Source organism: Sulfitobacter sp. G21635-S1 (assembly GCF_027213915.1).
Lineage (GTDB): Bacteria > Pseudomonadota > Alphaproteobacteria > Rhodobacterales > Rhodobacteraceae > Sulfitobacter.
On sequence record NZ_JAPWGV010000029.1, the window covers coordinates 1 to 57267 of the forward strand.

Genomic DNA, 57267 nt, shown 5'->3' on the forward strand with positions numbered 1-57267 from the left:
GCAATGGCCACCGGGCGGACCCGCTGCTTGGCCAGACTGACAATTTCAGCATAGCGAGAGTTCATTCCTGATCCTCCACGTTGAAGTGCGGGCAGCGGCGGCAGGCGCGATACATCTGCACCCGGAACGTGTTGTGCCCTTGCAGCCTGGTCGCCCTCTTGCGCCAGGTCTGGCATTGATCCGTCGGAAGCTCGCCCAGGACAGGGCAGGCGATCACGGTTTCCATGAACACGCCGCGCACCAACTCCTCGATCGCGGCCATGTTGCCTGGATACTTCCGGCGCAGGACATTGCTGACGAGGGACGCGGAGCGCCCGATATCCTCGGCAACCTTGTTCTGACTGCGCTGCGCGCAGGCATGGGCAAGGGCCAGCACCCAATCGGGCGCATCCGTTCCCCAGGTCGCATGAACGATATCGACAGGACCGCTCATGTCTTGCTCTCGACCGGATAGGCTTGCTTCGTGTTCGGATCGAAGACCTGCTTGGTCCGCTGGATCATCGGCGGGTTCGGGCCGGAGTTCCGGATCAAACGATATACGGCCTGCTTCTTTGGTGGGCTGGCTTTGCTGACAACCTTCAGATAGCCGACCCGCAGCAAAGTGCTGCAGTAGGACTTTGCCGTCGTCTCGGTGACGTTGACGATATCGGTGGTCGCATGCGCCGCAAGATCGCGGGGCGAGAACTGGGTCAACATCCGCATCGTGCGCCACATGTTTTCGACACCGCTGCCTTGCGTGACCGGTTCCCCGTTCCGGTTCAGCCGCGGCGCATGATGCGGAACAGGATCGACGATGATCTTGAACTTGATCGCTGCTTCTTCGCGAACGGCATCAGCGTCCGGTTCTATCCGCTCGACGTACTTGGCCAGCACCAATGATTTCAGATAGCTGCGGATGGTATGACGGCTGACGTGGGTCTGATCGTAGATATCCGTAATCGTAAACGGCTCCCCGTCGAATTTGACCATCTCTTCCCAAAGCGGCTGACGACCCTGCGGCTCACGTGATGCAGCGGCGGCGGTGGCGGAGATCCGGCTCATTTCGGGGTCCTCCGAGGTGTTGGCGCCTCACCGGTAAAGAACGGGCGGTTGCCCCAGTCGGCGCGGCTGACCGTGTTCAGATTGCGCGTTTGCGCGAATTCCTTGACCCGCTCGAGGTTGATCGAGATGCGCCGGATAGAGCGATGGCTGTCTTCCAGAACCTGCGCCTTCAATGCGTCGTCCAGCGTCACTCCGGGGCAATAGATCGCCGCCAGGTAGCCCACATCGTCAATCTGGCCCTCTTCCGCTGCCACCCAATCGAGAATGCGGCCGTGGACGCGCTCCCAGGCCATCAGCTTGCGCGGCAGTTTTTCCTCGCCGATCAGGATGATGGTCGCCCCGGAGCTTTCGTGGATGTCGCGCACGATTTCGATCATGTTACGGTCAACCAGATGGTCGATTTCGTCGATCAACAACGGCCGGTCATTGCGCGCCAGTTCCTGAGCGATCTGATCCACCATGTCGGAAATCGTCTTGGCGGGCAGAACGCCCATGTCGCGCAGGATCTCCGTGCAGAGTTTCTTCTTGGTCCAGACCGATTTCACCTCGACCTGATAGGCCCGGAACTTATTGGCGGCGTAGACCGCCGCCGTTGTCTTGCCATAGCCCGACCAGCCGTAGAAAACGCCCAATCCGGGCAGCCCCGGACCGCGCTGGTTGACCCGCTCGATCAGTTCCACCAAAGCCACGACATTGCGCAGCGGTGCAACAGAGTTGTTTTGCCTGAATTCTTCTGTCATCATTCCCTCACCTTCACTATCGTCGCCGGTCGGCCCGCAATGCCGCCGGTGACACCTAAATCAGCCGAACATCGCCCAGCTGAAATCCTCGAATATCTTCATGTGCCCGATGTACTCAGGCTGCCTCTGATAGGCCTGCAGCGCCTGACGCTCCTCCGGCAGAACCGGCTCTCCGGCCTTGATCCGCTGCTCAAGTACGAGGAACCGGCGGAACCGCTCCTTCGGCGTCTCGGGCTTCATCACAACCTCGGCCGTTACCGCATGCTCGGCCCGCAGTGCGGAAAGCGCGTCGTCGGACACCCGGCTTTTCGCGTCTGCAGGGCGCGAAGGCGCAGCGGCATCTTGAGCAGCTTCAAGCGCAGGCGTCGTGTAGACCTCGCGGGCCTTGGGAAATGCCACCATGACACCCGCCTTCTCGGCGGCGTCCCGCCGCATGGCATCGGCCACATCGCGCTTGCCGATCTTGCGGCTGGCGCGGCGAATATCCGTGAGTTTCTCGTCCTCGAAGGCTCGCTGCATGGCCTTGGCCTTGGCAATGACCTCCACCGGGTTCAAACCGGCAAGATCGGCATTCAGCGCTTCGCCCATGTAGCTTTCCGTCTCCGGGTGGAACAGCATGACCCGCCCCATGTCGGCAGGGTCCATGCGTACCAGCACATCGTCACCGGGGAGCGCGGCCATTGGCAGGTACATGGCTCCATCCACCCGCACCCCCTGCTTGGTCACGCGGCGCAGACCGCCATTCGACGCGATCGGGGCCAGCAGCACGTCCAATGCGGCTTCGTGCTCGATCTTGCGCACCGGGCCTGCGTAACCGGCAGCAACCTCGAATGGGGTACGCTTGCCCAATCCGGCGTGCGCGTCCCGACCGTACATGTCAGCCGCCCAGACATCGCTCCAGTCCTGGAACTCGGTAAAGTCCATATCGACATCGTAGAGCGTCTCGTCTGTCGCCCCGAGCCGCTTGTCAAAGGCCTTGCGGTTCTCGATCACCTTCCGGTCCGCGACCGAATGACCGATGAAACCGGGGCAAACCGCGATGTCACGCTGATAGGTGCCGATGGTCCGCTCTACGATGCCCTTGTCGGTCGGCTCGTATGCATCGCTGAGTTCGACCTCGATCTGCAACGCGGCAAACAGCCGCTTGGTCTGACGCGCCACGAAATCCGATCCGTTGTCGGTATGGATTTTCTCGGGCACACCCCACAACTTGATGCACTTGCGGATCAACAGCCCGACAGCGGATGCGCGCGGCGTCTTGCTGACCAGAACGATGGCCCGGCGTGAATAGACATCCACCGCCATGTAGATCGAATGCCGCCCGCCTTTCAGCATCACATCGGCCGGCGAGGCGTCGATCTGCCAGATCTCGTTCAACCGGTCCGCACGCTGACTGCCCGTTGCCGAGAACCGCACGGTGGACCGATATCCATCCGGGTTCGTCAGGCGCAGCAATTCGTTGCGATACTCGTCTTTCCAGCGCGAGATCACACCCTGAAAGGCCCTGATGCTGGGCAGCGCAACCACTTTCGGATCACCCGTCCGGGCACAGACCGTCTCCAGCGTTTTGCCGAACTTGTCCTTCACCAGAATGCGCAGATGTTTGGCCGAGAGGAACGGCTGTTTGGCGATGGCGGCAAGGATCAAGGCCCGAACCTGCCCATCATGCGCCACATCCAGAATGCCGGACCCTTTCGGACGCCCCCGACCGCAGGGCGCTGCACCCGACGTTGCGGCCTTGCGCCACCGGGCCAGAGACCGGGCCGAAACGCTGGGCACAGCCACCGTGATCCAGCCTGGAAGGTCGATTGAACCGCTTGTGAACAGCTCTGCAAACATCGCATCGGCAGCCGTCTGCGGCAGCGCATTCTCGAACTGGAACTTCTGCGCAAGGCTCAGAATGACGGTCCGGGCATCTTCGCCATCATTGATCGTGGTTTCATGCACGACCGGGCGGGTGTCCCGCTCCGTCAATGTCAGATGGCTAGCCAGCCATGCCGCCCGGGCCGGGGCGGGCAGCACGTCGATGTGATACTCCAGCCCGCCGCCGCCCTCGCGGCCCTCGCGCACCCGTGCAAGCCCTGCGTCGGCCCAACCTTCGCGCACGGCCAGGGCATTCACCCGCCGCTTGGTTGTCGGCAGGCCGGGCATCAGCCCTGCCGATGCCGCATCCGCGATCTGTTGTGCCGACACCCAGAGCATCAGATGGTCCAGCCCTGCTTGCGGGCATGCGCGATGATTTCGCGTTTGTGCTCGTCGATGAATGCGCGCTTGCTCTTGGTGGACAGGCGCGACCAGGTCGCGGTCACCCGATGATAGTGCTTGTCGTCGTTCTTGGGCAGCGCGCGGCCCTGTGCCAGAAGCAGCGCATCGGCCATCGTGCTGGCCTCGGGCGGGTCGGACAAGAGGATGTCGCAAGCCCGCTCCTGCTGGTCTGGCTCAGCTTTGGCCAAAGCCTGCAATCCGGCCTGATGATCGGCAATCCACGTCTCGCGGATGCGGTCCTTGATGGCGGGAGGGAGGCCTTTGGCAATCTCGATCGCATTGAAGAATGACCGGCGGGAAAGCCCAACTTCCTCAGCAACTTGGTTCGAAAGTGCAAGAATTGCACTCTTGTTCTGATCCTCGGCCATTTGATCCTTAACTGCACGCACTCGCGCGCTGCGACGGTCGCCGCCGTGCTGTGCGGTTGGGTTCAGTTCTTGCCAAACATCACGTAGTTCAGAAAGATATTCCGCCCGTTCCAGCTTGGTCAGCTCCTCGCGGTTCACATTCGCCATGATCTGCGCGTATCGGCGCAGCCCCGACCCATAGGAAGCGGGCAAAACAACCGCTTCGACAAACGCCGCCTTGATCGCGATCAGTGCCGCCAGACGTTGACCACCATCGACCAATTGATACTTACCCGCCGTCTCCGCTTCACAGACCAGGATCGGCTGCAGCTGCCCCTGTACCTGCATGTCGGCAGCCATCACCTCAACTCGGTGCGGCTTGGCCTTGCGCAGGCGCTCCCCGACTTCGATCTGACCGGGGGCCAGCGCGACGCTCCGAAGCGGTTGATTTGAATTTTGTTCAGGGGTGTCAGTCATGCGTCATCCGTAAAGTTGAGGGTTTCGTCGGCTTCCGGCGCTTCATCAGGCGGCGTCAGCATCGTGTAGAAGAAGATGAACCTGCCGTTGATCTTCTGGCGTTCGCAGACGATGTCCGCCCCCAGCTGCCGCAGCTCTGCGACACAGCTGTTGATGGCGCAGACATGCGCCCGGCGCATGATTTCGCGGGTGGAATGCGGCTTGCGATCAGACAGCAGCTTCTTCACCCGCTGCAGACGATCCGAGGACATGGTGGCGGCATGCATCAGTCGGGTGCCCCGCCATAGGTCACATTCAACAGCCCCTTGATGTCGCGCAGCGCGTCCTGCTGATTGATCAACTCACCCCATGCCGCCATGGCGCGGTCCGCCTGGGCATCCCGAAGCGTGATCAGGTTGTTGTCGGCATCTTCTTTCTCGGACTGCATCTGATGGTGGAGGGCGACCATTTCGGTCAATGCGGCGGAAAGGTCGGCAAATGCTGCTTGCGGTGACCGGCTCATGACAGCCCCCAAAGCACAAACATGCCGCCGAAGGTGAGGACAACAAGGGCAAGCCCACCGATCGCATCACCAACTGAAATCCTCACGCCCTCATCACGGTCTTTTCCGTCCATGACGTTGACCTGAATGGCCAACAGGGCCACCCGTGCCTCAAGCTCGGCGATACGGTCCAGCAAGCTGGGCGGGCGCGAAAATTCGTCCACTTCGATTGTCGGGTCTATCGGCATTTGCTGATCTCCTGAGTGATGTGGTCCTGCCGAGTGATCTGTTCTGCAGTCACACGGGCGAGAGTTTCGATGCGGGCAAGCTGGAGGCACGATGCAGGCGACACGGCCCCGTTGATGACCTCCATCACCAGGGCAAGACGCTGCGTCTCTGACAGTAAATTTATCGCGCAGCGCGCTGCATCGGTGTCGAGCGGGATATCGGGATGATCGCGCATCAGGCGGCATCCTTCTTTTTGGGAGGACGCGGAATATCCCGAGGCCATTGAAGGTCGTCAGGCCAATTCTCATCAAACCAGATCAGCGCGCTGGAGAAAGTTGATACGTTGCAGCCCTTGCCGGAACGCAGGCGAGAAAACAGCCGCGCATTCGTTGTGACTTTGTTCGAAATTGTCGCCTCACTACCACCGGCATGCGCGATGTAAGTGGTGACTAAAGTTATGAGGTCATTCGTATCCATACCGCCATTAGTGCCTAAAGACACTTATCTGTCAATGCCTTTAGGCACTATTTTGGAAACATCATGTTTCCTTGTGCAAAAGCGGGTTTGGTGTATTTTGGCACTATGATCGCCACGGCAGAGATTTTTGACCTCATAGAGGAACACAGAAAGCGGCTAGGGCTATCACAGGCCGAGGTCGCCTTGCGGGCTTTTGGACAGAACAGTACCGCTGCGATTCAAGGCCTTCGGCGCGGAAAATCGCCGGGTATTGAGCGGCTTAGCTCAATGTGCGAGGTGTTAGGGATTGAGCTCTATATCGGTCCTAAGAGGACGCCTGACAGTAATCAGAAACGAAGCAACCATGAAGCGATGGCCATTCTAAACGATTTTGCCTTTGTGGATAGGTTCGATGTTGCTCTTTCAGCAGGTCCCGGAGCAGCTGGAGATAACGCTCGTCATCTGGCACCGGTTGCTTTCCGAAACGATTGGCTTATCCAACAGGGCCTGCGCGCGGACCGCTGCGTGGTCTGCAATGTCAGGGGAAACAGCATGGAACCGATACTCTTCGATGGTGATCTCGTTCTATTGAATAAGAACCGGTCGGAGATGCAGGACGGGCAAATATTTGGCGTTGTCGATATCGAGGGGGATGTTCGTATCAAACGCCTTGAACAGGTCAAGGATGGCATTCTTCTGAGATCGGACAACCCCGAAAGCCCGACCGAGCTTCGCTTGGGCGAAGACGCCAACCGCGTTCGCATCATCGGCGCGCTGGCGTGGTCTAGTCACACGCATACCGCCGCCCTCCCGCGCGTCGAACGCTAAGCAAAAGGATATAGAAGGTGGCAAAATGCAAGAGCTGTGGAAAGGTGCTTACCGCATACAGTAGGCGAGGAACGGACACTTGCCGCGAATGTGGTCCAACTCCCGAAGATAACCAAGTAGCTCTAAAGCAGCGCGAAGCCGAGATCGAAGCCATCATCGTCACCACAGAGACGCACACCGACATGGACATCAGGGAGCGTTTGGGGATCGTCACGGCCGAGTGCGCCTATGGCATGAATGCCTTCAAGGATTTGTTCGCCGGCGTGCGGAACGTCTTTGGCGGCCGCTCGAAGGCTGTTCAAGACACGATGCGCGATGCGCGTGAGACGGTGCTCTACGAACTGAAGCAGGAAGCCGCGCGCCTGGGCGCTGACGCCGTGATCGCCGTCGATCTAGACTACGTTCAGATCGGTGATGGTGGCTGGAGCATGGTGATGCTGGTTGCGTCGGGGACGGCTGTGAAGGTCGAGAACTGACAGATCGTCCGTCTTCATTTAATGACTGCCGGAGAGCAAATATGTACCTTGATCACACCCTCATTCTCCAAAGCGGGCCTCTGACCGATTTGGAGCTTAACTTTGAAACCGATGAAGCGGGGAACCCCAAACCTGTCATATTAGTCGGGAAAAACGGTTCGGGAAAGTCTAGCTTTCTCTCTTATGTCACTGACGCACTTATTGAATTGGCCGCACAGCACTACGACAATGCCGGACCTCCCAACGATCATGGCACAGGTCACCAGTGGCATCGCATTATCGGCGGCGCAACGATGAGAACCGGCAGCAAATTTGAATTAGCATTGATGAAGTTCTCAGACCCGAAAGGTGTCTACAGCTACGTTAGCAAAGGCGGTTCATTGAACAGAAGAGACGTGCAGGATCGGGTTATTGCTTACCCTGGAGTAGAGTGGCCAGCTGAAGGTCCACACAAAGGTGTTTATGCAGACAAGAGTAGTATCGCAAATATTTTCGGCGGTGGCTGCTATGTAAGCTTCCCAGCCAATCGTTCAGAGGAGGCGCATTGGACTGGCAGGTCTAAAGGGGAAGACACACCAACCTTTCGGGCAAAATACCAACAGGAATTGAAAAACAAGATCTCAGTAATTTCAACTATTGATGAGTTTAGATCTTGGACTGCTGAAGTGATATTGGATAGCTTGATAGACGCAGGTCTGGTGGCAACTATCTTAGACGAACCGGAAGGTCGCGTTGAGCGAATGCGCAATACGCTAGCGGCCGCCTTGACGCAAGCAACAAACTTGCACAACATTAACACAATTCTTCGGATTGTACTGAAAGAACCGAGTGCTTCCGTGATCCGAATGAACCGAACTTTCGGTAAAAGAAAACTACAAATCAGAAACAATGAAGGGCTGTTAATGCCTGGCTTCGATGCATTTTCATCGGGGCAGGCGATGTTGGTAAGCATCTTTGGTACAATTTTGCGATACGCCGACACTGGCGTTGGACTTCAAAAAATGCACGATATGACTGGCATCGTACTGGTCGATGAAGTCGACGCCCACCTGCACGCCGACTTACAGCATGACGTACTGCCACGATTGATCTCGCTGTTTCCTAAGGTGCAGTTCATTTTCACTGCACATTCCCCGCTGTTCCCCTTGGGAATGGAGAAAACTTTCGGTCCTGAAGGCTTCACATTGATCGAGTTTCCTGACGGGGCGGAGATCAATGCAGAGCGTTTCAGTGAGTTCATTGCATCGTTCGACTATCTCCAGGCAACAAAAGCATTCGACGATCAAGTCATGCACCGTGTCGGCGCCGTCTCTCGGCCGCTGGTTCTTTGCGAAGGCCAAACGGATCAGAAATATCTCGAGACGGCGGCCGAGCTACTCGGATTTGAGGACCTAGTGAACGATGTGGACTTTGACTGGATAGGTGTGTTCGCTAAGGGCCAAGTGAAGGATGGAGGGGCACGGCCTCTATCGCAGGCCAAAAAAACGCTGCAAAATAACCCCAAACTGTTAAGGTTTCATACACTCCTGCTCTTCGATTGCGAGCAGAAGGAACAAGAGATTGACGAGGGCCATCTTCACGTCAGGGTTCTGAAGGAGAACGTGCACGATGCCAAAACGGATCGCGGCATTGAGAATCTTCTTCCAAGCTCCGTCTTTCAATCGCGATTTTTCACTAGTGAAATTGTCCTGAAAGGCTTGGATTCACATACGCTTAAGACCTTCCAAAAGGTGAAGTTGTGCGACTACCTGTGTAACGAGAAACGTGACGCAGCTGACTTCGAGCTCTTTCGTCCTGAGTTGGAGAGGATCAGAGCGTGTCTGTTCCCTGACCGGCAATCTTAAACACGCCAACGCTCGACTTGGGCGGTTCGAAGTTCGAACGTTCAGCAGCGTAGAGGCCGATGAAACGTCCCACCTTGTAGGTGCGTGCAATTTTTGCGGGGAGCGTTTTGCCTATATTTCTCAACGATTTTCGCGAGGTGGGACGCTTCTGGCGCGATTGAAGTTCTGCGTCCCACCTTATTTTTGCGAAGCCCTTGTTTTTATAGACCATCGGCTCCGCCCTCGCTGCCCGCCGTAGCAAGGTGCGAAGTTTAATTGGCAGTGCCGATCTGCAACACCAGTCGCACCAGCTTTCAAGATCGCCATATTTTGTTGGGCTTTTGTCCGTCCGGGTACTTCCGGCCTCAGTCTGGCTCTTCCGGATTAAAACACCCGTTTATGCCAACATTTCCTTCGCATTACACGAGGTGCGTTAATCTGCCAACATTTGTTGCGCGCTACAGCTGCGCAGCGGGCGATACAGACTTTCAGGAAAAGTGGCTGGGATGGTAGGATTCGAACCTACGGTACACTGTACCAAAAACAGTTGCCTTACCACTTGGCTACATCCCAACGTGAGCCGCTAATTAAGGGCCTTGGGCGGTCAACGCAAGACCCGTTTTGGCAAAAATCCTATTCCTCTGTTGCGTTCACATTCAACAGATCGCGCCGCGACAGTTCGGCGCGTTCCTGATCCACGATCTTTTCCAGTTCTTTTTCTGCGGTTGCCTCTACGTCCTGTACCGGGGCAGGGGCGGCTGTATCCTGCCGCTGGGTGCCAGGCCCGGGTTCTTGCGCGGGGGTGGGGGCGCCCGGCAGATTCTCGATCCGGTAGCTGGGCAGGGGGGCGGCGATTCCCGCCGCGTCAAACGCGGCTTGGGTCAGGCGGATGGCCTCCGACCGGGCTAGCACGATGGAGGTGTCATTCTGGTTGATCCAGGCGGCCATGTTCAGGGTGACCCAGAAGTCATCGACCGATTCTATCCAGACCGAAACCTCGGGGCTGTCCAGCACGAAGGGCAGGGCGTTCAACGTGTCTTCGGCCATGTGGCGCGCCTGGTCCAGGTCCGCATCCGAGGCCACGGAGAGGGCAAAGGTGAACCGCCGCTCGGCATTGCGCGAGAAGTTGACGATCCGGCTCTTGAAGACCGTGGCATTGGGGATGCGGATGTGGTTGCCGTCAAAGCTCAGCAGGATGGTGGCGCGGCTGGTCAGGCGGATGACCTTGCCGGTGTCGCCCTCGATCTCCACGGTGTCATTGGGACGGAACGGCTGGCGGATCGACAGCATGATCGAGGCGATGAAGTTTTCCACCGTGTCCCGCACGGCGAAACCGATGGCCAGGCCAACGATCCCCGCAGCGCCCAGAATGCCCGACAGCAGCGCCGTTGCGCCCACGATGTCCAATGCGATGACAAGCCCGGCCACGATGAAGAACAACCGCACGATCTGGCGGTAGATGTCGGCAATGAAGGCATTGGGCGACATCCGGTCCCAGGGCTGCTTGCGCCGCGCAATGAAAAAGCCGAACAGAACGACGGCAAAGAACACCGCAAGTGCGATCATCGCCAGCGGCAGGAAGGCGACAAACTGATAGCCGCGTGACTTGAACCGCTCCACAGCGGGGTTGAGCCGCCGTGCCACATCCGTGGTCTCGAAAACCTCGTTCTCGATGGCCACCACCCCCTCGACCCGGCCCACCAGTTCCGTCAGCCGCGCGGCAGAGGCCATGTCCAGCGTTGTGCCGCGCAGGGTCACGATCCCGGAGGAGACGGTCACCGAAATATCCTCATAGCCTTCCAGCTCGCGCAGGATGTCGCGGATGCGGTTGGCGATGGCCGCGTCCGATGCGGCATCATCCTGGATCGCGATGGTTCCGGTCGGCTGATCGCTGGTCTGGGCGAGGGTGGCAAATGGCAGGAAAAGGCAGAGCAGAAGGGGAATGAAACGCATGATCTGAAAATCCGTGGTGGTGCAATTGCACTACCCTAGGCCGGTGCCGCTGCCCTGGCAATCATGCGCAAAGGGGGCAGGAGCGCCGGAGCCTGCCGGAAACCGCGTCGCTATCTCGGGAAATTGCCCGTCGCTCAGCCCTGGCAGTCGATCAGGATGGCGCCATTGCGCCGGCCCTTCTCGACGGCTTCATGGGCGGCGGCTGTCTCGGCCAGCGGGTAAATCCGCTCGGTCGGGCAGGTCAGCGCACCATCGTCCAGGGCGTGATGCAACCGGCTGATTGCGGCGTCACGTTCGGCTGCGGGCAAGAGGTAGATCAGGATGATGTCGATGGTCACCGCCTTGAACAGCAGCGGGCCGAAGGACAGCGCGGGTTCCATCTCCTTGGCGGAGCCATAGGGGGCAATGCGCCCGTTGGGTGCGATCAGCGCCGCATCGGTCCCGATGTTCAGGCCGAATTCGACCTCCACGATCGTTTCCACCTGTTTGCCGTCGTTGGCCGCCAGCACCTGCGCGGCAAGATCCCCGGCGCGATAGTTCAGCACAACATCAGCACCGGCAGCAGCGACGACATCACGGTCAGCGTCGCTGCAGGTGGCAATCACCCTTGCCCCGCCCCATTTGGCCAGCTGCACCGCCAGCAGGCCGACCGTTCCCGCGCCGCCCTGCACCAGTACGGTTTCACCGGCCACGCCACCGCCGCCGAATACCGCATGGCAGGCGGTCAGGCCGGGAATGCCGAGGTTGGCGCCCACCTCAAAGCCGACACCTTTCGGCAGCGGGACCGCCTGATGGGCGGGCAGGGTGATGTGGCTGGCCGCCGTGCCGTGGCTGCGCTGCCATTGACCGTTCCAGATCCAGACAGGCTGGCCGATGCGGGCCCTGTCCACGCCGGGACCTACGGCCTCAATCTCTCCGGCACCGTCACTGTGCGGCACGATCAGGGGATAATCGGGTTTGGTGACGCCGGGCCGCAGGCCCGCGCGCGCCTTCACATCCGAGGGGTTCACACCGGAAAGCGCCAGTTTCACCCGGACCTCGCCGGGGCCGGGGGGCGGGCTTTCGATGTCCTGCAGGCGCAGCACATCCCGTGCCGCGCCGAATCTGTCATAGGTGATGGCCTGCATCTGTGATCCTCATGGCGGGTAGAGGCAGTGTGACGCAAAACCGGATCACGGGCAATCAGCGGGGGGCAGGTACCCGGGCCGGTTGCAATCAGTCGTGGACTTCGCTGGCTGATACGCCCCAGATCCGGGCCTTGGGGGCCCAGCCCGAAAACCCGCCCGTGCGCAATTCGCACCATTCGGGAATGCATTCGCCCAGCTTGGCCACCACACCCAGTTCAAGCGCGGCAGAGACCGGTGCATTCGGGTCCGGACGCACGTGCAGCGCCAGCATGTCCTGTTCAACCAGAACCGTGCGGGTGCCGGACAACAGCGAATAATGCACCCAGCCACCCATGCCGTCGCGGTCCTCCACCCGGCGCCAATGGCCGTGCTCCGCCGTGATCCTGAGCGGCATGTCGCGCCGTTTGAACACCCAGTCGATGCGATGCGACAGCGAGGGGCCGCGGCGCACGTTGCCTTCGGAGGCCTTCATGGACACGAATCTGGGCAGGGGAAGGTTGGTGACGGGCCCGACCCCGTCGGCAAGGGCCGGGGGGGTGAGCACGGGCGCCGTCAGAATCGTCAGTACTGCAAACGCCTTTGCGGCGTTTTTGAATAGAAGGATCATTGGTGCTGCCTGCACTGTCTTCTGTTTGGTTTTGTTTGCTCTTTTCCACCGCGAGGTTCTTGTGCCTCGTCGCTGCTTGGGACACCATGCGCGGGAATACGAAGGTCGCCAAGTCTGGGGAGGACGAAATGTCAAAGAAACGGTTGAGTGTTGTAGTCACGCGACGGTTGCCCGATGCGGTGGAGACGAGGCTGTCCGAATTGTTTGACGTGACGCTGCGCACGGATGATGCGCCGATGACCCGGGCCGAGCTGGCCGAAGCGGTCAAAAGCGCAGATGTTCTGGTGCCGACAATCACCGATACCGTGGATGCGGCGCTGATCGGCCAGGCGGGCGAGCAGCTCAAGCTGATCGCGAACTATGGGGCGGGGGTCGACAATATCGATGTGGCGACAGCCCGGCAGCGCGGCATTCTGGTGTCCAACACGCCCGGCGCGCTGACCGAGGATACCGCCGACATGACCATGGCGCTGATTCTCGCGGTGACACGCCGGATGCCGGAAGGCATGTCCCTGATGCAAAAGGGCGACTGGACCGGCTGGGCCCCCACGGCGCTGCTGGGCGGGCGGATCAGCGGGCGGCGGCTGGGCATTCTCGGCATGGGGCGCATCGGGCAGGCCGTGGCCACGCGGGCCCGCGCCTTCGGGATGCAGATCCACTATCACAACAGGCGCAGGCTGCACGCCGAGACCGAGCGCAGTTTCGACGCGACCTATTGGGAAAGCCTCGATCAGATGGTGGCACGGATGGACGTGATTTCGATCAACTGCCCGCATACGCCCTCGACCTTCCACCTGATGAACGCGCGGCGGCTGAAGCTGATGAAGCCCGATGCGGTGATCGTGAACACCTCGCGGGGTGAGGTGATCGACGAGAATGCGCTGACGCGGATGTTGCGCGCGGGCGAGATCAAGGGCGCGGGGCTGGATGTTTATGAGCGTGGCACCGACATCAACCCGCGCCTGCGCGAGCTGGATAACGTTGTGTTGCTGCCGCACATGGGATCGGCCACGCTGGAGGGGCGGATCGAGATGGGCGAGAAGGTCATCATCAACATCAAGACCTTTGACGACGGCCATCGTCCGCCCGATCAGGTGGTGCCGTCGATGTTGTGATCCGTTGCGGGCGTGATCCGCAGGCGCGGCTGTGCCGCACGCGATCTATTTGGGGATGAGGGACGCTGTCCCTCAAACTCCCTGGGATATTTGAGCCCAAAAAGAGAGAGGTGTTGCGCGATGTGGAAAGTGGTTTCAGTTCTGACAGTCCTGTTTGCGGGGGCGGTGTCGGCCCAGCAGGTTGCGGATGCGGTGGCACCGGAAGCGGCGGGGGCGGGCGTGTTCGAGGATATGGGCCCCGAATATGCCGGCGCCATGGCGGCAAAGGTGCAGGGCAAGCCGGTCAAGGCGCAAAACTGGATGGTCGCAGCGGCGAACCCCCATGCGGTCAAGGCCGGGGCCGATGCGCTGGCCGCGGGTGGCACGGCGGCGGATGCGCTGGTGGCGGTGCAGGTGATGCTGGGGCTGGTCGAGCCGCAAAGTTCCGGTCTGGGCGGCGGGGCCTTTCTGGTCTGGTATGATGCCGCGACGGGTGAGGTGACGACACTGGACGGGCGCGAGACAGCACCGCTGGCCGCGACACCGCGCCGGTTCCAGGATGCGGATGGCGCGCCACTGAAATTCTTTGACGCGGTGGTGGGCGGGCGCTCTGTCGGGGTGCCGGGCACGCCTGCGCTGATGGAGGCGGTGCATGAACGCTGGGGCAAACTGCCTTTCTCCGATCTGACGGCCCCGGCGATTGCCCTGGCCGAAGAAGGATTTTCGGTTTCGCCCCGGCTGGCCGGGCTGATCCAGGGCGATCAGGAACGGCTGGGCCGTTTTGCCGATACAGCGGCATATTTCATGCCGGGGGGCGCACCCCTGGCGGCGGGTGACCTGCTGAAGAACCCGGCCTATGCGGAAACGCTGCGGATGCTGAACGGCGGTGCGGCGTCCTTCTATACGGGGACCAATGCGCAGGCCATCGTCGATGCGGTCAACGGCGCAATGGAAGGGGCGGGCATGCTCTCGCCCGTGGATCTGAGCATCTATCAGGTCAAGGAGCGCGCGGCGGTCTGTGCGCCTTATCGGGGTCATGAGGTCTGCGGGATGGGGCCGCCCTCTTCCGGGGCGGTGGCCGTGGGGCAGATCCTGGGCCTGCTCGAAGGATACGACCTGAGCGCGGGACCGCAGGACGCGCAGGTGCGCCGCCTGATGGGGGATGCCGCGCGGCTGGCCTTTGCCGATCGCGGGCGCTATCTGGCGGACAGCGATTTTGTGCCGATGCCGGTGAAAGGGTTGCTGGATGAAGCCTATCTGGCGCAGCGCGCGACCCTGCTGTCAGGCGATGCGGCGCTGGCCGAGGTGGCACCGGGCGCACCTGAATTCGACCATGCGCTGCTTTGGGCCGATGATATCTCGCTCGAACTGCCCTCGACCTCGCATATCTCCATCGTCGATGCGGCGGGCAATGTTGCCAGCATGACCACCACCATCGAAAACGGCTTTGGCAGCCGGATCATGGTGAACGGCTATCTGCTGAACAATGAGCTGACGGATTTCTCCTTCAGCTCCCACAGCGAAGGCGTGCCGATCGCCAACCGGGTCGAGCCGGGCAAGCGGCCGCGCTCTTCCATGGCGCCCACAATCGTGCTGAAGGACGGCAAGCCGGTGCTGGCGGTTGGCAGCCCCGGCGGCAGCCGGATCATCGGATATGTGGCCGAAGCGATCATCGGCGTGATCGACTGGGGGCTGGATGTGCAGCAGGCTGCAGGCATCCCCCATGCCGTCAACCGGTTCGGGGCCTATGATCTTGAAGAGGGGACTGCGGCGGTCGAACTGACAGATGCGCTGGGCGCGATGGGGTTCGAAGTGGGCAGCCGGGAGCTGACCTCGGGTCTGCATCTGATCGCCATCGGCGATGACCTGCAGGGTGGCGCGGATCCGCGCCGCGAGGGCATCGCATATGGACAATAAGGGACCGCGCTTGGCGGAAAAGGGAACGATATGGCAAAAATAACCACATTGGCGCGCAACGAAGACGGGATCGGATCGGTTCTGGGCGTGCTCAAACAGCGCTTCGGCGAGCGGTTCCAGACCGGCCAGTCGATCCGCGAACAGCACGGCCATACCACCACCTGGATCGAGAACCAGATGCCCGATGGTGTGGTCTTTGCCCAATCGACGCAGGAAGTCTCCGAGATCGTGAAGGTCTGTGCGGAACATAAGGTGCCGGTCATCCCCTATGGCACCGGCACCTCGCTGGAGGGGCATGTCAACGCGCCCGCCGGGGGCATCTCGGTCGATCTCAGCCAGATGGACAAGGTGCTTGAGGTCAATGCAGGCGATCTGGATTGCCGGGTGCAGCCTGGTGTGACGCGGGAGGCGCTGAACACCCACCTGCGTGACCAGGGGCTGTTTTTTCCGATTGATCCCGGTGCCAATGCTTCGCTTGGCGGGATGACGGCGACGCGGGCCTCGGGCACCAATGCGGTGCGCTATGGCACCATGAAGGATAATGTGCTCAGCCTGGAGGTGGTGCTGGCGGACGGGCGGATCATGCGCACCGCCAGCCGGGCGCGGAAATCCTCTGCCGGCTATGACCTGACCCGGCTGATGGTGGGGTCCGAGGGGACGCTGGGGCTGATTACGGAGATCACCCTGAAATTGCAGGGCATTCCCGAGACGATTTCCGCCGCGCGCTGTTCCTTTCCAACGCTGGAAGCGGCCTCGCGCGCGGTGATGGCAACGATTCAATACGGGGTGCCGGTGGCGCGGATCGAGCTGCTGGATGCCATGGTGGTCAAGGCGGTGAACGCCTATTCCAAGCTGGACCTGCCGGAAACGCCGCTGTTGCTGCTGGAATTCCACGGCTCCGAAGCGGGTGTTGCCGAACAGGCGGAGACTTTTGGCATGCTGGCGGAGGAAGAAGGCGGCACCGGCTATCGGGCAACGGCATCCCTGGAAGAGCGCAACAAGCTGTGGCAGGCCCGGCATGACGCCTATTGGGCCGTGATGGCGCTGCGGCCCGGCTGCAAGGCGGTCGCCACGGATGTCTGCGTGCCGATCTCGCGCCTGGCCGAGGCGGTTGCGGCCAGCGACGCCAAGGCGCGCGAGCTGGGGCTGATCGCGCCGGTGGTGGGCCACGCGGGCGACGGGAATTTCCACGCCTCGCTGTTGCTGGACATGGAGGACGCCGACGAGGTCGCCCGTGCGGAAAGTTTCATCAGCTGGCTGAACGAGATGGCGATTGCCATGGATGGCACCTGCACCGGGGAACATGGTGTGGGGCAGGGCAAGCGGCCCTACCTGATCAAGGAACTGGGGCCGGAGGCGCTCAGCGTCATGGGGGCGATCAAGGTGGCGCTGGACCCGGACAACATCATGAACCCCGGCAAGATCCTGCCCGCGTGATCCAAAGGCGCGGCTGCGCCGCATGACATTCCCGGCGTCCGTGGCGGGCTGAGCCCTTCCCTCGGGGCTTTGCGCCGGTGGCACGGGGGAATGTGTATTTGAAGAACAATGAAGGGAAGGGCGTGATTCCGCGCCTCTGTCCGGTGGATTCGCCGCTTTGGGTCGGTGGTGGAAAGCGCGGTTGAAAATTCGCATGGCGCAGGTCGGTTTTGCGCTGTCTTGCGTCGGCGCGGAATGGTGGAATTCCAGTGTCCTGACTAAAAGGGGGGCAGATCCAGCAGGGGAGCCCCGGACATGAAAACAAACGTCAAAGCACTGGTTGTCGGCGGCGGTGCCGTGGGAACATCCATCGCCTATCACCTTGCGCGCGCGGGCTGGGAAGATGTGATGCTGCTGGAGCGCGACGAGCTGACATCAGGCTCCACCTGGCATGCGGCGGGACTTTTGCCCTATTTCAACATGTCTTTCGCGACCACGCATATCCATGATTATTCGATCAAGTTTTACAAGACGCTGGAAGAAGAGACCGGGCTGAACGCCGGTTTCGCCGTGGTGGGCAACCTGCGGATGGCGCAGACCGACGCACGCATGGACGAATACATGCTCTATGCCTCGACCGCCGAGACCTGCGGCGTGCCCTATGAGTGGCTGACGCCGGATCAGATCAAGGCGAAATGGCCGCTGATCCGCACCGAGGACCTGAAGGGCGCGATTTATCACCAGACCGATGGCTATATTAACCCGGCCGATGTCACCATGGCGATGGCCAAGGGCGCGCGCCAGCGGGGCGTGATGATCGAGCGCAAGTGGCAGGCGGATGCCTTTCACTGGAACGGCGAAGCCTGGGAAGTGACCGCGACGAAGATGGTCGAAAAGGGCGGCAACCTTGTGCCCTCCGACGAGCAGATTGTGATCACGGCGGAGCATGTGGTGACGGCATCTGGCAACCATGCGCAGCGCACCGCGAAGATGCTGGGTATCAAGATGCCTGCGATTCCGGTGGAGCACCAGTTCATCGTGATGGATCAGGACCCCGAGCTGGTCGCATTCCGCAAGCAGGAAGGCAATGTCGAGCACCCGGTGATCCGTGATGCCGATGCGCAGTCCTATGTCCGCGAGGAGCGCGGCGGCTGGATCCTCGGGGTTTACGAGCCGAATGCGCCCGCGCGGTTCGAATACGGCGTGCCGGACAGCTTCCGCGCCGATCTGTTCCAGCTGGATCTGGACCGGATCGAAGATCAATACATGGCGATGAACCATCGTATTCCGTCCGCCGAGAACTGCGGGCTGAAGGACGATTTCAACGGGCCGATCTGCTACACCCCTGACGGCAACCCGCTGGTGGGCCCCGCGCCCGGTCTGCGCAACATGTGGCTGGCCGAAGGCTTCTCCTTTGGCATCACCGCGGCGGGTGGCACCGGCTATTACCTCGCGCAGCTCATGGTCGAGGGTGAGGCCGAGATCGACATGGCGTCGCTCGACCCCAAACGCTATGGCGACTGGATGACCACCGAGTTCGCCGCGCGCAAGAACGAGGAAGCCTACGAGCACGTCTATATCCTGCACCACCCCGACGAGGAACGCCCCGCCTGCCGCCCCCTGCGCACCTCGCCTGCCTATGACCGGCAGGCCGCACGCGGCGCGCAATTCGGCTGGGTCAACGGCTGGGAACGCCCGAACTATTACGCGCCTGAAGGGTTCAGCGACCACGATGCCCGCAGCTTCCGCCGCGGCGGCTGGTGGCAATATGCCGTGGAAGAGGCCAGGGCGATCCGCGAGGGTGTCGGCCTGATCGACGCCACCGCCTTTACCAAGCATCTGGTCAAGGGGCCGGGGGCGACGCAGTTCCTCGACTGGTTCACCTGCAACAAGCTGCCCAGCGTTGGCCGTATCAACCTGACCTATGCGCTGACCGGGGCCGGGACCACGCGCACGGAATATACCATCGTGCGCTTGGGCGAGGATGAATATTACCTCGTCTCCGCCGGCGCCTGGACCGCCTATGACAGCGACTATCTGCGCAAGGCGATCGAGGACAAGGCGCCGGAGTTCGGCTATATCGAATGCCACGATGTGACCACGCAATGGGGTGTCTTTGCCATCGCGGGACCGAAATCGCGCGATGTTCTCAAGGAGATCGTCAAGGATGCGGACCCGGAGACGGTGCTGTCCAACAAGCGTTTCCCCTGGCTGACCATGCGCAACATCGAACTGGGCATGTGCCCGGTGCGCGCCATCCGCGTCGCCTATACCGGCGAACTTGGCTGGGAATTGCATCACCCGATCGAGATGCAGAACTACCTCTTCGACCAGCTTGAGAAAGCGGGCGAGAAGCACGGCATGAAGCTGGTCGGCGCGCGGGCGCAGAACTGGCTGCGGCAGGAGAAGAGCTACCGCGCCTTTGGCAACGAGCTGGGCCGTGACGCCACCCCGCTGGAAGCCGATCTGCCGCGCTTTGTCGATCTGAACAAGGAGTTCCACGGCAAGCAGGCGATGGCCGATCACGGCATCCGTGCGAAATGCGTGACCCTGCTGATTGACGGGCCGGATGATGCAGACCCCTGGGGCCGCGAAGTGCTGTATGCAGGTGACACCCGCACCGGGCGCCTGACCTCCGGCGGCTATTCGGTGGCCTTCGGCAAGAGCATCGGCATGGGCTATGTGAAGCCGGAACATGCCGAGGTGGGCACGAAGCTGAAGATCAAGATGTTCGATCAGCTTTGGGATGCAGAGGTGGTTGAGGACAGCCCCTATGATCCCAAGAACGCGAACATCCGGGTCGACGGATAAGCAATCGGCTGCCTGATGGGCGGCGACACCTGATACCGGGGGCCGGAGTTTTCAAAACTCCGGCCCGTTTTTTTCGAAGAAGCGGCTACCGGACAGCCCGGCGCGCCAGCCATGCCTGCCAGTCCGACCGGTTGCCGTTGAAGGCGTTCAGGTCCACCCCGCCAGCGATGCCGGGCACGATACCGGTGGCGGTATACTGCCAGAATTTCCAGGATTGGCCGGGATAGGCCTCGCCCAGGGTCTTGGCGGTGGAGCGCAGCCAGAATTCGTATCCGTCGAACTGGCTCAGGCCGTTCTGCCGGTAGAATTCCGGCGTGGTATAGATGATCGGGCGCTGTCCGTAATGCGCCTCGACGATCCGCAGCCAGCGCCGCATCTGATCGCGCACTTCCGCCCCCGGGGGGCGCACGGTGGCGCAGGTCGGCGAGAAGGGGTTCCATTCCATGTCGAGCACGGGGGGCATCATGCCCGCGCTGCGCGGGACGTTTCGGATGAACCAGCGGGCCTGATCCTCGGGCGGGGTGCAGAAGTAATAGAAATGATAGGCCCCGCGGACCACGCCGGCGCTGCCCGCCGCACGCCAGTGCTCGTGAAAGGCGGAATCGAGCAGGTCACCGCCCTCTGTCGCCTTGATGAAGGCAAAGTTCACGCCGCTGGCCCGTGCCCTGCCCCAATCGACGCTATGCTGGAAACGTGCGGCGTCAATGCCGTGCACGGCAAAGGCGGCAGGGCGTGGTGCGTTGAAAGAGGCCGGATCGCTGTCGCCGAAATCCGGCGCGAACAGCACGCCGGGCGGGGCGGGCGGCACCCCGGTATCATGCGCGCCCCCGCAGGCGGCAAGGGCGAACAGGCACAGGAAGATAAGGCGGCGGAACTGGATCATCAAACAGGCTTTCGCGCGACAAGGGCAAGATTGTTGGCGGGCATCTCGATGCCGCCGTTCGGCTCCAGCCCAGAGTTGCGCAGCCATCCATCGACTTCAAGGTCGTCCTTGTAGCCGATCAGCGGATCGGCGCCGCGCAGTTCCGCATCGAACCGGCGGTCACCTTCGCTGATCAGTTCTCCGGACCGCCTGAAAGGCCCGTAAAGAAGAAAGACACCACCGGGGGCCAGCGCCTGCGACACGCCTTTCAGCAGCAGTTGCGCCTCGGCGTCGGAAATCAGGTGCAGCAGGTTCACCAGCACGATCAGATCCCGGGGGCCGGTGTCTGTGCCCCAGTCGGGCGCACAGGCGTCGAGGTGCCTTGCCGGGGCGATATTGGTCAGGCCCGCCTCTGCCACATGGGCGTCGATGCTGGCGCGGCGCGCCGGGTCGATTTCCGTCGGCTGCCAGGTGAGGCCGGGCAGGGTGCCGGCAAAGGTCACCACATGCTGTCCCGTACCGCTGGCGATTTCCAGTGCGCGGCCCGTGGCCGGGGCATGTTGGGCCAGCACGGCGCAGATCGCTTCGGCATTGCGTGCGGCAGCAGGGGCAAAGAGCTTGCCGTTCTCCCGGTGGTCGGCGACGCTGGCGCTGGCCGGCAGTTTGCGGCTCACCGGCGGAACCTGTCCGGTGTCAGGCTGGCGACAACCGCGCCGGGCAGCGCAGGCGCACGCCCCATCACCAGGTCGGCCAGCAGTTGCGATGCGGCGGGGGCAGTCTGAAACCCGTAACCGCCCTGGGCCGCGCACCAGACAAAGGCCGGATCACCCGGTTCCGGGCCCAGCACCAGCGCACGGTCCGGGGAAAAGCTGCGCAGCCCGGCCCAGGAGGTCAAGAGCCGGGTCACCGGTTCCGTCACCATTTCCTCGTAGCGCGCCAGCCCTTCGGCCAGGACCATGTCGTCGGCCCAGGCGTCGTGCGGCTCTACCGGGTCTTCCTCGGCCGGGGACACCAGCAGCGCGCCGGCGTCGGGCTTGGCGTACCAGGATTCGCCCACGCCAAAGAACATGGGCCATTGGCTGACATCATGGCCACCAGGTGCCGGCAGCCGCGCCATGGAGCGGCGGTGCGGCACGATGCCCAAGGGGGCGATCCCGGCCATCCCGGCGATCTGATCGGCCCAGGCCCCCGCCGCATTGACCAGCCGCGCGGCGGTGTGGTTTCCCCGGGTGGAGGTGACCTGCCAGGTTCCGCCCTGCCGGGTGATCGCGGTGACACGCGCATCGGTCATGACTTCGCCGCTGTTGCGGCGGATCTCGCGGGCGAAATCCTGCATCATCCGGTCGGTGTCGATGTCATAGGCTTCTTCGTGATAGCCCGCAAAGGCCAGCTCGGCCGGATTCAGGATCGGTATCAGTTCCAGCGCCCGTTCCGGGCTGATCTCTGCGATGCCCAGCGTCTCGGCATCCTTTTCAAATCCCGCGCGTTCCCCGGCACGGGCCGCCAGCAGGAAACCACGCGGGCTGAGGTAGCCGCCGTTCGCATGCCAGTGGTACTCGGCGCTGGCCTTGTTCAGCGCAACCGTGCTGGGCAGGCCGTAGTTCTGTTCGAACAGGGCGGCGGAGCGGCCCGATGCGTGAAAGCCCAGAGCGGTTTCGCTTTCCAGCACGGTCACCTTTGCATCGGCAGACAGGCGCGCAGCCGCGGAGAGACCTGCGATGCCGCCCCCGATGACTATGATATCGCTCATGTCTGTTCCTCCAGCCGGTCCGTGGCAGGCGGCGGCGTCGGGCTGAGGGCGCTCAGCCGGGCGTAAAGCTCATCCGACATTTCGAAATTCAGCGCATCCAGCGAGGGCTGCAACTGTTCGACCGACCGGGCCGAGATGATCGGGCTTGGCCCGGTCGGATGCCGCGCGGCCCAGGCCACCGCCAGCGTGGCGGGATGCAGGCCTGCCTCCTGGGCGATTTTGGTCAGCCCCTGCGCGGCCTCATGCATCTGTGCCTGTCCGTAGCGCGCGGCATAGCGGTCATCCTCACTGAGCCTGCCACTGCCGCCAGCGCCGTATTTCCCGGTCAGCAACCCGCCGCCCAGAGGCGAATAGGGGGCGACCAGAATGCCAAGGTCATCCGCCATCGGCAGGATCTCGACCTCTGCCTGGCGTTTGACCAGATTGTACATCGGCTGGATCACGGCGATGTCGAGGCCGAATGCCGCAGCGACACCTGCCGCCTTGACCACCTGCCAGGCGGCAAAGTTGGACAGGCCGATGTGGCGGATATGGCCCTTTTCCCTGAGCCGGGCGAAGGTTTCAAAACTTTCGGCCATGTCCGTCTCCGGATCAAAACGGTGCAGATAAAGCACGTCGAGCGTGTCCAGCTGCATCCGCCGGCGTGAGGTTTCGGCGGAATTCAGGATGTTCTCGCGCCCCGCACCGCCCGAGTAGGCCGCCTTTGTCGCGACGATCAGCTCGTCGCGGCGGCTGCCCAGGAACTGCCCCAACAGGGTTTCCGACGCCCCATCGGTATAGACATGTGCCGTGTCGAAATGGGTGATGCCCGCAGCGATACAGGCTTCGAACATCGCGGCGGAAGCGGCGGCATCCGCCCTTCCGCCGAATTGCATGGTGCCAAAGGCAAGGCGGCTTGCCGGGGTGCCGTTGAGGCTGGTCAGGGTCTGTTTCATGACTGCTTTGGTGGCACGGAGAAAGGCCCGGTGCAATGGCGCTTTGCCCCGGCGTTCAGCCCGTCGTCATTCGCCGCCTTTTTCCGTTGCGCGCTGGTAGGCCGGGCGGGCGTGGATCATTTCGACAAACCCCTTCAGTGCCGGAAATTCCGCGCCGCGCTCCATCCGCATGGCGATTTCCGCCGGAAAGCTGAGCATGATGTCGGCGGCGGACAACCGGTCCAGGACAAAATGGCCGGAGGGGCGCACAAGGCTGTTCATATAGGCGAAATGGCTGGTCAGCTCCTCCGAGATGCGCGGATGCAGCGGCGCGCCCGCCTCGCCCAGGCGACCCACATAGATGTTCAGCAGGATCGGCGTCATGGCAGAGCCTTCGGCGAAATGCATCAGTTCGAGATGGCGCAGGTAGGCGTCATCGTCGCGGTCCGGAACCATCTCGGGCGCAAACCGGGCGCAAATCACTTCGGTGATCGCGGCGCTTTCGGTGATCAATTTGCCGTCCAGTTCCACCATGGGCGATTTGCCCAGGGGGTGCACGCTGCGCAACTCCGGCGGGGCGAGATTGGTTTTGGCGTCACGCTTGTAATGCGCAATGGTGTAGGGATGGCCGATTTCCTCCAGCAGCCACAGGATGCGATGCGAGCGGGAGCGGTTGAGGTGGTGGACGTGGATCATAATCTGGCCTTTCGCGGCGGTTCCGGAGCCAGTGTAACGGGTGGCCGCGAAAGGAAAAGCGAGAAGCGCTGCGGTGATCCGGCGGACGCGGCTGACGCCGCGACGTCATGCCGGGCACCTGTGGCACGCTGAGCCCGGGAGATCGGCCGGATATTCCTTTGCGGGGGCAGTGCAGGTGTATTTTAGGAACAATGAAACGAAAAAGGAGGCAGGTGTGGGGACCTGCCTCCTTTGATCGGGATCTGGTCGGGTTATTGCGGGATATCGCCTTCGATGCCTTCGACATAGAAGTTCATGCCCGCCAGCGTGCCGTCATCGGCGGTTTCGCCCTCGGCCAGCCAGGCGCTGCCATCCTGTTTGTTGATCGGCCCGGTGAAGGGGTGGTATGCGCCCGAGGCGATGCTTTCCTTCAGCGCCAGGGCCTGTTCCTTGACCTCTGCGGGGACCGCGTCGGTGATCTCGCCGATGCCGACCATGCCCGGACCGATGCCGTCCCAGGTGTCCGTCGATTCCCAGGTGCCATCCATCACGGCCTTGGTGCGCGCGATGTAATAGGGTGCCCAGTTGTCGATGATCGAAGAGACCCGTGGTGTCGGGGCATATTGCGCCATGTCGGAGGCCTGACCGAAGGTGATCACGTTACCGGCTTCCTGCGCGGCGGCCTGGGGCGCGGTGGAATCGGTGTGCTGCAGCACCACGTCGGCACCCTGTTCGATCAGCACCTTGGCAGCATCCGCTTCCTTGGCGGGGTCAAACCATGTGTAGGCCCAGACGATCTTGAACTGGACGTCGGGGTTCACCTTCTTGGCGTGGATATAGGCGGAATTGATGCCGCGGATCACTTCGGGGATCGGGTAGGAGCCGATGTAGCCGATGATGTTGCTTTTGGTCATGCTGCCCGCGATATGGCCCTGGATGGCGCGGCCTTCGTAGAAGCGCGCGGAATAGGTGCTGACGTTGTCGGCGCGCTTGTAACCGGTGGCATGTTCGAATTTCACGTCCGGGAATTTCTTGGCGACGTTGATGGTCGGGTCCATGTAGCCGAAGGAGGTGGTGAAGATCAGGTCGGCGCCGTCCAGCGCCATCTGCGTCATCACCCGCTCGCTGTCCGGGCCCTCGGCCACGTTTTCCACAAAGACGGTTTCGACCGCATCGCCGAATTCCTCTTCGACGGCCAGGCGGCCCTGGTTGTGTTCGTAGGTCCAGCCGCCGTCGCCGACAGGGCCGACAAAGACAAAGCCGACCTTGGTCTTTTCATGGCCATCGGCATGGGCTGCCGTGGCCAGACCCAGGGCGATGGCAGCGCTGGTCAGTAGTTTGGTGAGTTTCATGTGAAGTCCCCGTTTGATGCCCTTGTCGGGCTGAATTGGCCCCTATTGAGAGGCATGGAAAGTGCGGCCAAGGGAGGCAGGTGCCGCCGATTTGTCCGCTGACAGGATCACCAGGACGATGATCGTGATGAGATAGGGCGACATTGCCAGATACTCCACCGGAATGGCAACGCCCGCGCCCTGCAGATTGAGCTGCAATTGTGTGATGCCGCCGAAAAGATAAGCACCCAGCAGCAGGCGCCCGGGCTTCCAGGAGGCGAAGACAACCAGGGCGAGGGCGATCCAGCCGATGCCGGCGGTCATGCCTTCGGTCCATTGCGGCACCCGGATCAGGCTGATGTAGGCCCCGCCGACGCCCGCGCAGGCGCCGCCGAACATGATGGCAAATGTCCGGATGCGTTTGACGTGATAGCCCAGTGCATGGGCGGCATCATGGCTTTCGCCCACGGCGCGCAGCACCAGCCCCGCGCGGGTGAATTTCAGCACGGCCCATGTGGCCGCGACAAGCGCGAGACCGAGGTACAGGATGACGTCATGGGTGAAGACGATGGGCCCGATCACCGGAATATCCGCCAGCGGGCCGAAGTCGATATCGCCCAGGCGCGGCGGTTTCACCCCGACATAGCTTTGCCCCAGGAGCGCCGAGAGCCCGAGCCCGAAGAGCGTAAGTGCCAGGCCGGAAGCGACCTGGTTGGCCAGTGCAATCTGGGTAAGGAAGGCAAAAAGCAGCGACAGCAGTGCCCCGCCTGCAGCGGCGGCGGCAAAGCCCAGCAGGGGTGAGCCGGTTTCCACCGCCACAGCAAAGCCGCAGATCGCGCCGGTGATCATCATGCCTTCGACGCCAAGGTTCAGGACACCGGATTTCTCGACCACCAGTTCACCGATGGCGGCAAAGATCAGCGGCGTCGCCGCGACCAGAAAACCGGCGACGAAGAGGATCGGGTTGATTGCAGAAAGGTCCATCACGCCACCTCCGTCCGGCCAAAGCGGAGCCGGTAATTCGTCAACAGGTCAAAGGCGAGCAGGAAGAACAGCAACATTCCCTGGAACACCTGTATCGCGGCAGCGGGCAGGCCAAGCTGCGATTGCGCGATGTCCCCGCCGATATAGGTCAGCGCCATCAGCCCGCCCGCGAGCAGGATGCCGATCGGGTGCAACCGGCCCAGAAAGGCAACGATGATCGCGGTAAAGCCATACCCCACGTTGAAATCAATCGTCACCTGGCCCGCGGGCCCTGCAACTTCGAACAGCCCGGCCAGACCGGCCAGAAGCCCCGATGTGCCAAGGCAGAACAACACCAGCCGCGTCGGGTTCACACCAGAGAAACGCGCGGCGCGCGGCGCCTCGCCGGTGACGCGAATGGCAAAGCCCAACCGGTGTTTGGTCAGCAGCACATAGGCAAAGATCACCGCGATCAGTGCCGCCACAACGCCCCAATGCATGCCCGATCCCTCGATCAGGTCGGCGTTGAAGGCGCTTTCGTATTGCTGCAGGTTGCGCGACCCGGGAAAGCCGAAACCTTCGGGGTTCTTCATCAGGCCCAGCGACATCGAGGCAAGGAATTGCTCGGCCACATAGACCAGCATCAAGGATACGAGAATCTCGTTGGTGCCGAACCTTACCTTCAACATGGCCGGGATCATTGCCCAGATCCAGCCGCCAAAGGCGCCGCCCAAAACCATCAGCGGAAAGACGATGAAACTGTCCAACGGATAAAATGCCAGCCCCACGCCCGCACCAAAGAGCGCACCCATGATGTATTGCCCTTCCGCCCCGATGTTCCAGATCCCCGCCTTGAAGCCCAGGCTCAGCCCGATGGCGATCAGCACCAGCGGCGCCCCCTTGATCAGCAGTTGCGGCCGATAATAAAAGGCGAATTCGCCGAACAGCGGCTGCCAGAAGATCGTGATGATCGAGATGACAGGGTCCTTGCCCAACAGGGCAAACATCAACCCGCCAAACACCATGGTTGCCAGCACCGCCAGCAGGGGCGTGGCCAGCGAAAAAGCCCGGCTCGGCTGCGGTCGTTTCTCCAGCCGGATCATGCGCCGCCCCCTGGCTTCATTGTTCCCGAAATACACGAATGAACCGGTTCAGACATGCGCCACCTCCATTCCATGGGCGCCACCCATCATCATCCCGATCTCATCCACCGTCAGCCCCTGCGCGGGGCGGGGAGGTGACAGGCGGCCTTCGTTCAAGGCGGCGAAACGGTCGGAAATTTCCATCAACTCGTCCAGATCCTGGCTGATTGCAATAATGGCCGCGCCGTTTTCCGCCAGATCCAGCAGGGCCTGGCGGATCGCGGCGGCGGCAGAGGCATCGACCCCCCAGGTCGGCTGGTTCACCACCAGAAGGTCGGGGCGTTGCAGGACCTCGCGCCCGATCACGAATTTCTGCAGGTTGCCCCCCGACAGGGAGCGCGCCGCATTGCCCGGGCCGGGCGTGCGCACGTCGAAAGTGCTGATGATCCGTTCGGCAAAGGCACGTGCGGCGCCCCAGTCCAGCATGCCGCCCCGGTCCAGGTTTTCGCGCGCCGCGCCGGTCAGCATGGCGTTCTCCGTCAGCGACATGTCGGGGGCGGCGGCATGGCCCAGCCGTTCCTCCGGCGCTGTCAGGATGCCCATCGCGCGGCGCGGGGTCGGGCCCAGCACGCCGATGTCGCGGCCCTGAAAGGCGATCATCCCCGGCGCGCTGAGGGTTTCGCCGGAAAGGGCTGCCAGCAATTCGTCCTGGCCGTTGCCCGCCACCCCGCCGATGCCCAGCACCTCGCCCGCGCGCACCTCGACATTGATGTCGCGCAGCGGCATGCCGAAGGCGCTGGGCGATTTCGCGGAGAGGCCAGTCAGCGCCAGCACCACGTCACCCGGCGTCTTGCCGGCCCGTGTGGGGGTTTTCAGCACCGTGCCCACCATCATTTCCGCCATGTCGCGGGCCGATGTCTCTGAGGGGGTGCAATGGCCCACCACCTTGCCCAGCCGCAGGATCGTGGCGCTGTCACAGAGCGCGCGGATCTCCTCCAGCTTGTGCGAAATATACAGGATCGCAGTGCCCTCGGCGGAGAGCTTGCGCAGGGTCTTGAACAGGATCTCCACCTCCTGCGGGGTCAGCACGGATGTAGGCTCATCCATGATCAGCAGCTTGGGGTCCTGCAACAGGCAGCGGATGATCTCGACCCGCTGGCGCTCGCCTGCCGAGAGGTCGCCCACCACGCGGTCGGGCGACAGCGGCAAACCATAGGTATCGGAGACCTCGCGGATGCGCTGGCTCAATGCGCGCAGCTTCGGTGCGTCCTCCATCCCCAGTGCGATATTCTCGGCAACGGTCAGCGCATCGAACAGCGAAAAATGCTGGAACACCATGCCCACACCCGCCGCCCGCGCCGCGCGGGGTTCCGCCGGGGCAAAACCCGCGCCATGCATCTGCATTTTTCCCGCATCCGGCTTCACCAGCCCGTAGATCATCTTGACCAGGGTCGATTTGCCCGCGCCGTTTTCGCCCAGCAGGGCATGCACTTCGCCCGGCGCGATGCGCAGCGACACACCGTCATTGGCCACGACACCGGGATAGGCCTTGGTCAGGCCGGACAGGTCCAGCAGGGGTGTATCGGTCATGCGGTTTCCCCTTCGGGCATCAGGGCAAGAAGCCCGTTTACACAGCCCCTGGCAATGTCATCGGGGACCTTGCCAAGCGATTTGTCCCCAATGGGGCAGGTGATCGGCGCGGGATCAAGCCCCAGCGCGCGCAATCTCTTGCTGAACCGCGCCCATTTGGTCTCCGACCCGATCAGCCCGCAGGAGGCAAAACCGCGTGTCAGCAGCGCGGCGCAGAGCGCGAGGTCGAGGTCATGGGCATAGGTAAAGATCAGGTGATGCGCCTGCACCGGCGCGCGCGCGGCAAGCCGCGGCATGTCCGCCGCCGGGACCGTCGTGACATGGCTTCCCACCTGCGGTGGGAAACGGTCGGCGCCTGTATCTACCCAGGTTATGTTGAAGGCTTGGGGCGGGCAGGCCCGCACCACCGCGCGGCCCACATGCCCGGCGCCCCACAGCCAGAGGTCTGCAGGGGGATGGCGGTATGTGACATCCGGATGGGTATGAACCTGCGCCACGTCGGTTGCACATGTCTCGCGGGTGAACCGTAGCGAGACCGCACCGCCACAGCATTGACCGAGGCCCGGACCCAGGGGCAGGGTTTCCTCCCGTTCGGGGGCATCCTCCGCCAGCATCCTGCGGGCCGTTTCAATCGCCTGAAGCTCCAGCGCACCGCCGCCGATGGTGCCGGTGATGTCCCGCAGGGTGACTTTCATCGCCGTGCCCGCATCGCGGGGCGCGGAACCGCGCGTGGCAGTGATCTGGACATAGACCGCGTCACTCATGCCCGGGTCCTTTCCACGGCGGCCAGGACCTGTTCGGCCGTCGCGGGGGCCTGCAGGTCGCCATAACCCGGACCACAGGCTGCCACCGCATCCGACAGGGCCATCAGCGCGGAGATCCCCAGCATCAGCGGCGGCTCCCCCACCGCCTTGGACCGGTAGATTGTCTGCGCCGGGTTCGGCTGGTCCCAGAGCGCCACGTTGAACACCTCGGGGCGGTCGCCGCAGGCGGGTATCTTGTAGGTCGAGGGCGCATGGGTCTTCAGCGCGCCCTTGTCATCCCAGACCAGTTCCTCCGTCGTCAGCCAGCCCGCGCCCTGCACGTAGCCGCCCTCGATCTGGCCGGTGTCGATGGCGGGATTCAGCGAGGCACCCGCGTCATGCAGGATGTCGGTGCGCAGGATGCGGTTTTCACCGGTCAGCGTGTCGATCACCACCTCGGTGCAGGCCGCGCCATAGGCGAAATAGTAAAACGGCCGCCCCCGGCCCCGGATCCGGTCCCATTCGATATCCGGTGTCTTGTAGAACCCGGTGGCCGACAGGCTGACCCGCGCCTGATAGGCAGAGGCGGCGGCCTCGGCAAAGGTGATCTCCTCGCCACCCGCGCGCACCATGCCCCCGGCAAAACGGATCTCGGAGGTCTGGTAGCGTTCCGCCAGATGCGCCCTGATCCGTTCGCGGATCTCGTCGCAGGCGTTCTGCACCGCCATGCCGTTCAGGTCCGACCCGGAGGAGGCCGCCGTGGCGGAGGTGTTGGGCACCTTGCCGGTATCCGTCGCGGTGATCTTGACCGCTTCCAGCGGCACGCCAAAGCGGCTGGCAGCCACCTGCGCGACCTTGAGGAACAGGCCCTGGCCCATCTCCGTGCCACCGTGGTTCAGGTGGATTGACCCGTCCTGATAGACATGCACCAGCGCCCCCGCCTGGTTGAGATGGGTGAGGGTGAAGGAAATGCCGAATTTCACCGGGGTCAGCGCGATGCCGCGTTTGAGCAGTGGCTGGCCTGCGTTCCACGCCGCAATCGCGTCGCGCCGCCTGTCATAGTCGCAGCTTTGCGCCAGCCGGTCGGTCAGCGCATTGATGACGCAATCGGTGACCGGCTGGTGATAGGGCGTTGTCTGCTGGCCTTCGGCCGGCGCCGGGGCCGGGGGCGTTCTGGCCGGTGCAGGCCGCGCCCCGCGCGAGGTATTGTCCTCTGCCGGTGAGGCGGTGACCGGCGCGCTGCCGGTTTCGACCTTTGGCGGCGGAGCGACATGATCGGCATAGTAATTGGCCCGCCGCACCGCCAACGGGTCCAGCCCGCGGGCATGGGCGATATGGTCCATCACCTTTTCGATCCCGACCATCCCCTGTGGCCCGCCAAAGCCGCGAAAGGCGGTGGCCGATTGCGTATTGGTGCGCAACCGGTGCGAGGTGATGCGGATGTGTTTCAGGTGATAGGCGTTATCGGCATGCAACATCGCCCGGTCTGCCACCGGCAGGCTCAGGTCCATGGCCCAGCCGCAGCGCGCGTATTGGGTGAAATCCAGCGCCACGATGCGGCCTGCATCGTCAAAGCCCACGTCATAGTCGATGCGGAAATCGTGCCGCTTGCCGGTCACGATCATGTCGTCGTCGCGGTCATAGCGCATCTTGCAGGGCCGCCCGGTCTGCCGCGCGGCCAGCGCGCAGGCGATGGCCAGCGCGTTGCCCTGGCTTTCCTTGCCGCCGAAACCGCCGCCCATGCGGCGGGTCTCCACGCGCACGGCATGCATCGGCTTGCCGATGGCATGGGCAACCTTGTGCTGGATCTCTGTCGGGTGCTGGGTGGAACTGTGCACCAGCATGTCGCCGCCTTCCTGCGGCAGGGCAAGGGCGGCTTGCCCCTCCAGATAGAAATGCTCCTGCCCGCCGATCCCGATGCTGCCCGACAGGCGGTGTGCGGCCCGGGGCAGCATCGCCTCCGGTTCGCCCTTTTGATAGATGCGCGGCCCTTCCTCGAACCTTGTGTTGGCGGCAAGGGCCTCCGCGATGCTCAGGACCGGTTTCTGCGCCGCAATCCCGACCTTGCCCAGCTGCGCCGCCCGGCGCGCGGCCAGATGCGAGGTGGCGATGACCAGAAACAGCGGCTGGCCAAGGTAATGGACCTCGCCCGTCGCCAGCAGGGGCTCGTCATGGTTGGAGGGGGAGCAATCGGCATCGAAGGGCAGATCCCCGGCACTCAGCACGGCGACCACGCCGGGGGCGTCCCGGACCGCGTCAAGGTCCATGGCGGTGATCTTTCCGGCGGCGTGCCGGCTGAGCCCGAAAGCCAGATGCAGTGTATTGCCCGGCACCGGAATGTCATCGACATAACGCGCGGCGCCGGTCACATGCAGTTCTGCGGCGTCATGGGGCAGGGGCTGCGCGATGCTCATGCGCGCACCTTGCTGACATCGGTTGTCTGGCCGGAGAGGTCATGGAAGTACCGCAGCAGCATGTTCTGCGCCGTCTGCATCCGGTAGCGGGCAGAGGCGCGCATGTCGGACATGGGTTCGAAATCCGCCGCCATTGCCGCCATCGCGGCCTGGAAACTGTCAGCAGTGAAAGGCGCGCCGGTCAGCGCGGCCTCGGCCGCAGCTGCGCGTTTCGGGGTGCCCGCCATGCCGCCAAAGGCGATGCGGGCGCTGGTGATGGTCTGGTCCTGGCGGGTGATGTTGAGACAGCCGCAGACCGCCGAGATGTCCTGATCGAAGCGTTTCGAGAGTTTGTAACAGCGCAGGGTATCGGGTTGTTTCGGAACGCTGACCGCCTCGACGAATTCGCCCGGCGCGCGGTCCTGCCTGCCATAGGCGAGAAAAAAATCCTCCAGCGGCAGGCTGCGGCGCGTCTCGCCGTGACGCAGATGCAGGGTGGCCCCCAGGGCGATCAGCGCGGGCGGCCCGTCGCCGATGGGCGAGCCGTTGGCAATATTGCCGCCAATGGTCGCGGCATTGCGGACCTGCACAGAGCCATAGCGGCGCAGCATGGCGCCGAGGCTGGGATGGTACGGGGCGAAATGGGCCTCAAGCATGGTCAGGCTGGTCATCGCCCCGATGCGCCAGTGATCGCCCGCATCCGTGATGCCGCGCAGATCGGCGCATTGGTTGAGAAAGGCGATCTGGTCCAGATCGCGGAATTGCTTGGTGACCCAGAGGCCCACGTCGGTGGCCCCTGCAATCAGGGTGGCCTCGGGGTTGGCGGCGTACCAGCGCGCCAGATCGTCGGAATGGGTCGGCTGCAGAACCCGGGGGGCCAGCCCCCCGGACCCCCCGGTGGTATTTTCGGAACAATGAAGCGACAGGTTTTCGAGATGGGCGGGGATAGGTGCGGCCTCTGCCGCCCGGGCCGCCCGGATGATCGGGGCATAGCCGGTGCAGCGGCAGAGGTTTCCCGCAAGCTGCGTGTCATGGTCGGTGGCCTTGTTGAGATGGGCGCAGGCCATGGAGACCACGAAACCCGGTGTGCAGAAGCCGCATTGACTGCCGTGGTGGTCCACCATCGCCTGCTGCACCGGGTGCAGGCTGCCGTCGGGGGCGCTGATGCCTTCCACCGTGGTGACATGTTTGCCATGCACCTGCGGCAGGAAAAGGATGCAGCCGTTCAGCGCGCGCGATCCCGTTTCGTCGGTGATCATCACCGTGCAGGCCCCGCAGTCGCCCTCGTTGCAGCCCTCCTTGGTGCCGGTCAGGCCGCGCGCTTCGCGCAGCCAGTCAAGCAGCGTGGTGGTGGGGGATACGTCGGTTGGTGACACAGGTTCTCCGTTCAGAAGAAACGTGATGTCCATGCCTGAAACCCGTCGCGTTACGTATGTGGGGGCCTGATGCGGCCCCCTCGATGCGACGTAGAAGGGGAGCGGCCCGTTTACTGGAAGCAGACTAGGGAGATTTCCGGGGCTCTGGCAAGCAAAAGCACGCGGCCACCCCGTGAATTTTCCGCCCGCGGGGGGCTGTTGCCCGCGAAGGCGGCGTTCACGCGACCCGTAAGGCGCGCCGTGAGAGCCATGGCGGAGGCCGCGATGTTTCGGATCCGTTCGGGGGCGCGTTTCGGATCGTGACCGGTCAAGCCGTGCGCTCGTCCTTGTCCGTGCCCTCGTCCGTGTCCAGGGCGCGCGTCATGGCATCGAGCCTGTCGAGCCGTTGCTCCCAGACCTGTCGCTGCCAGGCCAGCCAACCCTGCACTTCCATCAGCGGCGCCGCCTCGATATGGCAGGTGCGCACGCGGCCCTTCTTGACCGAGCGCACCAGTCCCGCGGTTTCAAGGACCTTGAGATGCCGCATGAAGGTGGGCAGGGCCATGTCATGGGGGGCCGCCAGTTCGGAGACCGATGCCGGACCGCCTGCAAGCCGCTCCACCACCGCGCGGCGGGTGGCGTCCGAGAGGGTCGAGAATACAAGATCGAGTCGTTTATTGGCCATGCGGCTGAATATCGGCCTGTCAGCCCGGGCGTCAATCGATGCTTAGTTGTTATGCTAAGTGTTAACTTCGCTTGCGCGGCACACCGCCGATTGCCCCCGGCGGGTCGGCTGGATACGGTTGGCCCATGAAACATGCCCCCCGATTCATCCACCTGCGCACCCATTCGGAATATTCACTGCTGGAAGGCGCGCTGCGGTTGAAGAAACTGCCGCAGATGTGCCGTGATGCGGGGATGCCCGCGCTGGCGCTGACCGACACCAACAACATGTTCGCGGCGCTGGAATTCTCCGTCGGGATGGCCGGGGCCGGGGTTCAGCCGATCATCGGCTGCCAGGTCGATCTGGCCTATGTCGCGGTCCAGCCGGGGGAACGCCCGCGTGATCCGGCCCCGGTGGTTCTGCTGGCGCAGAACGAGGCAGGCTATGAAAACCTGATGAAGCTGAACTCCTGCCTTTACATCGACAAGGGCGGCGCGCGGCCGCAGGTCACGCTGGAGGAACTGGAGGCATTGAGCGGCGACATCATCTGCCTGACCGGGGGGCCGGGCGGGCCGGTGGGGATGCTTTTGCAAAATGGCCAGCGCCCGGCGGCAGAGGCGCTGATGGCGCGGCTGGCGGCGTCTTTCGGCGACAGGCTCTATGTGGAGCTGCAGCGCCATCCGGGCGAGGATGGCCAGCCGGAAGCGGAGCGGCTGACGGAACGCGGGCTGGTCGAGATGGCCTATGCCATGGACCTGCCGCTGGTCGCCACCAACGACGTCTATTTCCCCAAGACAGAGATGTACGAGGCGCATGACGCGCTGATCTGCATCGCCGAAGGTGCCTATGTCGATCAGCAGGAGGCGCGGCGGCGGCTGACCGCCCAGCACTATTTCAAATCCGAGGCGGAGATGGTGACCCTGTTTGCCGATCTGCCGGAGGCTGTCGAAAACACTGTTGAAATCGCCCGTCGCTGCGCCTTCATGGCCTATCGGCGCGACCCGATCCTGCCGAAGTTCGCCGATGACGAGGTGGCCGAACTGCGCCGTCAGGCGCAGGAGGGGCTGCGCGCGCGGCTGGCGATCATCCCCCATGCCGCGCCGGTGGCGGACTATGAGAAGCGGCTCGAATTCGAGCTCGGGATCATCGAGGGGATGGGCTTTCCCGGCTACTTCCTGATCGTGGCGGATTTCATCAAATGGGCCAAGGATCACGACATTCCGGTGGGGCCGGGGCGCGGCTCTGGCGCGGGCTCGCTTGTGGCCTATGCGCTGCTGATCACCGACCTAGACCCGCTGCGCTATTCACTGCTGTTCGAGCGGTTCCTGAACCCCGAGCGGGTGTCCATGCCCGACTTCGACATCGACTTCTGCATGGATCGTCGCGAGGAGGTGATCCAATATGTGCAGGGCAAATACGGGCGCGACAAGGTGGGTCAGATCATCACCTTCGGCGCGCTTCTGTCCAAGGCGGCGGTGCGCGACATCGGGCGGGTCTTGCAGATGCCTTACGGACAGGTGGACCGGCTGTCCAAGATGATCCCGGTGGAGGGGGTAAAACCCGTTTCCATCGAAAAGGCGCTGGCGGATGAGCCGCGCCTGCGCGAGGAGGCCAAGAACGAGGAGGTCGTCGCGCGCCTGCTGGAATATGGCCAGCAGGTCGAGGGGCTGTTGCGCAATGCCTCCACCCATGCCGCCGGTGTGGTGATCGGGGACCGGCCGCTGGATCATCTGGTGCCGCTCTATCAGGATCCGCGTTCCGACATGCCCGCGACCCAGTTCAACATGAAATGGGTGGAACAGGCCGGGCTGGTGAAGTTCGACTTCCTGGGCCTCAAGACGCTGACCGTGATCCAGAACGCGGTGGACCAGATCAAGGCATCCGGGCGTCACCTGCATCTTGCCGCCGACGGGACGGAGCTGTTCACCCCGCCAGAGGGGGTGCTGGACGATATCTCGACAATCCCGCTGGATGATGAGGCGTCTTACAGACTTTACGCAAGCGCCAAGACGGTGGCGGTGTTCCAGGTGGAATCCAGCGGCATGATGGATGCCCTGAAACGCATGAAACCCACCTGCATCGAGGATATCGTGGCGCTGGTGGCGCTGTACCGTCCCGGCCCGATGGAGAACATCCCGACCTATTGCGACGTCAAGAACGGCAAGCGCGAGCTGGAATCGATCCATCCGCTGATTGACGACATTCTCGAAGAGACCCAGGGCATCATCGTCTATCAGGAACAGGTGATGCAGATCGCGCAGGTCATGGCGGGCTATTCGCTCGGCGGCGCCGACCTGCTGCGCCGCGCCATGGGCAAGAAGATCGCCGAGGAGATGGCCAAGGAACGCCCCAAGTTCGAAAAGGGTGCGATGGAAAACGGGGTCGACAAGAAAAAGGCCACCGAGGTTTTCGACCTGTTGGAGAAATTCGCCAACTACGGGTTCAACAAGTCGCATGCCGCTGCCTATGCCGTGGTCAGCTACCAGACCGCATGGCTCAAGGCGAACCATCCGGTGGAGTTCATGGCCGGTGTCATGAATTGCGACATCCACCTGACCGACAAGCTGGCGGTTTATTTCGAAGAAGTGCGCAAGCGGCTGGAACTGCCCTGGGTGCCGCCCTGCGTGAACCGCTCGGACGCGACATTCAAGGTGGTGGACGGTGCGCTGGTCTATGCGCTGGGTGCGCTCAAGAACGTCGGTGTCGAGGCGATGAAGCTGATCACCGAAGGCCGGCGGGTCGAGGGGCAGGAGCGGCCCTTTGCGACGCTGTTCGACCTGGCGCGGCGGGTGGACCTGAAGCGCGTGGGCAAGCGGCCACTGGAAATGCTGGCGCGGTCGGGAGCCTTCGACCAGCTGGATGCGAACCGGCGGCGGGTGTTTCAGGCGCTGGATGCGCTGGTCGGCTATTCAGCGGCGATCCATGAACAGAAGGCCAGCAACCAGGTGTCGCTGTTCGGCGAGGCGGGCGATGACCTGCCCGAGCCGCGCATGCTGCCCTGCGACGACTGGCTGCCCGCCGAACGCCTGACAGAGGAATTCAAGGCAGTGGGTTTCTACCTGTCGGGGCATCCGCTGGACGATTACATGACTCCGCTCAAGCGCAAATGGGGCAATGACCGGGGCGTGCCTTTCCTGACGCTGGACGAATTGACCGAAAAGGTGAGTGAACGGGGCGCGATGAACGCGCGGCTTGCGGGTGTGGTCGCCGGGCGGCAGGAACGCAAATCCGCGCGCGGTAACCGGTTTGCCTTTGCCCAGATGTCTGACCCCACCGGCGGCTATGAAGTCACGCTTTTCTCCGACACGCTGGAACTTGCCCGTGACCACCTGGAGACGGGATCCAAGGTGGTGGTCACGGTCGAGGCGACGATGGAAAGCGACCAGTTGAAATTGCTGGGCCGGTCCGTGGCGCCGGTGGACATGGCCGTGGCGGATGCGGGCAGCATCGGCTTGCGGGTCTTTGTCGATGCGCCGGAGGCGGTTGCGGCTGTGGCGCAGGTGCTGGAGGGCGCGCGCTCGGCGGCGCGGGCCGCGGGCAAGGGGCCGATCCAGCTTTGTCTGATGGATCCCTCCCTGCCGGGTGAGGTCGAGGTGGACCTGGGGTTCGAATACCCCGTGACCCCCCAGATCAAGGGGGCGATCCGGTCCCTGGGCGGCGTGCTGGAAGTGCAGGAAATCTGAGCCGGTTCACGCCTGCCGCCGGCACATCCTGCCGGTCGAGTGGACGAAGCCTCGCCGCTGGGATAAAAGACCCCACATCGGGGAGATGTGTCATGTTTCGATCAGCTATTCTTGTCAGCATTCTGCTGGCCCTGGGCGCCTGCGGCGACCCGTTGGCCGGCGTTGACCGTATTTCCGATGTGGAGCTGTCGGATGAGGATCCGGCGGCGCAGGCCCTGCCGGGCGAGGCGGAAGTCGCGCGTGAAGGGTTCTTTGGCAGCAGCGCCGCCTCGGGCGGTGATGCGGCTGTGATCCCGGCAGAGCAGGCGCGCGCACCGCAGGAACCTGCGGCACGTGGCGGTATTCTGGGCCTGTTCCGGCGTGCCGGAGGGGCGGCGCAGCCCGCGCAGGACCCTGAGCGCACGGAAGTGGGGCAGGAGGCCGGGGTTGAAGTCGCAGCCCTCAGCCCCGAGGATGCGCCACAGTCGGAACGTCAGCGCGGCGGGCTTTTCGGGCTTGGCGGCGGGGCAAACCGCGAGACACCCCGTGACGGTCCCGATGCGCGTGATGTGGCCTATGGCACGGTCCTGCCCTATGGGGTCGTTGCGCGGGTCTGCGAGGCCAAAGGCAAACCGATGGGCCAGAAAATCGAAAGCGCCCCCGCGCGGGGCTATGCTCTTTATGATTCCGCATCCGGTTCTGCGGTTGCGCGGACCTTCTATATCACCGGTTTTGCGGATGGCTGCCCGCGCCAGCTGACGGCGGCCAGTGTCCTGCTGGGGGCCGCATCGCTGTATGAGCAGCTGCACTATGGACCGGGGGGCGAGAACCTGCCGGTGGGTGCCACCGACAAGGCCTATGAATCCGTCAAGCGCGATGTCTGCGGCGCGCGCAAAGGCAAGCCCTGCGGGGCAAAGATCGACCGGATGGACCGCAGCACCTTCTTTGTCAGCGCCTACGACAGTTTCGGCAATTCCAGCCGCTGGACCGAGTTGCTGGTGCATGACGGCGCGGTGATCGCCGCCGCGGTCAAGACCAGCGGCTGAGGGGCCGGAATTTTCGAAAATTCCGGGCAAAATTCTTTGAAGAATTTTGGCGCCCGTGGCAGGGGTCGGCTCAGTAGTGCGGCGGGCGTTCGTCACCCAGCACCACGCCACTGCCCTGGCTCGCTTCCCTTTCGCCCTCGCGCTGCATCAGCATGTGCACCCGGCGGTTCAGGGTGGTGATTTCCGTCTCCTGCCGCGCAATGATCTCTGACAGGTCGTCGACGATGCGGGTCAGATGGGCGATCTGTTCTTCGAGTTTTTCCATGGCTGCGCTGTAACATGTCGACGGCCCGCTTGGAATGGATGTTGTGCAGGGATATTTGTTTGCCAAAAAGAGCAGGGGGCAAGCAGCCCTTGCGTCGCTTGCCCTTGCAAGGGGGCTGGGGTAGAGGCAGGGCGCAGATGCAGCGCTGACAGGAACAGGTATCATGGCCAAGCCCAAGAAGACCCCCCGCCCCAGGGCCGAGACCCCGAAGGGGTTCCGCGACTACTTTGGCGCCGAGGTCACGCATCGGGCCGAGATGCTGCGCAAGATTGCTTCTGTCTATCACCGCTATGGCTTTGATGCCTTGGAAAGTTCCGGTGTGGAGACCGTCGAGGCGCTGGGCAAGTTCCTGCCCGATGTGGACCGCCCCAACGAGGGGGTGTTCGCCTGGCAGGAGGACGCAGAGGGCGACAGGCCCGGCGACTGGCTGGCGCTGCGTTATGATTTGACGGCACCGCTGGCGCGGGTCTATGCGCAGCACCGCAACGATCTGCCGACCCCCTACCGGCGCTATGCAATGGGCCCGGTCTGGCGCAATGAAAAGCCGGGGCCGGGGCGGTTCCGCCAGTTCTACCAATGCGATGCCGATACCGTCGGCGCGCCGTCGGTGGCGGCGGATGCCGAGATCTGCGCGATGCTGGCCGATTGTCTGGAAGAGGTCGGGATTGCGCGGGGGGACTACATCATTCGCGTGAACAACCGCAAGGTGCTCAATGGCGTGCTGGAAGTGGCGGGCCTGTCGGGGGACGACAAGGAAGCCGAGCGTGGGATTGTGCTGCGCGCGATCGACAAGCTGGACCGGCTGGGCCCGGAGGGTGTGCGCGCCTTGCTGGGCGAGGGCCGCAAGGACGAGAGCGGGGATTTTACGGGTGGTGCTGGGTTGAGTGACTTGCAGGTTCGCCAAATCATGGGCTTCGTTACTGCTAATAACAAGGCGCAGGAGCGACTATTGCGCGTGAGCGAGAATGCCGGTCTTCCTGAAGAATTGAAATCAATGTTCTTTGGTGCATCGACACAGCATGATGCTGATTTAGTCTCCGTGCTGGGTCGCTATGAACCGTGGGCAAAGCTTTGGAACTTCTATGTTCTCGAAGTTCTGTACGAGTTAGTCGATGATTCTACAGTCGGGGCTGAAGGTGTCGAGGAACTGCGAGAAATTTCGGAGCTTCTGAAATCACAGGGCTACCACTCAGACCGCATCGTCATCGACCCCTCCGTCGTGCGCGGCCTCGGCTATTACACCGGCCCCGTTTTCGAGGCTGAACTCACCTTCGAAATCCAGGATGAAAAGGGCCGCACCCGGAACTTCGGCTCTGTCGCGGGGGGCGGGCGTTATGACGATCTGGTGAAACGTTTCACCGGGCAGGAAGTGCCGGCCACCGGTGTCTCCATCGGTGTGGACCGGCTGCTGGCGGCGCTGGCGATGAAACAGCAGGCCTCTGGAATGGAAGTAGTTCAGGAAGGTCCTGTGGTGGTTACTGTAATGGATCGTGATCGTATGTCTGATTATCAGGAAATGGTAGCGGAGTTACGGAAAGAGAAAATTCGGGCAGAAGTCTATCTAGGAAATCCGAAAAATTTTGGTAATCAACTGAAATACGCGGACAAGCGGAATAGTCCAGTTGCTGTCATTGCCGGTAGCGACGAATTCGAGCGCGGTGTAGTGCAGATCAAGGACCTTGTCCTTGGTAATAGGATAGCGAAGGACGCCTCACACGAAGAGTGGAAAGAGCGCCCGAACCAGTACGAAGTATCGCGAGGTGACTGGGTCGAAGCGGTCAAGAAAATTATCTACGGGTCTGGATGATGCCCACACGTTCCGAAACCCTGACCCGCGCAGCATCCCTGCGCGCGATGTTCGAGGCGCAGGGTGCGGCGCTGGTGGAACCGCCGATCCTGCAGCCGGCAACCACCCTGCTGGAGCTTTACGGCGAGGACATGCGCGCGCGTGCCTATGTCACCTCGGACGCGCTGCGGGGGGAGCAGATGCTGCGCCCCGATTTCACCGTGCCGGTGGTGCAGATGCATATGGCCGAGGGCGCCGAACCCGCGCGCTATACCTACTCCGGCGAGGTGTTTCGCCGGCAGGAGGAAGACCCGGACCGCGCCAATGAATACATCCAGGTCGGCTATGAGGTGTTTGACCGCGCCGATCCGGCGGCGGCGGATGCCGAGGTCTTTGCCCTGATTGCCGAGGCGCTGCGGGGCCTGCCTCTGCGCGCGGTGACCGGCGACATCGGCGTGCTGATGGCGGCGGTGGAAGGATTGCAGACCAGCGCCCGGCGCAGGCATGCGCTGATGCGGCACATCTGGCGGCCACGCCGGTTCCGTGCGCTGCTGGACCGGTTTTCCGGGCGCACGCCGATGCCGCCCAGCCGTGCCGCGCTGCTGGCCGGACAGGCCCGCAGTGACGCCCCGCTGATCGGATTGCGCAGCCGCGCCGACATCGAGGAGCGTATCGCGGCCCTGCACGAAGATGCGGCGACGCCGCCGCTGTCGGGCCGCGAGGTGGAACAGATCGAGGCCTTGCTGGAGGTGCGCGAGGTGATGCCACATGCGCTCAGCCAGTTGCACGACCTGGCGGTGGACATGCCCGACATCGCCCCGGCAGTGGCCCGTGTCACCGCGCGCGAGGCGGCGCTGCGGGCGCGGGGCGTGGACACCGACAACCTGATGTTCGAGGCCAGCTATGGCCGGTCGTCGATGGAATACTACGACGGGTTTGTCTTTGGCTTCCGGGCCGAGGCGCGCGCGGACCTGCCGACGATTGCCAGTGGCGGGCGCTATGACGCGCTGACCCGGCGGCTGGGGCAGGGGCGCGAGATTCCGGCGGTGGGCGGTGTGATGCGTCCGGGCCTGATGCTGGTACTGGAGGGCGCGCCATGACGCTCAAGCTCGGGGTGCCGTCCAAGGGACGGCTGATGGAAAAGACCTTTGACTGGTTCGCACAACACGGGATCACCCTGCAGCGCACCGGGTCTGACCGGGAATATGCCGGGGCGGTCGCGGGAATCGAGGGGGTCAGCCTGATCCTGCTGTCTGCCGGTGAAATCCCCCGCGAGCTGGCCGCGGGGCGCATTCACATGGGGGTCACCGGCACCGACCTGGTGCAGGAAAAGCTGGCGCTTTGGGAACAATTGGTCGAACCGGTGGAGGAACTGGGGTTCGGCCATGCGGATCTGATCATCGCGGTGCCCAAGGCCTGGATCGACGTGGACACTCTGGACGATCTGGATGCCGCCGCCGCCGCCTTTCGCGCGGCGCATGGATTCCGCCTGCGGATCGCCACGAAATATCACCGGCTGGTCCGCAACTTCCTGCGCGACAGCGGCGTGGCCGATTATGCGCTGGTTGACAGCCAGGGCGCGACCGAAGGCACGGTGGCCAATGAAACCGCCGAGGCAATTGCCGACATCACGTCGAGCGGGGAAACCCTGCGCGCCAATCACCTCAAGATTCTCTGTGACGGGATGGTGCTGCGCTCTCAGGCGACGCTCTGGCGCAGCCGGACAGCCCCGATGGATGAACGGATTCGCAAGACGCTGAAAGAACTGGAAGCGCGGCTGGGGTAGGGCGGCCGCGCCATCGCCTGCAGCAGCCGGTGGCGATGCAAATCCGCCTTTCCTCTCCGGCTTATGGATGCAGCCCCCGGTGAATAGAGGCGCTGGCTGATGAACCTCAGCGCTTGTGCTCGGCGGTCAGTGCGTTACCCTCCGTTGAAAACAGATGAGGCAGATATGGCAGTGGCGCAACCGCACGAGCGGGTCGAATATATCGTAGAAGGTGGACACAGGCTTGCTGGCAGCATCACGCCAGCCGGGAACAAGAACGCGGCGCTGCCGATCATTGCCGCAACCTTGCTGACCGATCAGCCCGTCGAATTGTCCAACGTCCCGCGCATCCGCGATGTTGAGGCATTGCTTGAACTGATCGCCTCGATCGGTGCCGAGACAACCTGGACCGGTCCCAACACCCTGCGGATACACGCCCATAGGCTCAGCCCGACCGATCTTGACCCCGATCTTTGCATGCGGATCAGAGCGTCGATCCTGCTGGCTGGTCCGATGCTCGCCCGTTGCGGTGAGCTTACGCTGCCGCCGCCCGGTGGTGACGTGATCGGGCGACGGCGTCTCGATACGCATTTCCTTGCCCTTCGGGAACTTGGTGCCGATATCTCGGTCAATGACGCCTATGTCTTCAGGGCGCGCGCCCTTACGGGCGCTGACGTGTTTCTGGACGAACCCTCTGTCACCGCAACCGAGAACGCGCTGTGTGCCGCTGTCGCGGCGCGTGGCCTGACCGTTCTGCGCAACTGCGCGTCAGAGCCGCATGTCCAGGATCTCGCCCGTTTCCTTATGGCGCTGGGCGCAAAGATTGAAGGGATCGGCACCAACTGCATGACGGTCCACGGGGGCCGTACCCTGGGGGGCGCCTCCCATCGCATAGGCCCTGACCACATCGAAGTTGCCTCCTTCATCGGTCTGGCTGCGGTCACGCGATCGGAACTGCGGATCTGCGATGCCGGTGTGACACATCTCCGCTCAACGCTGATGGGGTTCGAGCGTCTGGGTATCCATTGCCGCATCGAAGGCGACGATCTGATTGTCCCGGCGGCCCAGAAACTCACGATCGAACCGGACTTCGGCGGCCATGTGCCCAAGATCGAGGATCAGCCCTGGCCGGCATTCCCGGCGGATGCGATGTCCATCGCCCTGGTTGCCGCAACGCAATGCGAAGGCATGGTGCTGATGTTCGAGAAAATGTTCGAATCGCGGATGTTCTTCACCGACAAGCTCATCTCGATGGGCGCGAGGATCGTGCTCTGCGACCCGCATCGTGCCGTCGTGTCCGGGCCGACCAGATTGCGCGGTGCCCGTGTCGAAAGCCCCGATATTCGCGCCGGAATGGCGATGCTGATCGCGGCGATGGGGGCCGAGGGGACTTCGCGCATCAACAACGCTCAGCAGATTGAGCGGGGTTATGAGCGGATTGACGAGCGGCTGAACGCCCTGGGGGCAAAAATTACCCGGGTGCCGGCGCGGGTCTGACGGCAAAGCTGCTGCCGCTGACATCCGTATTCTACCTGCCTGACCTGCGCGCGGTGGCACGGCCGGTGGCGGATTTGATCCTTCAGATCACCCCGATCTCGGCCAGCGCGCGGTTCAGCTCGCTGGGCAGGGCGGTGTCGCCTTCCTGTCCCTTGCGCAGGTCCGGCGGGGCGTCGGCGGGGTCAAGGTAGCGCCAGCCCTGGAACGGCCGCCGCAACGCGGGTGAGACGCGGATGATTTCCGGATCCAGCACGATGCCGCAGCGGCGGATGCCGTCATTGCCGATCATTTCATCGAAACCCAGGATGCGCTGGCGCGCCTGCACTTCGCCCTTGATCACCCAATAGATCGACCCGCCGTTCAGCACCTCGGCCTCGCGCTTGGGCCACATCCGGGTGACGTGGTAGTATTTCCCATCCTTGATTTGCCTGGACCGCTGGCGTTGCCAGTCCTCCAGACCTTCGATGCTTTCGGTCCCGACACTCAGCTTGATCAGGTTGACGTATTTATCCACAGGCTTTTCCCCAGACTCACCCCTGAGCCACGACATAAGGTAGTGCATCGGGCAGCGCATTCAAAGTGTGGTGGTTTGGGACTGGATGGGTTATCTTGGTCTCCTTCCTGATCCAGCCGAAAGATTCGACATGTCCCGATTTTCCGCCCCCATCGCCGAACAGATCTGGGACATGAAGTATCGCTTCAAGGATGCCGATGGCACGCCGCGCGATGTGACGGTGGAGGACACCTGGCTGCGCATCGCCCGCGACCTCGCGCAGGTGGAGAAGAACCCCGCCGAGTGGGAAAAGCCATTCTACGCCGCGCTGGAGGATTTCAAGTATCTGCCCGCAGGCCGCATCACCGCGGGGGCGGGCACCGCGCGGCGGGTGACGCTGTTCAACTGCTTTGTCATGGGCACCGTGCCGGACAGCATGGGCGGCATTTTCGACATGCTGAAAGAGGCCGCGCTGACCATGCAGCAGGGCGGCGGCATCGGTTACGATTTCTCGACCATCCGGCCCAGGGGGGCGGATGTCAAAGGCGTGTCCGCCGATGCTTCCGGCCCCTTGTCCTTCATGGATGTCTGGGACGCGATGTGCCGCACCATCATGTCGGCGGGGTCGCGCCGGGGCGCGATGATGGCCACCATGCGCTGCGATCACCCGGATGTTGAGGATTTCATCGCCGCCAAATCCGACCCCGCGCGCCTGCGCATGTTCAACATGTCCGTGTTGATCACCGATGCCTTCATGGAGGCGGTAAAAGCGGACGGCCCCTGGGAGCTGCGCTTTGACGACAGGGTCTATCGCACCCTGCAGGCCCGCGACCTGTGGAACAGCATCATGCGCGCCACCTATGATTTCGCCGAACCGGGCGTGATCTTTATCGACCGGATCAACCAGGCCAACAACCTGAGCTATTGCGAGACCATCGCCGCAACCAACCCCTGCGGCGAACAGCCCCTGCCGCCCTATGGTGCCTGCCTGCTGGGGTCGATCAACCTGGCGCGGCTGGTCAGCAACCCTTTTGAGCCGGACGCAGGTCTGGACCTTGAGGCGCTGGGCGAACTGGTGGCGACAGCGGTGCGGATGATGGACAATGTTGTCGACGCGTCGAAATTCCCGCTGGAAGCGCAGGCGCGTGAGGCGCAGGCCAAGCGGCGCATCGGGCTGGGTGTCACCGGTCTGGCGGATGCATTGCTGATGACCGGCCTGCGCTATGGCTCTGACGAGGCTGCCGCACAGACCGAAGAATGGATGAAGCAGATCGCCCGTGCCGCCTATCTCGCCAGTGTCGATCTGGCCAGAGAGAAGGGGCCTTTCCCGCTGTTCGACGCCGATGCCTATCTTGCCTCGGGCACCATGCAGATGATGGACGAGGACGTGCGCGACGCGATCCGCGAACACGGCATCCGCAACGCGCTGCTGACCTCCGTCGCGCCCACCGGCACAATCAGCCTTTATGCCGGAAACGTCAGTTCGGGGATCGAGCCGGTCTTTGCCTATGCCTATTCGCGCAAGGTCCTGCAAAAGGACGGCAGCCGGACCGAGGAAGAAGTGGTGGATTACGCCGTGCAGATGTGGCGCGAGCTGAAAGGCGACGCAGAACTGCCCGATTATTTTGTCAACGCCCAGACGCTGGCCCCGCTGGACCACGTCAAGATGCAGGCGGCGGCGCAGAAATGGGTGGATTCGAGCATCTCCAAGACCATCAACTGCCCGGAAGACATCAGCTTTGACGCCTTCAAGGATGTCTACATGGCAGCCTGGGATCAGGGCTGCAAAGGCTGCACGACCTACCGCCCGAACGAGGTGACGGGGTCGGTGCTGAGTGTGGCGGAGGAGAAGCCGGAAGCAAAGGCCCGCAAAAAGACCGGCCTGTCCATCCGTGCGGATCTTTTGGAAATAGCTACAAAAAAACGACCGACTACCGCGAGCCAACTTTCAAGGATCATCGGCGTTGAACCGGCAGTCGCCGCGGCGATTTTGAATGGTGAACCTGCCTCAGAAGAAGCCATCTGGCAAACTATCGCGTTGTTCGATCTCCCAGAGGTTGGTTCGTTCAATGAGGGACTCTTTGACGGCGAAAGCGCCACGCCCGGCGGCACGCCGGGCAGCGCCGACCCGCCCCCCCGGGGCGGCGCTTCACGCCACCCCGGCGGATCGGCGCTGCCCTCCGTGGAAAGCGGCTCCGTCGCCTCCAGCCTCAAGGACGTGGCCTCCGGTTCCAGCGAGGTCGTCTATATGTCTGAACCGCTGGACCGGCCGAGCGAGCTGGAAGGCAATACCTACAAGGTCAAATGGCCCGACAGCGAACATGCGCTCTACATCACCATCAACGACATCGTGCTGAACGGGCACCGCCGCCCCTTCGAGGTCTTCATCAATTCCAAGAACATGGAGCATTTCGCCTGGACCGTGGCGCTGACGCGGATGATCTCGGCGGTGTTCCGGCGTGGCGGCGACGTGTCCTTCGTGGTGGAGGAGCTGAAAGCCGTCTTCGACCCGCGCGGCGGGGCCTGGATGAAGGGCAAATACATCCCCTCGATCCTGGCGGCCATCGGTGGCGTGATCGAACAGCATATGATTGCAACAGGCTTCATCGCGGGCGAGGGGCTGGGCCTGAAAACCGATCCCCAGGCCCGCGTGGTCGGCCTCGACGCCCCCCGTGGCAAGGCCTGCCCGTCCTGCGGGCAGTTCGACATGCGCATGATCGAAGGCTGCATGACCTGCGCTTCCTGCGGTCATTCCAAATGCGGGTAGGGGTGGGGGTGCCTGTTGTTTGTGATTGTTTCAGCGGGCAATTGAGGGACATTCCGGCTCAAAAAACGGACTCTTGCTGGGTATAAAATGACCACTGGAAGCTAAATCATTGATATTTCTTGAATTGAAGAACGCAGGTCCGAGAGGCCCGGCGTTCTTTCGTTCTGGGCTGGCCCAAGGGGGACAAGGTTGACCTGGGCGGCGCCACGTTCTCATAACGTTCTCAAGGATCCGGATCCTCTTACTGAAACCCTTGGCGGCATCGTGCTGCCGAATGCTGGCCGCCTGTGCAGGGCGGACCGGCTCAGAGAGGACACCCAATGCCCCGAATACCATTTGCCGATGTCAGGTTCCCTCCCGAAGACCTGCCAACTGAATTCGAGCTCAACACGCGCTTGAAACGGTTCCTGTGGCGGTACAGGGAGAACATGGAGAATCCTCCCGATGAGTTGAGCTTGTCGGAAGAGGACCGCGCAAAGATAGAGCGCCGGACGCAAAAATATCTCCGCACGGTCGCGAACCAATCCGGGTTGGCGCACCTCGACAGGAAAGACCGTGCGCGGCTCGAGGTTTTTCGGAATGGTGCGATGCTGATGCCGGTCGAGACCGAGCACCGCGCCGACGAGATCGCCAGCGCCATTCACACCGCCATGCCGTGGACGGCCCCGGCCACCGATCGTCTTTGGCAGGATATGCGTGCTTCGGTCCGCAACGGCGATCCTGCGCCCCTTGTCCGGCCAATGCTTCTTGTTGGTCCGCCAGGGATCGGGAAGAGCCACTTTGCCCGCCTGCTTGGGGATCTACTCTACGTGCCAACGACAATCATCGAAGCCACAGGGGAGCCTGCGCCATTTGCTGTGACTGGGTCTCAGCGGGGCTGGGGATCCGCAAGCCCGGGAAAGGTTCTGGAAGGGATCATGGCGTCTCAAATAGCCAATCCTGTGATCGTGATTGACGAGATTGAGAAGGCTGGGGATGTGCAGTCATCGGGCGGACAGCGGTTTTCTTTGACCGAGGGTCTTTTGCCGCTCCTTGAGAGGTCTACCGCGCGCCACTGGTCATGTCCGTATTTCCGCATCGGCTTCGATATGTCCTGGATCACCTGGATCCTGACAGCCAATCGCCTGCGTGGTCTGCCAGAGCCGTTCCTGAGCCGTTGCCCTCCCACCGAACTGACGGCCCTCACACAGGAACACCTGATTGGCTTTGCGGAACAGGAAGGGGCGCGCCGCGACCTTCCCCAGGATGCCGTTGTTGCGATCAAGGAGGTCGTCAATGCCATCCGGACTCCGCACCACGTCAGCCTGAGGTCAGTCATTCGGATGCTGGATGCTGTCGAGCAGGCGATGAACCGTCCTGTGTTGCACTGAGCAAGGTCGGCGGGGCCGAGGTGTGTCTCGTCCGAACGACCTTAACGCCCGTCCCACAATCACTCTCACTTTGGAGTTTCCCATGAACAATAGAGACTTTTGGGCTCAGAAAATACGTAACGCCACCACTGCTGCCGAAGGTGGCCCTTTGGAATATGACCTCGCCTCGGCTCCTGTGCTGAACTATTGGCGACCCTATGTATCGTATCGCGGTGCGCCCATTCTGTGGGGGATTGCCTCGGGGCACCCGAGACTAAAGGAGGGCTGGATCACGACCTCGCAGCTTGTCGCGATTGACGTCGACCGAGCTTGGGCACGTACGGCGTCACGATGGTATGTGCTGGCTCACACCTTCTCCGACTATGAGGCGACGATCGCCGAGGGTCTCGGAATGGAGGACGCCCCTTCGGGATTCGTGCAGATTGACTTGCCCGGGTGCCGGCCGCTGGACGACCTGTCACTGCTGGATGAACTGTTGGCGGCCTGGCGGGAACGTATGATGCGCGACGATGCGGGAGAGGGCTGACATGTCTGACGAGGGCGACCAGGGTTACTTTGATCTCAGAGAGCGACAGCAGAAGAGAGAGCGGGCACTTCTCCCTGGTCTTGAGTTCCCGTCAGCACGCCACCGGAGGAGTGACGCAATGAAGCCGACATTGCCCTGGAAAGCGTTACAGACAAAGAAACATAATTATCTATAACCTTACAACGGTGGGCCAAGGTGGTTTTGTCGCTTCCGGCCCACAGCCGGCGTTCACCTGGCTGGCCGCGCTGCGGCGCAGCTCCCCTTTTCCGGACATTCACCAGGCTGGCCATCGGTACTCGCGTTTCCCAAGCAAGTCATTCGTAGCTTTGTGCTGCGATAAAACCGAGCTGTTACCTCGGAACCCCGAGATGAATGTCTCAGAACAGCTGGGCGACAAGGCGGCTCAGCTCCAGAATCTTCTGAAAATCCATAAATTTAATGTTGCAACAAGGCCCTATATGCCTCGGAGTTTAAAGAAGCGTGCATGGCCCCTTGCCTCAAACAGCCTTTCGCCCGTTAATCGCACAATTAGAGCAAAGGAGCATGGGGTTTACGCTTGACGATCTTAAGTGTTAGCGCATCGGAATATCTCGGAAGGACTGTGACCGGCAGGTCGCATCCGATGAAATGCATGTGCGAATGCGAAGACGGAAGCGAGAAGGAGGTCTATGTCAAATACAAGGACTTTCACGAAGACCTCGTCTTCGACCACCTTGTGGGCGAATTGGTCGCAAATCAGTTCGCACTAGATCTCGGCCTACCCGCAGCCACGCCTTGTCTTGTGTGCGTCGATCAAGATTTCCTGGTTGCTCTTCCGCGTGACGAGGAGGGCGACGCACTCCGAGCAGCGTTCGACGCAACCGGCGGCATCGCGTTCGGCTCAGCAGCCTTTAGCGCGAACAGAAGATGGGCACCCACCAACATCGTCCATAAGGGGCAGCTTCGCCAAGCGACCCAGCTCTACTTGTTCGATACCATCGTTGAGAACTCGGACAGGGGCGTTGGGAACACGAACCTTCTAGCCCTGGGCCACGATTTCAAGGTGATAGACTTCGGACACAGCTTTCAGCGCTGCCACGGTGGTTCGGACTACAATGCTGGGGCATTCCCCTGGCAGCATGGAGGTATCGTCAACCACTTCCCCGGAAACATGCAGCACGTGCTGCTCAGTGGCCTTAAAGATGTGACCGAGGAGATGATAGACGACTTCACGACGAACCTGGCAGGGCTGTCAGACAACGTTATCGAAGACTATGTTACCATAGTGCCTCCTGCGTGGGGGGATGAATGCGCGTGCAAGATCGTGGACTATCTGCTAGACGCGCGCGACAACGCGGATGGATTCTCAACTCGAGCGAAGGAGGTGCTACTGTGAAACGTAAGTTCAAGTTCGACTACTGCCTCCTGCAGTACGAACATAACCCGTGGCTTAAGGAACGCCTCAATATCGGCGTGCTACTGTATAGCGAGGCAGCTAACTTTCTTCAGCTTGAAACTCGAAGCTGGGACGGTCGCATCCTGCAGTCCTACCCAAATATTGAAAAGGCGTCTTTCACAGAGGACCTTAATCAGATTGCGCGGAGCATTAAGATATTTCTGCGCACAGATTTCAAGCAGCCAAGTCTGCTCCCAAGCCTCAAGTCACTACCTTCAATCGATCAGAGCGAATATGGCGCATTGCGGATAGCTCAACTGCTGTCTCCCGACATGGATACTAGCTACCGATGGGAGGCTGGTGGAGTTGGGGTTTGCAGTTCGCCCTCAGAGAAGCTTGATCAGCTTTTCCATCGTTTCGTCACTTCTTATGACAAGCCTAAGAATGATGCGAACCGCAGTGATAGCCAGGTCTGGTCAACTTTCAGCTCCAAATTATCAGAACGCAAGTTGGATCGCTTTATTGAAGTGGACAAGACCGTTACCACAGATCTAGGTCCTGTGAAGTTTCACGCGGGATATAGGAACGGAGCACTTCACGTCATTCAGCCCCTTTCCTTTGACCTTAAAGATGAGGAACAAATTGGATCAAAGGCTGCTAGATGGGCAGGTTACGTACAAGCGGTGAAGAGCTACAGCCAAGGCAGCGTGCAATCTCATTTTGTACTTGGGCATCCCTGCAAACCTAATCTTGAAGATTCGTTCGATAGGGCGAAGAAATATTTGGAGAAGATCACCGGGGCCAGAAACGTTGTAACTGAAGAGAATTCGAGCGACTTTGTCGATATTATAGAAGGTCAGATGCAGGGGCACTGACCCGTCTCGCTGCAAGTCTTGCACTTCATTGCTAAGCCATGCTCAGGAGCCTCCCTGCCAAGAATTTTGCTAAGGTCCGTTTCTACACGAGATCAAGAGTGCCCATTTGAGTCCCGTCCCACCGTGCAGCTGCTTGGCGTGATGCTGCGGCGGGCACGGAGGTCGACCTGGAAAACGTCTCTACCATTTCAGGCGCAGTTAGCAGATATCGCAAGTTTCGCTTTATTTGAGGGACGCTACCGCCTCTCGGCGCTTGAGTTCCATATCATTTATAGCGGCTTCGAGATCCGGCGATATAGGATTCTCTGGTCCTGGCAGCGGCAGGTCGGCCAGGAACCGCCAGCGGCGATCGAGCGCAGCAAGCGATACCTCATCGGTATGACCGCGCCGCGTTTGCCGAAGGAATAAGCTTCTCAGCTCATTTGACACGGGCTTGCCCTCACGCATCCTCTTCGCGGTCCAAAGCGTAACATCGACAAGCTCGAGCCCAGCACTTTCATCGCCAGGTTTGTATTCAGGTGGAATTTCCGGGAGCTTCGAATAATCATACTCGGGCATGCCAGGTCCGAGACTAGAGTTATGGCCGCGGAGCTTCTGGTAAATTTCTGCCAACTCGGCTTGTGCTTTATTAAACTCAGTCTGACGGTCGACAGTAATCTTATGCACCTTCTGCCCCATGGCCGTTGCCTGCGTACCGATTCCGTAAAGCACCGATTGGAAGCCGACCAGATTTGGAGAGATCTGCAACGAGGTGTCGTAGTTGCCCACGCCGTAGCTTATCTCGTCGGGATTTGCACCTGCCCAGCGGATAGCACCATCAATGAGTTCCCGAGAACGGGCATCAGGCAGTCTGTCGATGTTGGCTAGTAGCCGCCCGTGGACATCTTGGAGCATCTTAGCGCAGCGTGCAGGGTTTTTCTCCAGCCTCGCCTTCCACGCAGCTTTGGCGATGTCCTCATCGAAAAGGTGCGCAACTTTGAACAGCAAGGGGTAACGCAGTGGAGTCCAATAATGATTCCACGCGACTGCGTCATTCAAGCCTGCATCGAAGACCTGGTCGAAATAGCTAATGATTGCATGATCTCTCTTGTCGACCGTGAAAATCGAAAACCGAAGGTCGTTCTTCTTGCTAAATTTCTCGATCCGCTCAGCTATTGTCGTCAACTTTGCAACGCCAAGCTCATTGGCGTGAATTCGCTTCACGCCAAGCTCTTTTCGAAGCGTCCGCAATAGTGGAGCGGAAATCACGTCCAGATTCGCGCGGGCTCCGAGAACCCCATAATAGAGCATTGGTTGGGCAGGGTCGAATAGATGCAACCCTGTGTTTCCGCTTTCATCGACATAATAATACATAATTTCCCCCGGCGGACCGAACACACTATGTGCCGGAGCATCTCTCACCGTCAATGCCCCGACAGCTAAGGCCGCATTGCACCCTCTGTGTAGATCACGCACGGCTCAACGGGATGATCCTTGCGGAATGTCCGCTTCGGTGGTGTGGCAAAGTTGCGTTAGCACGCGCTGTGAACTGCAGCTTTCCGCCCTTTCTGTAGGCCACCGCTTCCGGCCCAGAGCTGGCTTTGGCAGCCCCTACAACGCTGCGGAGATGTTATTTGAAGGCGGACTCTGAAACAATGTGCAGCAATTGCCGCGGAAGATGCTCTTCGCGACGCTGCAGTGGTTCCAAGTGTGCCGACAGCCATAGTGCCCCCAATCCGCCTTTCCGAAATCGTGTGATTGACAGCGCGACGGGTTTGCCGAAGGTTTCGCTACATGGCGCTGCCACATTCGGACAAAAGCGTTTGTTTCGGTGGCAGGAAAGGGCAGACCCATGGTTGGTATCGCAGTCGACACGATCCAGACAGAGTTACTCGACGAGGCAATCGCATCGCCGCAACTACTTGCCGATGTCGCTCAGGTGGAAGGATATATTTCAGAAACATATTCAAATCGCTCTTTCGTCGAGTTGCTTCAGAAAACACGATTTCGGTTTCGCGCTGGCGAAAGGGCGAGAACGTGGTCGCCGAAATCTTCCGAAGCCAGGGTTACGAGGTAGAGGATTGCAGCCGGCAGAACATTGGTTACGATCTGCTGGCCAAAAACCAAGAGGGCGAGTATTTCATCGAGTTCAAGACCATCAATCGCGCCGACGAGCCATTCATCATGACCACGAATGAAGAGGCCGTGGCACGTCAAAAAGGTGACCGCTACCTTGTCGCGCTGCAGCGAGAGCTGGATGACTGCGTCGAGCTTGCCGTACTGCGCGACCCGGCAAACAGTCTCCAGCTCGACCGTCAATGTCGACAATGGGTCTGGGAGTGTTCGACCTACACTTACAGGCCACGCAGGTTTCCGACTACGTGATTTTCGGGATGATCTTCAACTCAACTGGAAAAGCTCTCGCGTAGACCGTCTCGGAAAGAGTTTCGATGCCGAAAAAGCTCTCAGCTTCCAGATAGACAGAAGTGGATCCGCAAAGCTGGCGGTTTGCATTGTAGCAATTGATATCGATTTCGACACCGGCCGCGATGGAACTCCCACCCGCTGCTGTGATTTCAGCCATGACGCTGACCTGATACTCGCCTTCCGAATCCGGCTCCTCGTCAACGGTCACCATCAAACCACCGATGTCTATTCCAGCTCGCTCTTCGAGCATTTCGAAGCGTCGGACGCAGTGTGTGATTTCCTTGAAAGGCATTATCGAATCTCCGAATGCACCTCGTGAAAAGTAGTGCCCTGGATGAACGTAGTACAGGACTTTGATGATGTAACCGCCCCCCCGACGGCATCGATGTGTCAAGGTGGGCGGTTACATCATCAAAGTCACTGAGACACGGTTTTCAATTCTTTGGCGGAACGACCATACAATTGACATACGCATGCTCGTATGGGCGAATGACTTGGGGAATAAAGGGCCAGGTAGCGTAAGAATGTCGTTTGATACGTTTGGGGAAGAGTCGCGTGACCAGCTCGTGCTGGAGCTGTCCGTCGCTCAAAAAGTGAACTTTGCATCGTCCCAAAACGGTGTCTCGATTCTGAAAAATGTCGTGTTGCAGAACCTTTCAGATGAGCAGCTGGAGAATATCACTCTCGAACTGACTTGCAGTCCCGGTCTGATCCGCCCGAAAAACTGGACGGTGGATCGGCTGGCGCCGGGGCAACGACAAGAGCTGCGCAACCTGGAAACGCCCTTGGACACGGTGATCCTCGGCGGTCTCAACGAGGCAGAGTGGGGAGAGCTGCAGTTCGTCGTCAAGCACGGCGATACAGAGCTGTTGCAGCAGCAGCGCCCGATCGAGATGCTGGCCCGAGATGAATGGGGTGGTGTGGGCGACATGGCGCATCTGCTTGCGGCCTTCGTCTCTCCCAATGACACGGTTGTCGCTGGTGTCCTCAAAGAGGCCAGCCGACTACTGGAGGGGGCCGGACAGAGCGGTGCCATGGATGGCTACCAGTCCCGAGACCCGTCCCGTGCATGGATGCTGGCCGGGGCGATCTGGTCGGCCGCGACCGGCATGGGGTTGACCTACGCGGTGCCTCCGGCAAGTTTCGAGTTGCGTGGCCAGAAGGTGCGCGACCCCGGCCGCATCAAGTCTGAAGGACTGGCCACCTGTCTGGATAGTGCTCTTCTGCTGGCCGGCTGCTTCGAGGCTGCTGGCCTCAACCCCGTTGTGCTCTTCTCCGAAGGGCATGCCTGGACCGGGGTCTGGCTGACGGAGCGGGATTTTGGGACTATCAGCGAACCCGACGTCATGACGGTCCGGAAGGCCATCGATGCGCGCGAGTTTGTGGTCATGGAGACCACCTTGCTGACGAAGAAACCCAGCGTAGGGTTCGAGCAGGCGGTCGATACGGCGCGCGAGCTGACATCCGAGCGCAATGAGCACAACTTTGTCATGGCAGTCGACATCCGGCGTGCCCGCGCGGCCCGGATCCGCCCGCTTGCCAGCCACCGTTCCGAGCCGGAGGCCGATGCCGAAGACGTCGTTGCTAGTCCGGCAGCCTTGCCGCGCCCGCTGGATCTGGGCCTGCTGCCGGGCGAACTGATCGAGGATGAGGCCTCGACGCCGGCAGACCGGATCTCTCGCTGGCAACGCAAGCTTCTTGACCTGTCGCTGCGCAACCGGTTGCTGAACTTCAAGGACACCAAGCAGACGCTCCCCTTCCTCTGCCCTGATGTCTCGGCACTGGAGGATCAGTTGGCCGACGGCAAGAGGTTCCGCGCGCTGGCGTTGAAGGACGAGGATCCGGTCGGCACGCGCGACCTTCTGGCGAAGGAAGAACCCAAACTCCTTGAGGAAGTCGCGAAGGATGCCTTCGCGAAGGGCCAAATCGCGGTCCCGCTAACCCGCAAGGAGAGCGAGCGCCGGCTGCTCGAGCTGCACCGGCGCGCTAAAAGCGACATGCAGGAAGGCGGCACGAACACCCTGTTCCTGGCCGCCGGCTTCCTACGCTGGAAGAAGTCCGAAGGAGACACGCGCAGCTACCGCGCGCCGCTGCTCCTAGTGCCGGTGAAGATCTCCCGCAGGTCGGCGCAGTCGGAGTTCGTGATCGAGCATCACGAGGACGACGTGCGCTTCAACACCACGCTTCTGGAGTTTCTCAAGCGGGACTTCGACCTGAAGGTGCCCGAGCTGGAGGGTGATCTGCCGCGGGATGACAGCGGTTTCGACCTGCCACGCATCTTTGAGATCATGCGACGCAAGGTGCGCGATGTTGCCGGTTTCGAGGTGGTCGAGGAGCTTGCGCTTTCGACCTTCTCCTTTGCAAAGTTCCTGATGTGGAAGGACCTGGTAGAGCGGACCGACAGCCTGCGCGAGAGCACGCTGGTGAAGCATCTGGTGGACAACCCGACCGAGCCCTTCCTGGCCGAAGGGACGCCGGGACTGCCTGTTGCGGTCGACGTGGACCGCAGGCTGGCGCCGCGCGACCTATTCACGCCGCTGCCCGCTGACTCCTCGCAACTTGCTGCCGTTCTGGCCGCGCATGAGGGGCATGATTTCGTCCTGATCGGGCCGCCGGGCACCGGCAAGAGCCAGACCATCGCCAATATCATCTCGCAATGCCTCGCCATGCAAAAGACGGTTCTCTTTGTGGCCGAGAAGTCGGCGGCGCTGGACGTGGTGCAGCGGCGGCTTGCGTCGCATGGGCTTGGCGATGCGGTACTGGAGCTGCATTCCAACAAGGCCGACCGGAAATCGGTGCTGTCTCAACTGGGCCGCAGCTGGGCGCGGGCGGCCAGCGAGTCGGACGCCGACTGGATCAAGGTGACCGACGATCTGACGGTCACCCGCGAACAGCTGAACACCTATGTCACGGCGCTGCACAAGAAGGGCACGCAAGGCTTCAGTGTCTTCCAGGCGATCGGCAAGGCTGTCGGTCGGGAACAGCCGTTCAGCCTGGGCTTCGCGAACAAAGACGCGCATGATGC

At 62.0% G+C, this 57267-nt stretch carries 51 protein-coding genes and 1 tRNA gene (1 of these 52 only partly in view); 20 read left to right on the forward strand and 32 right to left on the reverse strand.

Annotation, left to right across the window (positions count from 1 at the left end):
* Positions 1–61: 61 nt before the first annotated feature.
* The 10 genes from O4H53_RS22085 to O4H53_RS22130 are packed head-to-tail and all read right to left on the reverse strand — an operon-like array spanning position 62 to position 6056.
* Entirely contained in the window at positions 62–433 is a 372-nt protein-coding gene (locus O4H53_RS22085) for a hypothetical protein (protein WP_269367230.1), read from the reverse strand.
* Complete coding sequence (locus O4H53_RS22090) at positions 430–1041, reverse strand: helix-turn-helix domain-containing protein (protein WP_269367231.1); 612 nt, start codon at positions 1039–1041, stop codon at positions 430–432. Before O4H53_RS22090 ends, O4H53_RS22085 begins: the two co-directional genes overlap by 4 nt.
* On the reverse strand, positions 1038–1781 hold the full coding sequence (locus O4H53_RS22095; RefSeq protein ID WP_269367232.1) for an AAA family ATPase: 744 nt from the start codon (positions 1779–1781) through the stop codon (positions 1038–1040). Before O4H53_RS22095 ends, O4H53_RS22090 begins: the two co-directional genes overlap by 4 nt.
* A gap of 60 nt (positions 1782–1841) precedes the next feature.
* Positions 1842–3983, reverse strand: coding sequence for a DDE-type integrase/transposase/recombinase (locus O4H53_RS22100; protein WP_269367233.1), 2142 nt, complete (start codon positions 3981–3983; stop codon positions 1842–1844).
* Positions 3983–4870, reverse strand: a complete 888-nt coding sequence (locus O4H53_RS22105) for a ParB N-terminal domain-containing protein (RefSeq protein WP_269367234.1) — start codon at positions 4868–4870, stop codon at positions 3983–3985. The genes O4H53_RS22100 and O4H53_RS22105 overlap by 1 nt, the downstream gene beginning before the upstream one ends.
* Positions 4867–5136, reverse strand: coding sequence for a hypothetical protein (locus O4H53_RS22110; protein WP_269367235.1), 270 nt, complete (start codon positions 5134–5136; stop codon positions 4867–4869). The genes O4H53_RS22105 and O4H53_RS22110 overlap by 4 nt, the downstream gene beginning before the upstream one ends.
* Entirely contained in the window at positions 5136–5372 is a 237-nt protein-coding gene (locus O4H53_RS22115) for a hypothetical protein (RefSeq protein WP_269367236.1), read from the reverse strand. The genes O4H53_RS22110 and O4H53_RS22115 overlap by 1 nt, the downstream gene beginning before the upstream one ends.
* Complete coding sequence (locus O4H53_RS22120; protein WP_269367237.1) at positions 5369–5599, reverse strand: hypothetical protein; 231 nt, start codon at positions 5597–5599, stop codon at positions 5369–5371. The genes O4H53_RS22115 and O4H53_RS22120 overlap by 4 nt, the downstream gene beginning before the upstream one ends.
* A complete protein-coding gene (locus O4H53_RS22125) occupies positions 5590–5814 on the reverse strand; it encodes a hypothetical protein (RefSeq protein WP_269367238.1) in 225 nt (74 codons plus the stop codon). The genes O4H53_RS22120 and O4H53_RS22125 overlap by 10 nt, the downstream gene beginning before the upstream one ends.
* A complete protein-coding gene (locus O4H53_RS22130; RefSeq protein WP_269367239.1) occupies positions 5814–6056 on the reverse strand; it encodes a hypothetical protein in 243 nt (80 codons plus the stop codon). Before O4H53_RS22130 ends, O4H53_RS22125 begins: the two co-directional genes overlap by 1 nt.
* Positions 6057–6161: 105 nt before the next feature.
* Here O4H53_RS22130 and O4H53_RS22135 point away from each other — a divergent pair, with 105 nt between their 5' ends.
* From O4H53_RS22135 to O4H53_RS22145, 3 genes are read left to right on the forward strand one after another with little or no spacing between them, the layout of a single operon-like run.
* Positions 6162–6863, forward strand: coding sequence for a LexA family transcriptional regulator (locus O4H53_RS22135; RefSeq protein WP_269367240.1), 702 nt, complete (start codon positions 6162–6164; stop codon positions 6861–6863).
* Between the two features lie 17 nt (positions 6864–6880).
* Complete coding sequence (locus O4H53_RS22140) at positions 6881–7339, forward strand: YbjQ family protein (RefSeq protein ID WP_269367241.1); 459 nt, start codon at positions 6881–6883, stop codon at positions 7337–7339.
* 41 nt (positions 7340–7380) lie between these two features.
* Complete coding sequence (locus O4H53_RS22145) at positions 7381–9183, forward strand: AAA family ATPase (RefSeq protein ID WP_269367242.1); 1803 nt, start codon at positions 7381–7383, stop codon at positions 9181–9183.
* On the opposite strand, the gene O4H53_RS22150 is transcribed toward O4H53_RS22145, so the two are convergent.
* The 5 genes from O4H53_RS22150 to O4H53_RS22170 form a co-directional block, all read right to left on the reverse strand.
* Positions 9149–9394: a hypothetical protein gene (locus O4H53_RS22150; RefSeq protein ID WP_269367243.1), complete on the reverse strand. Its 246-nt coding sequence runs from the start codon at positions 9392–9394 to the stop codon at positions 9149–9151. The two genes, O4H53_RS22145 and O4H53_RS22150, sit on opposite strands and share 35 nt — an antisense overlap.
* Positions 9395–9660: 266 nt before the next feature.
* Positions 9661–9735, reverse strand: a tRNA-Gln gene (locus O4H53_RS22155).
* Positions 9736–9795: 60 nt separating this feature from the next.
* A complete protein-coding gene (locus O4H53_RS22160) occupies positions 9796–11115 on the reverse strand; it encodes a mechanosensitive ion channel domain-containing protein (protein ID WP_269367244.1) in 1320 nt (439 codons plus the stop codon).
* Positions 11116–11249: 134 nt separating this feature from the next.
* Entirely contained in the window at positions 11250–12242 is a 993-nt protein-coding gene (locus tag O4H53_RS22165; protein WP_269367245.1) for an NADPH:quinone reductase, read from the reverse strand.
* 88 nt (positions 12243–12330) lie between these two features.
* The gene (locus tag O4H53_RS22170) at positions 12331–12849 is read right to left on the reverse strand and encodes an SH3 domain-containing protein (RefSeq protein WP_269367246.1); all 519 of its coding nucleotides are present in this window, start codon (positions 12847–12849) and stop codon (positions 12331–12333) included.
* Positions 12850–12977: 128 nt separating this feature from the next.
* Here O4H53_RS22170 and O4H53_RS22175 point away from each other — a divergent pair, with 128 nt between their 5' ends.
* The 4 genes from O4H53_RS22175 to O4H53_RS22190 all read left to right on the forward strand — a co-directional run bounded on the left by O4H53_RS22175 (position 12978) and on the right by O4H53_RS22190 (position 20087).
* Entirely contained in the window at positions 12978–13964 is a 987-nt protein-coding gene (locus tag O4H53_RS22175; RefSeq protein WP_269367247.1) for a 2-hydroxyacid dehydrogenase, read from the forward strand.
* A gap of 120 nt (positions 13965–14084) precedes the next feature.
* Complete coding sequence (gene ggt / locus O4H53_RS22180) at positions 14085–15860, forward strand: gamma-glutamyltransferase (RefSeq protein ID WP_269367248.1); 1776 nt, start codon at positions 14085–14087, stop codon at positions 15858–15860.
* Between the two features lie 30 nt (positions 15861–15890).
* Positions 15891–17297, forward strand: a complete 1407-nt coding sequence (locus O4H53_RS22185) for an FAD-binding oxidoreductase (RefSeq protein WP_269367249.1) — start codon at positions 15891–15893, stop codon at positions 17295–17297.
* 294 nt (positions 17298–17591) lie between these two features.
* On the forward strand, positions 17592–20087 hold the full coding sequence (locus O4H53_RS22190) for a GcvT family protein (protein ID WP_269367250.1): 2496 nt from the start codon (positions 17592–17594) through the stop codon (positions 20085–20087).
* Positions 20088–20172: 85 nt separating this feature from the next.
* Here the strand turns inward: O4H53_RS22190 and O4H53_RS22195 are convergent, their stop codons facing one another.
* The 13 genes from O4H53_RS22195 to O4H53_RS22255 form a co-directional block, all read right to left on the reverse strand.
* Positions 20173–20970: a glycoside hydrolase family 25 protein gene (locus O4H53_RS22195; RefSeq protein ID WP_443069628.1), complete on the reverse strand. Its 798-nt coding sequence runs from the start codon at positions 20968–20970 to the stop codon at positions 20173–20175.
* On the reverse strand, positions 20970–21623 hold the full coding sequence (locus O4H53_RS22200) for a DUF938 domain-containing protein (protein ID WP_269367251.1): 654 nt from the start codon (positions 21621–21623) through the stop codon (positions 20970–20972). The genes O4H53_RS22195 and O4H53_RS22200 overlap by 1 nt, the downstream gene beginning before the upstream one ends.
* Entirely contained in the window at positions 21620–22699 is a 1080-nt protein-coding gene (locus tag O4H53_RS22205; RefSeq protein WP_269367252.1) for an NAD(P)/FAD-dependent oxidoreductase, read from the reverse strand. Before O4H53_RS22205 ends, O4H53_RS22200 begins: the two co-directional genes overlap by 4 nt.
* Entirely contained in the window at positions 22696–23634 is a 939-nt protein-coding gene (locus tag O4H53_RS22210) for an aldo/keto reductase (protein ID WP_269367253.1), read from the reverse strand. Before O4H53_RS22210 ends, O4H53_RS22205 begins: the two co-directional genes overlap by 4 nt.
* A gap of 66 nt (positions 23635–23700) precedes the next feature.
* Positions 23701–24309 carry a glutathione S-transferase family protein gene (locus O4H53_RS22215; RefSeq protein ID WP_269367254.1) on the reverse strand — a complete coding sequence of 203 codons (609 nt, stop codon included), beginning with the start codon at positions 24307–24309 and terminating at the stop codon, positions 23701–23703.
* 251 nt (positions 24310–24560) lie between these two features.
* The gene (locus O4H53_RS22220) at positions 24561–25640 is read right to left on the reverse strand and encodes a BMP family ABC transporter substrate-binding protein (protein WP_114274928.1); all 1080 of its coding nucleotides are present in this window, start codon (positions 25638–25640) and stop codon (positions 24561–24563) included.
* Between the two features lie 42 nt (positions 25641–25682).
* A complete protein-coding gene (locus tag O4H53_RS22225) occupies positions 25683–26603 on the reverse strand; it encodes an ABC transporter permease (RefSeq protein ID WP_269367255.1) in 921 nt (306 codons plus the stop codon).
* On the reverse strand, positions 26603–27685 hold the full coding sequence (locus O4H53_RS22230) for an ABC transporter permease (protein ID WP_269367256.1): 1083 nt from the start codon (positions 27683–27685) through the stop codon (positions 26603–26605). The genes O4H53_RS22225 and O4H53_RS22230 overlap by 1 nt, the downstream gene beginning before the upstream one ends.
* A 48-nt stretch (positions 27686–27733) precedes the next feature.
* The gene (locus O4H53_RS22235) at positions 27734–29254 is read right to left on the reverse strand and encodes an ABC transporter ATP-binding protein (protein WP_269367257.1); all 1521 of its coding nucleotides are present in this window, start codon (positions 29252–29254) and stop codon (positions 27734–27736) included.
* Positions 29251–30018, reverse strand: coding sequence for a xanthine dehydrogenase accessory protein XdhC (xdhC, locus tag O4H53_RS22240; protein WP_269367258.1), 768 nt, complete (start codon positions 30016–30018; stop codon positions 29251–29253). Before xdhC ends, O4H53_RS22235 begins: the two co-directional genes overlap by 4 nt.
* Positions 30015–32411 carry a xanthine dehydrogenase molybdopterin binding subunit gene (gene xdhB / locus O4H53_RS22245; protein WP_269367259.1) on the reverse strand — a complete coding sequence of 799 codons (2397 nt, stop codon included), beginning with the start codon at positions 32409–32411 and terminating at the stop codon, positions 30015–30017. Before xdhB ends, xdhC begins: the two co-directional genes overlap by 4 nt.
* On the reverse strand, positions 32408–33799 hold the full coding sequence (gene xdhA, locus O4H53_RS22250) for a xanthine dehydrogenase small subunit (protein ID WP_269367260.1): 1392 nt from the start codon (positions 33797–33799) through the stop codon (positions 32408–32410). The genes xdhB and xdhA overlap by 4 nt, the downstream gene beginning before the upstream one ends.
* A gap of 274 nt (positions 33800–34073) precedes the next feature.
* The gene (locus tag O4H53_RS22255; protein ID WP_269367261.1) at positions 34074–34430 is read right to left on the reverse strand and encodes an ArsR/SmtB family transcription factor; all 357 of its coding nucleotides are present in this window, start codon (positions 34428–34430) and stop codon (positions 34074–34076) included.
* A 125-nt stretch (positions 34431–34555) separates the two neighbouring features.
* On the opposite strand from O4H53_RS22255, the gene dnaE reads away from it, so the two are divergent.
* Both dnaE and O4H53_RS22265 read left to right on the forward strand, forming a co-directional pair.
* A complete protein-coding gene (gene dnaE / locus O4H53_RS22260) occupies positions 34556–38092 on the forward strand; it encodes a DNA polymerase III subunit alpha (RefSeq protein WP_269367262.1) in 3537 nt (1178 codons plus the stop codon).
* A 92-nt stretch (positions 38093–38184) separates the two neighbouring features.
* Positions 38185–39117 carry a hypothetical protein gene (locus tag O4H53_RS22265; protein ID WP_269367263.1) on the forward strand — a complete coding sequence of 311 codons (933 nt, stop codon included), beginning with the start codon at positions 38185–38187 and terminating at the stop codon, positions 39115–39117.
* 70 nt (positions 39118–39187) lie between these two features.
* On the opposite strand, the gene O4H53_RS22270 is transcribed toward O4H53_RS22265, so the two are convergent.
* On the reverse strand, positions 39188–39382 hold the full coding sequence (locus O4H53_RS22270) for a SlyX family protein (protein ID WP_269367264.1): 195 nt from the start codon (positions 39380–39382) through the stop codon (positions 39188–39190).
* A 163-nt stretch (positions 39383–39545) separates the two neighbouring features.
* On the opposite strand from O4H53_RS22270, the gene hisS reads away from it, so the two are divergent.
* From hisS to murA, 4 genes are all read left to right on the forward strand, one after another.
* Positions 39546–41189: a histidine--tRNA ligase gene (gene hisS / locus O4H53_RS22275; RefSeq protein ID WP_269367265.1), complete on the forward strand. Its 1644-nt coding sequence runs from the start codon at positions 39546–39548 to the stop codon at positions 41187–41189.
* Positions 41189–42268, forward strand: a complete 1080-nt coding sequence (locus O4H53_RS22280) for an ATP phosphoribosyltransferase regulatory subunit (RefSeq protein ID WP_269367266.1) — start codon at positions 41189–41191, stop codon at positions 42266–42268. The genes hisS and O4H53_RS22280 overlap by 1 nt, the downstream gene beginning before the upstream one ends.
* Positions 42265–42954 (forward strand): ATP phosphoribosyltransferase, encoded by a 690-nt coding sequence (gene hisG / locus O4H53_RS22285; protein WP_269367267.1) that lies wholly within the window; start codon positions 42265–42267, stop codon positions 42952–42954. Before O4H53_RS22280 ends, hisG begins: the two co-directional genes overlap by 4 nt.
* A 165-nt stretch (positions 42955–43119) precedes the next feature.
* The gene (gene murA, locus O4H53_RS22290) at positions 43120–44430 is read left to right on the forward strand and encodes a UDP-N-acetylglucosamine 1-carboxyvinyltransferase (RefSeq protein WP_269367268.1); all 1311 of its coding nucleotides are present in this window, start codon (positions 43120–43122) and stop codon (positions 44428–44430) included.
* 82 nt (positions 44431–44512) lie between these two features.
* Here the strand turns inward: murA and O4H53_RS22295 are convergent, their stop codons facing one another.
* Positions 44513–44944: a DUF1489 family protein gene (locus tag O4H53_RS22295; protein WP_269367269.1), complete on the reverse strand. Its 432-nt coding sequence runs from the start codon at positions 44942–44944 to the stop codon at positions 44513–44515.
* Between the two features lie 130 nt (positions 44945–45074).
* Between O4H53_RS22295 and O4H53_RS27210 the strand changes: the two genes are divergently transcribed.
* The 5 genes from O4H53_RS27210 to O4H53_RS22320 all read left to right on the forward strand — a co-directional run bounded on the left by O4H53_RS27210 (position 45075) and on the right by O4H53_RS22320 (position 51836).
* Entirely contained in the window at positions 45075–47690 is a 2616-nt protein-coding gene (locus tag O4H53_RS27210; protein ID WP_269367270.1) for an adenosylcobalamin-dependent ribonucleoside-diphosphate reductase, read from the forward strand.
* Positions 47691–48010: 320 nt separating this feature from the next.
* A complete protein-coding gene (locus tag O4H53_RS22305; protein ID WP_269367271.1) occupies positions 48011–49060 on the forward strand; it encodes an AAA family ATPase in 1050 nt (349 codons plus the stop codon).
* Positions 49061–49142: 82 nt separating this feature from the next.
* Complete coding sequence (locus O4H53_RS22310; RefSeq protein WP_269367272.1) at positions 49143–49586, forward strand: DUF6634 family protein; 444 nt, start codon at positions 49143–49145, stop codon at positions 49584–49586.
* Between the two features lie 556 nt (positions 49587–50142).
* Positions 50143–50961, forward strand: coding sequence for a HipA family kinase (locus O4H53_RS22315; RefSeq protein ID WP_269367273.1), 819 nt, complete (start codon positions 50143–50145; stop codon positions 50959–50961).
* Positions 50958–51836 carry a DUF3037 domain-containing protein gene (locus O4H53_RS22320; protein WP_269367274.1) on the forward strand — a complete coding sequence of 293 codons (879 nt, stop codon included), beginning with the start codon at positions 50958–50960 and terminating at the stop codon, positions 51834–51836. The genes O4H53_RS22315 and O4H53_RS22320 overlap by 4 nt, the downstream gene beginning before the upstream one ends.
* Before the next feature lie 222 nt (positions 51837–52058).
* Here O4H53_RS22320 and O4H53_RS22325 read toward each other — a convergent pair whose 3' ends face one another.
* Positions 52059–53189, reverse strand: a complete 1131-nt coding sequence (locus O4H53_RS22325) for a DUF3800 domain-containing protein (protein ID WP_269367275.1) — start codon at positions 53187–53189, stop codon at positions 52059–52061.
* Positions 53190–53609: 420 nt separating this feature from the next.
* Between O4H53_RS22325 and O4H53_RS27215 the strand changes: the two genes are divergently transcribed.
* Positions 53610–54200 (forward strand): DUF3883 domain-containing protein, encoded by a 591-nt coding sequence (locus O4H53_RS27215; RefSeq protein ID WP_443069630.1) that lies wholly within the window; start codon positions 53610–53612, stop codon positions 54198–54200.
* Here the strand turns inward: O4H53_RS27215 and O4H53_RS22335 are convergent.
* Positions 54193–54534: a hypothetical protein gene (locus O4H53_RS22335; RefSeq protein ID WP_269367277.1), complete on the reverse strand. Its 342-nt coding sequence runs from the start codon at positions 54532–54534 to the stop codon at positions 54193–54195. The genes O4H53_RS27215 and O4H53_RS22335 overlap by 8 nt on opposite strands.
* A gap of 232 nt (positions 54535–54766) precedes the next feature.
* Between O4H53_RS22335 and O4H53_RS22340 the strand changes: the two genes are divergently transcribed.
* Positions 54767–57267: the start of a DUF3320 domain-containing protein gene (locus O4H53_RS22340; protein ID WP_269367278.1), read on the forward strand. It continues 3352 nt past the right edge of the window; 2501 of the gene's 5853 nt are visible here — the first part of the coding sequence; its start codon is at positions 54767–54769; its stop codon lies off the right edge, out of view.

Excerpts from the sequence above, each read along its gene's own strand:
- O4H53_RS22085 (WP_269367230.1), bottom strand. The coding sequence starts at position 433 with ATGAGCGGTCCTGTCGATATCGTTCATGCGACCTGGGGAACGGATGCG.
- O4H53_RS22090 (WP_269367231.1), bottom strand. The coding sequence starts at position 1,041 with ATGAGCCGGATCTCCGCCACCGCCGCCGCTGCATCACGTGAGCCGCAG.
- O4H53_RS22095 (WP_269367232.1), bottom strand. The coding sequence starts at position 1,781 with ATGACAGAAGAATTCAGGCAAAACAACTCTGTTGCACCGCTGCGCAAT.
- O4H53_RS22100 (WP_269367233.1), bottom strand. The coding sequence starts at position 3,983 with ATGCTCTGGGTGTCGGCACAACAGATCGCGGATGCGGCATCGGCAGGG.
- O4H53_RS22105 (WP_269367234.1), bottom strand. The coding sequence starts at position 4,870 with ATGACTGACACCCCTGAACAAAATTCAAATCAACCGCTTCGGAGCGTC.
- O4H53_RS22110 (WP_269367235.1), bottom strand. The coding sequence starts at position 5,136 with ATGCATGCCGCCACCATGTCCTCGGATCGTCTGCAGCGGGTGAAGAAG.
- O4H53_RS22115 (WP_269367236.1), bottom strand. The coding sequence starts at position 5,372 with ATGAGCCGGTCACCGCAAGCAGCATTTGCCGACCTTTCCGCCGCATTG.
- O4H53_RS22120 (WP_269367237.1), bottom strand. The coding sequence starts at position 5,599 with ATGCCGATAGACCCGACAATCGAAGTGGACGAATTTTCGCGCCCGCCC.
- O4H53_RS22125 (WP_269367238.1), bottom strand. The coding sequence starts at position 5,814 with ATGCGCGATCATCCCGATATCCCGCTCGACACCGATGCAGCGCGCTGC.
- O4H53_RS22130 (WP_269367239.1), bottom strand. The coding sequence starts at position 6,056 with ATGGATACGAATGACCTCATAACTTTAGTCACCACTTACATCGCGCAT.
- O4H53_RS22135 (WP_269367240.1), top strand. The coding sequence starts at position 6,162 with ATGATCGCCACGGCAGAGATTTTTGACCTCATAGAGGAACACAGAAAG.
- O4H53_RS22145 (WP_269367242.1), top strand. The coding sequence starts at position 7,381 with ATGTACCTTGATCACACCCTCATTCTCCAAAGCGGGCCTCTGACCGAT.
- O4H53_RS22150 (WP_269367243.1), bottom strand. The coding sequence starts at position 9,394 with ATGGTCTATAAAAACAAGGGCTTCGCAAAAATAAGGTGGGACGCAGAA.
- O4H53_RS22160 (WP_269367244.1), bottom strand. The coding sequence starts at position 11,115 with ATGCGTTTCATTCCCCTTCTGCTCTGCCTTTTCCTGCCATTTGCCACC.
- O4H53_RS22165 (WP_269367245.1), bottom strand. The coding sequence starts at position 12,242 with ATGCAGGCCATCACCTATGACAGATTCGGCGCGGCACGGGATGTGCTG.
- O4H53_RS22170 (WP_269367246.1), bottom strand. The coding sequence starts at position 12,849 with ATGATCCTTCTATTCAAAAACGCCGCAAAGGCGTTTGCAGTACTGACG.
- O4H53_RS22175 (WP_269367247.1), top strand. The coding sequence starts at position 12,978 with ATGTCAAAGAAACGGTTGAGTGTTGTAGTCACGCGACGGTTGCCCGAT.
- ggt (WP_269367248.1), top strand. The coding sequence starts at position 14,085 with ATGTGGAAAGTGGTTTCAGTTCTGACAGTCCTGTTTGCGGGGGCGGTG.
- O4H53_RS22185 (WP_269367249.1), top strand. The coding sequence starts at position 15,891 with ATGGCAAAAATAACCACATTGGCGCGCAACGAAGACGGGATCGGATCG.
- O4H53_RS22190 (WP_269367250.1), top strand. The coding sequence starts at position 17,592 with ATGAAAACAAACGTCAAAGCACTGGTTGTCGGCGGCGGTGCCGTGGGA.
- O4H53_RS22195 (WP_443069628.1), bottom strand. The coding sequence starts at position 20,970 with ATGATCCAGTTCCGCCGCCTTATCTTCCTGTGCCTGTTCGCCCTTGCC.
- O4H53_RS22205 (WP_269367252.1), bottom strand. The coding sequence starts at position 22,699 with ATGAGCGATATCATAGTCATCGGGGGCGGCATCGCAGGTCTCTCCGCG.
- O4H53_RS22210 (WP_269367253.1), bottom strand. The coding sequence starts at position 23,634 with ATGAAACAGACCCTGACCAGCCTCAACGGCACCCCGGCAAGCCGCCTT.
- O4H53_RS22215 (WP_269367254.1), bottom strand. The coding sequence starts at position 24,309 with ATGATCCACGTCCACCACCTCAACCGCTCCCGCTCGCATCGCATCCTG.
- O4H53_RS22220 (WP_114274928.1), bottom strand. The coding sequence starts at position 25,640 with ATGAAACTCACCAAACTACTGACCAGCGCTGCCATCGCCCTGGGTCTG.
- O4H53_RS22225 (WP_269367255.1), bottom strand. The coding sequence starts at position 26,603 with ATGGACCTTTCTGCAATCAACCCGATCCTCTTCGTCGCCGGTTTTCTG.
- O4H53_RS22230 (WP_269367256.1), bottom strand. The coding sequence starts at position 27,685 with ATGATCCGGCTGGAGAAACGACCGCAGCCGAGCCGGGCTTTTTCGCTG.
- O4H53_RS22235 (WP_269367257.1), bottom strand. The coding sequence starts at position 29,254 with ATGACCGATACACCCCTGCTGGACCTGTCCGGCCTGACCAAGGCCTAT.
- xdhC (WP_269367258.1), bottom strand. The coding sequence starts at position 30,018 with ATGAGTGACGCGGTCTATGTCCAGATCACTGCCACGCGCGGTTCCGCG.
- xdhB (WP_269367259.1), bottom strand. The coding sequence starts at position 32,411 with ATGAGCATCGCGCAGCCCCTGCCCCATGACGCCGCAGAACTGCATGTG.
- xdhA (WP_269367260.1), bottom strand. The coding sequence starts at position 33,799 with ATGGACATCACGTTTCTTCTGAACGGAGAACCTGTGTCACCAACCGAC.
- O4H53_RS22255 (WP_269367261.1), bottom strand. The coding sequence starts at position 34,430 with ATGGCCAATAAACGACTCGATCTTGTATTCTCGACCCTCTCGGACGCC.
- dnaE (WP_269367262.1), top strand. The coding sequence starts at position 34,556 with ATGAAACATGCCCCCCGATTCATCCACCTGCGCACCCATTCGGAATAT.
- O4H53_RS22265 (WP_269367263.1), top strand. The coding sequence starts at position 38,185 with ATGTTTCGATCAGCTATTCTTGTCAGCATTCTGCTGGCCCTGGGCGCC.
- O4H53_RS22270 (WP_269367264.1), bottom strand. The coding sequence starts at position 39,382 with ATGGAAAAACTCGAAGAACAGATCGCCCATCTGACCCGCATCGTCGAC.
- hisS (WP_269367265.1), top strand. The coding sequence starts at position 39,546 with ATGGCCAAGCCCAAGAAGACCCCCCGCCCCAGGGCCGAGACCCCGAAG.
- O4H53_RS22280 (WP_269367266.1), top strand. The coding sequence starts at position 41,189 with ATGCCCACACGTTCCGAAACCCTGACCCGCGCAGCATCCCTGCGCGCG.
- hisG (WP_269367267.1), top strand. The coding sequence starts at position 42,265 with ATGACGCTCAAGCTCGGGGTGCCGTCCAAGGGACGGCTGATGGAAAAG.
- murA (WP_269367268.1), top strand. The coding sequence starts at position 43,120 with ATGGCAGTGGCGCAACCGCACGAGCGGGTCGAATATATCGTAGAAGGT.
- O4H53_RS27210 (WP_269367270.1), top strand. The coding sequence starts at position 45,075 with ATGTCCCGATTTTCCGCCCCCATCGCCGAACAGATCTGGGACATGAAG.
- O4H53_RS22305 (WP_269367271.1), top strand. The coding sequence starts at position 48,011 with ATGCCCCGAATACCATTTGCCGATGTCAGGTTCCCTCCCGAAGACCTG.
- O4H53_RS22310 (WP_269367272.1), top strand. The coding sequence starts at position 49,143 with ATGAACAATAGAGACTTTTGGGCTCAGAAAATACGTAACGCCACCACT.
- O4H53_RS22325 (WP_269367275.1), bottom strand. The coding sequence starts at position 53,189 with ATGTATTATTATGTCGATGAAAGCGGAAACACAGGGTTGCATCTATTC.
- O4H53_RS27215 (WP_443069630.1), top strand. The coding sequence starts at position 53,610 with ATGGCGCTGCCACATTCGGACAAAAGCGTTTGTTTCGGTGGCAGGAAA.
- O4H53_RS22335 (WP_269367277.1), bottom strand. The coding sequence starts at position 54,534 with ATGCCTTTCAAGGAAATCACACACTGCGTCCGACGCTTCGAAATGCTC.